Genomic DNA, 57,671 nt, shown 5'->3' with positions numbered 1-57,671 from the left:
ATTTTGGACCAGATGGCCTGTCTATTTTTGGCATCAGGCATTCCGAAAAATACTGTTGATTGAAACCGTCTTGAAAATGCCTCATCGATGTTTGACTTCAGGTTTGACGCGAGGATTACTATTCCAGGAAAGTCCTCAACTCGTTGCAGGAGATAGGATACTTCCTGATTTGCAAATCGATCATTTGAGCTGGAAGTCTGAGTACGTTTTCCAAATAGCGCGTCTGCTTCATCAAAGAATAATATCCATTTTCTATTTTCAGCGAGATCGAAAATCCTTGATAGATTTTTTTCAGTCTCACCGATGTATTTGGATACTATCGAAGAAAGGTCTACTCGGTATACATCTCTTCCGGTGGTTTTCCCCAACAAGCAGGCTGTAAGCGTTTTCCCGGTGCCCGGAGGTCCGTAAAAAAGACATTTGTATCCCGGTTTTACTTTTGCACCAAGTCCCAAATCTTTCATAAGTAGTTCTTCATGCTCTATCCAGCACTTTATCTGGTCAATATCATCACGTATTGACGCATCTATTACAAGATCTTCCCATGATAAATGGGTTTCAATTTTGCTTGCAGGAAACATATCAGTCCGTTCTTGACTCAATGCACTGTTTGAAAGGAAATGATGGACATACCTTTCCTGCATAAAAATGGGACAGGATAAGACAGGTTCGTCCGGATTGTTGGCTCCAACACTAATTACACCTTCACGTACAAATAGATGTTTGGCATCTAAAAGTGCATAGACGTCTAGCCTCTTTCTAATGTCATCACCTGCGATTAGGAAAGCTGCTGTTTCGCCGGTAGGTAAAAAGCCGCCATGGAACTTACCTAAGTAGCCTCCAAATTCTGTGAATCCCCTTTCGAAGGTGACATTTTTGGTGAAGAAGACATCCAGCAGATTTGGCTGAACATGTGGAGCAATAGCCAGCATAAGCAACAAACGCTCATCTTTGGTCAATTCATTGGAAGTGACGTATTGTGCGTAGCTAGTCTCTTTAAATTCGAACAAAGGTGGTGGAATATCTTGGGGTGTGCTTTGCTCAAAATAAGATTGAAATCTCGCTTCCAGTACAGATGCGAACCATTTTAATTCATTTTCTATCGTGGCGATATGGTTAAGGTTTTGATTCATCTCCACTCTACAATTAAAGGTTTATCCATCCAACTCAATTTGATGGGTGAAAGCGTGAAAGGCAGACGGTCTAAAAGCATATCATATGAGTTTTGCTCTACTTTGAGTTCCCAACATTCAGTCTTGTGTTCCAACTTTCCTTTTCTCCAAAGCCATGAGCCCTGAAAACCCTCAATGGTGCTATGACCGATAGCTGACCAGTATCCGATAACTGCTTCAATAAGCCCGTTAATTACTTCCTGGTCTTTGTGGCTTATTTGAATATCGGTACGAATCGGGTGACTTATGTCTAACCCACAGAGTACTTTGTTCAATGGTAAATGGTGTTCATTTAACGGAGGTTTGTCAAGCATGAGATGCTGAAGTAGCAATACTGCCATTTCCTGCTTTTCAAGAGATAGGAATTTGCCATTCTCCAGTAGAGACATTCGTTCGAAGAGTATTGAGAAATAAGAAGACAAAATGACTAAGCCTGCATTTTCTATGTAGATTTCGTCATATACAACATCCTCTGTTTCATCAAAATAAGGCGTTATTGTGGCTTCCTTTTCGAGAGACTCCCCAAAGTATTCTTCGTTTATTAGCTTGGATAATACTTTTTCATCCATCAGCAAATTGGTGTCATTTACCTGATTAAGCTGAGCTTCTAAATCTCTAATAATATCATTGGCGTTTCCTCGTGTAGGAATACTAATTGTTGAGATATTTTTAGACAAAACAGGAATGACCTGGGAATAAATAGTTGGTGAAGAGTCTCGAATCAGCTGTACAAAATCGTCAATGAATTTTGAAGTCTGGAAGGTGGATTCCGAAAGCCGATAAAGTGCTAAAGATCTCGTGATGTTTAGAAACCGATTGACAGATTGTGCACCTTCATTTAACTGTATTTCGAGCTTTCTGAGAATGATAGTTACCTTCTTGCCCGCAATGCTATCAAGCATAGCTAGCAATGAATAATAAGTAGATAAAGGAATTTCTCGCCCAATACCTAGAAATGATTGATGCCATTTTTGAAGGGAGCCTAACTTTTCTTTTAACAATCCCTGATGAGATTTCATCAATTGTCTTAGTGCCTCATCTGCAGATCTGAATCCTAATAGCTCAAGTTCTTCGCTATTTACAATTCCATTGATGGCTGATATGACTAGCGCTATTTGCTTTTCGATATATTGATCTGCTGGTTTTCCAGCTCCACTATCCACGATGATTGACAAACGCTCCTGCGATTGCGCCCGAATACCCAATCGATCCGCCAATGGGATTATTTGGCTTTTAAATTCTTCATCTGTTGAGTAATCAGCCAGTCGAATTAAAGCTCTGAGAAATAAGTTGAAATCAAGATTATGATCTCTTGCTATCTGAATAAGGTCTTGCTCTGCCCTATCTGAATCAAGTTTGAAGTAACCGTACATCCACCGAAGTGTCAAGGTTTTCAATGCTCGTTGTAGATCGCTTTGATGCAAAGATTGAGAAACTGAAACTCTATCTATGGACTGAAATAATCGCTTCCACTTCCTCTTTTCTGATGTCTCTACTGGCTTTAAATAATTGAAGAGGTTCGTATCTAAAAGGTCGGAGAAGCTCTCAATAAATTTTCTTTTTTTCAGTCGCTGTTCTATGAACTTATTGAAAGTGGGAGGCTCTTCTGTAGCTAAAAATTTCAATACCTCAAGAATGGAAAAGTACCCTTCCCTCTCCAATACTGGGTGTATCATGCCTGAAACAATGCTTTCCTCAATCCATTCTATATCCAATTCACTGACATGTAATCTTTTTCTCTTCTTGCTCTTAGTATTTGTTTCAGCTATGAGAAAGGCTTTCATGAATTTTCCTGTGCGAGAATCAACAAATTCATACTTGGTGGATTCTAGTTCTTCATAAGTGTTTTGCAATAAGGTCTTATACTTTGTCTTGGACTGATAGGCGATGATCTCAAAAAAGTTTCTCAAAAATTCTTGATGATTAAAAAAAGTAGTATTCCTTTTTGTAAGCGTCTGTATAATGAGGGCAGTGATACTTTCGCCGCTCTTCGTGCTGATAAATGTGTCCCTTTTTAAGTCTCTGAAGAATTCATCATATGCCATGAGTTCCACTTGGCTGTATGGCTCTAAGAGGGAGTACAAATCATTTATGTGATTATTGCCAAGGAGGTTTATTATTTTATTAAGTCTGGAAATGTCTTTTGCAGCTTGTTGTATAAGCTTGATGAGTTCCTGAGGCTTGCTACTTGCTAGGTTTGCAAATGCTCGAGGAAACAAAATATGAACCTTTACATGACTAGGCCATTTACCCTTTTGTATGAAATAAGAAAGGTCAGAAACATTTATCTCTACTATTTCTGATGAGTCTTGTGCTGTTTCATCCTCTTTTTCAAACGTTTCTACATCCATGCTAAGAATTTCCTCCAGCAGGTAGTACAGGTCATTGTTTCTTGTATTCCCTATTTCTTCATGCACAATTCTTAGCTGACCTATTACTTCGAGATAAGAAAGATTGAACTGGTTGGCTATCTGCCTGAGCGTACTTATTAAGAAACTCCTGGTATTGAAGTAAGACCCTCTTTCCTCATAGAGATAGTTAAATATGAATATCCAGAAGCTTTTTGAAAGACGATTGTTTGTTTCACCGAAAAGCGTTCTCTTTTTCTCACCTTCTATCCAACTTTTATGATATTCCAAAATGAGAGTGCTTTGCGAAGGCTCAATGAATTTGACTAAATTTTGAATGGTTGATTCTTCCAACTGGTGGATAAGCCTCGTTCTGGATTGGTCAGAAGTAAGCAGGTTATTCAATTCTTCTATCAGAAGATCCATATTTATCAAGGATGCATGCTCAAACATTTGATTGAAGGAATCCCAACTGCTTTCATCATAATTCCACGGCATGTACCCTTTGAGGAGGAAATGACGAATCATAAAAATGATACTGGCTGGAGAATCTTCTTCCTCTTCCTTGTCTGGTCCTTCAAACTCTAGTTTGTTAAATAACGCACGAGTGAGCGCTTCTTCATACCTGCTTGTGAGTGTCTTTTCATATCCTTCGTATGCGATATCTCCCAAGTCTAGCTCCAACCTATTGATCACTTTCAATGTAGGCCCATTAAATTCTGACAAACACTTTTCTGTGATTTCCACCAGTTCATTTCGAATGAAGTCACTAAAAGATTTCTGAAATCTTAAGCTTTCATTCTCATCATTAAATGATATTTCGAAAACCTTACTCTTAATATGGTGAGTAGATGATTTCATTCGGTGACCGGTCTTTTTTGTGATTGAAGAATGAGATCCAAAAGAATATTGTTGGCCAAATTCCCCATGTGTGACTTTGATACTGATGCTCCTGAATTTCCTTCCTGGATAGCTTGAAGCTGTTTAAGCCATGTAATGCGAACCGTTAATAAATCTTCCATCAGTGTGGCTGGAATTCTATGAAAAGTAAAGTCCAGGTAGACTGGGCCTTCACGGAAACATTTTCCTTTAAACAGATTGAGAAAGGATGGATCTCTGAGCTTGCTTACCCAAGATGGAAGGAATAGAGATGCTGATGGTTGAAAGGCTAGAAGATCCGAGCGTACTTCCCTGCCTGCATAGTTTTTTAACTTCCTAGCATGCGGGGACATTCTGATATATACATCATCTTTTTCCCATAAAGTGCTGTATTTATTAGCCAAATGAATCGCTGTCTTCATGGGAAATTCGGTGCTCTCCACATTTGCGTGAGAAAATTTTTGAACCTGACCATTTTTCATCACATTCCACTTACAGTTCTGCATGTTGGACAGTAAAAGTTGGTGATCAATCAATACAAAGCCTTTCGTTTCGTCACATATCCGCTGTAGCACATCAAGGTGATAAAGTATTGTTTCATGTAGGGTTTCCTTGATAAACGGCATTCGGAGTAGCTCCTCTTTTTGATACCGTATCACAATCATGTGTCCTTCTTTTGTCTTTTCAGGGAATATTTCCAGATTCATCTCTGACTCAATCTTTTTTAGATTTTCCCTGACTAAATCAATAATTTCCTGATAGTAAGCTGTGAGTTGAAAGAGGAGCTCCATCCGCAGTTCTATGCCTGAAAACAGATTTACTTTTTCTGTTTGGTCACGCTCAAACTCTTGGAAATATGATCTTCCGATGTTCTCACTGTACTGAGGAAATTTCCTGAGTAATGAACTGATGATTTCAACTTTAGCCAGCGAATAATTTCCGTAATGTGGGTTTAATACCGGAGCACATGAGGCATCATATTCCTCTCCATTTCTGGAAAGTAAATGCTCCATAATTTTGCTCTTACGATCGATGTTTTTGTCAACGCCATTCTTGTAATTTTCAAGAAAAGATTGATACGAATTGTTTTTGTCTTTCTTAAATGCCTCCCAGGTTTTTTCGGGATGCTCACGTGAATATTGACTATCTTTTTGATAGACATCAAAAGCTTTGAGAATGAAACGCGCGCCTGGAGAATTGTACAATCCTTGCGAATAGTAAGTCTTGCACAATTGCTCTCCTACCTTGACACCAGAATCAAAAGAAAGTAGTTTTCCAACATTTGCCAGCTGTGCCTGGTGATCTGCAAGAACTTGCTCAAACAACATCAGGTAAGCTTTCAACTGTTTAATTCTGCCTTTTTCTGCAGGTGAAACTCCCTCAAATGATCTGTCCACATCTAATCCAAACTGCTTTGAAAAAAGGTACTGTGGGGAATGATATGTTTTAATGTCACGGTATTGACCTTCCGGTTTTGATGGACCCAGGTCTTTCGCAAAAGTGTTTCCACCGACTGCTTTTCTGTCTGTCAGTAGATTGTAATAGGTATTGACTTTCACCTGATCAATTCTTCTAATCAATTGATTGCCGAGATGGAATTGGAGTGTTTTGGTATCTTGAACTACTTGAGCAACTCTGGTATAATCAAAGAAAGGTGACGTTCCAGATGGTATTGGAACTTTTCCTTTTTCGGATATCTTATTCGTGCCAATACCTAGAGAGAATACACTTGAAACATGTTCATTTTGTATCAGCAAAGATTTCAGCTCCTCTATATCAAAAAATTTCGAAAGTGGCTTTAGGTCAGCATCCGCAATAAATCCATTGTTCAATCTGGGTCCGTTTAATATCGTGTCTATACTTCTCCCCTCTTCTTTTAGCTCTTCATAGGTAGAAAAGTCTATATAGGCAGACCAGAAATTATTCAGCTGATAGAATACCCATGCAATTTCTTTTTCAACATCACTGCCTGAAGCGAAGTGAAATTTTCCAGTCACATTCCAATTTACAGGGGTAAGCATAATGGGGTTCAGGTACAGGTCTCCTAAATTTCTATACTGATAGAGTAGTGCATTGATTCCTGTTCGTAACTCCTTAAGATCCGAGCTAAGTGCCTCTTGCTGCTTGGCCGACAATTCTTTATGATGCGTTTGCAGGAAGGCTATTTTTAACTCGTCACAGAGCTCGTAATAAGTTTGAAAGCTTCCATGGAAAACTTCTTTATTTATCGATTCTATCCAACAATTTTTAATGGCTTCAGATCGATCTATGAGGAGCTTTCTAAAGTCTAATAGTGTCACTGGATTTGTGAAAAGCACTTCTCGTGCCTCATATAACTTATCCTTTGTCTTTACTTGTCCGTCTTTTCCGGACAGCAGATGAGCAATTGGGAAGTTGGTTTTATATCCAAGGTCCAGCAAAGCAAAACACAGGATATCCAGCATTGTTCTTCCTGGGTCTGAAGGGTTGTAATTGGACCATTTTGTTCCGCCAGATTCTTCGATTGCATGAATAGCTTTTAATACCAGATTTTTATAGTCGAGGTGACTTGACGAATCTGCTGAGACTGGTAATGTTTCGATATGTGATATTTCGCTCATATCGTTGCTTCTACAGGTTCGGGTTGATTATGTTCTTCAGCTACTATACTCACATCATTAATCAGATGTCTATCTGCTGAAGCGAGAACATGCAAAGGTCCGGTTGGGAAAAGCCGCTGTTCTGTATATTCTACTACTACATCATCCTCTTTTCCATGGAAAATTCCATAAACTGGTTTGTCTCCATTTATAATTTTTAGATTTTCGAAGGAGGCAACATAAGTTCTGGAACTTATGAATTGTAAGAGGTCGTTGATGTAAAGTGATGATTGTGTGTGAGTAAGATTATTACCCTCAATCCATGGCGACAAGAAATCTTTCAAGTCGGCATTTAGCTCTTCCTGATATACTCTTCCAGCATCAGGATCTGTGAAGACAGCATCGAGTGACACCAGAACTTTATCAAATTTCATATGTTCTACTTCGAGCCTCACATGGGGAGAAGTTTTTGACTGAAGCAGTAGTCTTACTTTATTGAGAAGGTTGACAGATGCAACTGGGTGATATGGATCTATTTGACTTCCCTGAGAAGCCAGCGGCAACACTGAAATTCTTACGTTTGGTTCGGTTGAGTTTACTCGATGAGAATTATAAACATTGACCTGATAGATTTCAGGAAATGAATCAAGAATAATCGATTCAATATATGTAATGGAGACACCTCTGTCTTTATTGGAAATGCGTTTAGCAACACGCTTATTGAAAATGCTATCATTTTCCGGGTTTTCACCTCCAAATGAAGGGAAAGGTTGTTCTATTTTCGAAATTGCCGGGATAGGAACCACCAGTTTTGAGATTTTACCGGCATTAAGATTGCTGATACATCTAGTAGCATTTTTCTCATCAATAACTCTGCTTGCAAGTACAGCATTAGTAGCTATCATTCTCAACTTGCAATTTTTCACACAGGCATCTGATGCCGATAGTCTAAGCCAGTAACTTTTCAAAGGCATGATCGGATTGGTGACTTCAGGTTTCTTATCTATATACACTCGTAAGATCCCAGCCTTTTTCAACCCCAATGTTGAATCTTCTATTACTTTAACACACTCCCAATTTTCTGTACCTAGTACCTCTACATTTACTTTAGAAATATTGCCAGACACAGTAGTTTGTTTGAGGTCTTCTACTCCCAGAAAAATTGAAAGTGTGGTTCCCATATCCAACTCAGTAAAACCTAAAAAAGCATATCCACTTGCCTGATACTGCGGCAGTAAGTTTCTTTCGCTAGCATTCATTTCTTCAATTCCAAATGGATGAATCTTGAAGAGTTTGTTTTCCGAGTCTGAACCTGGCACTACCTGAAGACTGGAGCAATAATCTATGGTAACTCCTTTAATTTTAGGTACATACGGTTTATTGGGAAGAGGTTTAAAGACGTTGGCCGTTTTAGTCTTTTTGAAAGTTTTTCCCAACCAGCTCAACCCTTTATATATCAATTTTCCAACGGTGCCCAAGTGTTTAAGAATATTCTTATTTATCCATGCTGCTACTTTTTTGACTACTTTCAAAGTCGGACCTAGCTTCTTGACGAACTTGCCAATACCTGCCCATATTTTCTTAAACCAATTCTTTATTCCTGACTTTACTTTTTGAACAGGCACAGATGCACTTTGAGGTTTGTTAAGTTTTTGCTGTTTTAATTGTGAACTAGGTCCATTCTTACCTGCAGGACTGGAGCTTTTCGCCTTTTTTGCAGCTTTGATTGTATTTTCTAATGTGACCTGTGATATGATCTTTGGATAAAGGTTGTTGCCGAATGATTCCTCGGGGCCTGTTAGCTCTAAAGACATAAACCCTGAGCTACTTTTATCTGTATAGATTAAAGGTGACTTCAGTGAATAATCTGGAGTAACGGCAACATCGTATGTATAGGTGATTGGAGTCAGAGGGCTTTTGGCATCCGTATTTTTTGAAACTGCTTTTTTTGCATGAACCTCCTTTTTAGGATTAAATGGATGGCCACATTTTGATGCAAATGAGGTGCCATCATCGTTCCCATTAAACAACTGTACGTCTTCAGCCGAGGTTTCCCATTTCCCGGTTTTGCTGTCTAACCAAGACAAAGCACATTTAAAATTTTTCTTGAAGAATGTTGGAGCCGACAGATGTTCCACCTGATATTCATTGAAGACGAAATAGTATTTCCAAAACACCGGTAGGTTAAGCCAATTTATTTTTACTTTGAAGAGTTTGGTATGCTTTACGAAAACTTCCTGGCATCCAATGGTCAACTGCGATCCCAGCGATGGATTACCTCCAAAAGGCGCAACAATGGCTGTTGAAGCAGCTTTACCGGTGTTGGTTATAAGGGAGAGAATACTAAGCTCCTTAGTTGTAGTTCTTATTTGGTAAGACGAAAAAGAAATCTTGCCAAGTTCTGCATATGGATTTAACCCGTTTGAATCAGACTGATTTTTAAGTGTAAGGACTGTTATTGGCCATTGTGCATCGTATCCTTTGCCATGTGTCTTTTCATTGTAAGAAACAATTGAAGCGTTTGACTTTTTTAGACCAAATCGTATTCTCAATTTACCTCCTATAATCCTAATTTCCTGATAGTCAGGTGTGATCCAGCCTTTGGTTCCTGTAACTTTTAGCTCTACTAGATTATCCAAAAGTGTCTCTTTCAGTTTTGCAGAATCTGCAGATTTAGTGGGGGCTGTTTCTTTATTCAAAAACAAGATTTCAACACATCTTTTGCCACCTTCCAGGAACAGTTCTGGTGATGAAATAGCAAATCCTATAGCGGATGTAATTGGGGCAACATTGGTGGATTCGATTCCTCCGAACATTTGAAAAGATTCGTAAAGTCCGGTTTGCTTACTGATGACTGGGGCACTAAACCCTTTGACTTGATGAGAGCTTAATACTTCCGTAGTAGCACTCGATTTATCAATTATGAGTGTTAAATAATCTGAAATAATGGAGGGTGTAACCTGAAGGCTTTTTTGAGTTTCGAATAAAATGGGTTCTCCAGCTGAATCGGTTCCCGCTAGTAATTGTGTAGAAGAAGATACATTCGTGACATCATTCCCCTTAGATAGTTTCATCGCGATGAATACGTCATCTCCAACAGCACCTTTTTTCTCAAATTTTAGTAGGTCTTTATAGTAAAAATCCAGATACTTTGGGAGGATATTGTTGATCGCATCTTGCTGCAATTTGTATGCCTTTAAGAATCCGAGGATCAATGCAATATGAGGTTCAGTTTGCTTAGTATTCAGGCTGACGTAAAAAATGTCATTAGCTTTTTTTGCTATTGCTTTTTGCTGATTATGCAAGCCCTTTACTGACTCTCTGAGGCCATTTAAAAAGGCCTTGTTATTTTCAAAGAAATCAAACATTTCCACCTTTGATCTGCGAATGTTTGGAAATGGATTGAAATTCCAGAGAACATCCAGGTCCTGAAATTTCTTAAATTCATTGTCAATTTTTTCTTTATCAGTAAGTACTCCGGCCTGGATGGAGAAATAGTAGAACGCATATAAATCTCTTAGACCAAAGCTCAACTTGCTCCAAATCAATTCTTTTAGATACGTTTGAAATTGCGTATCTACATGCAGGCGAGTGAATGTCTTGTACCAGTCGTTTATCTTGAAAATTGGCTTGAAAGCCAGATGAAAAAGCTCCCATAGCTTTATGGATAAATCACCAGCATTTTCTACATCGCTCTTTCCTGATAATTTCTCGATTGACTCAATAAATCCGAGTATTATACGATAGTCATTTTCACTGTAAGACTCGCTGATTACAGCAAGTAAAGAGACCATATCTGTTTGAAAGAAATCACTCCAATCTCCATCTCGACGTCCATCTTCATTGTAGTACCAAAATTGCTTTGCCAATTCTGCCATAAAACTGAGCAGTTCGGTGCTCGAACGATCATCAATTTTGACAGTAGATGGATCTAATGCCAGGCTACTCAATGTTCGCTGACTTGCAGAAAATAACCGGGCGATATGGTCATTCTCAAGCATTTATATGTCAAGGTTTGAACCTTCGTTTATGTAGAATGGGTATACAAAATTGTGTCTGGAGTTGATCTTCCTAATTGTGTAACTGACATGTATAGATATGAAGCCATCTTGTTGGCTTGTGGAATCAATCAGAATATCATCTACCAGGATTCGTGGCTCAAATAGCTTTATTGCAGTAGTCAGCGACTCTTTCACTTCTACTTCCAGCATAATATCCTGAGAACTAAAAATGAGATCTTTGAGACGAGTTCCATATTGATTATCGGATATTCTCTCACCAGAATGTGTCGAAAATAGTGTCTTCAGGTTTTCGTTGATGTTCTGAACATCCTTACTCATATGGACTTGATTGGCTCCTTTAATAAAGGTTGGGGGATTGCTCCATCCAATGCCTATCAGTGCTTCGCTTTCGTTTCTTACTATCATCTTATCCTCCTATTTCTACATTTGGTGCTCCTATCATAATGGTGCCTCCATGAGCTGTTTCATCACCCATTCGTGCTGCTGGCCGTCCCTCAATCATCACTGTAGCACTTCCCTTTACTATCACATCTGGTGGGCCTACGCAAATCAGCTCGTCTCCCATCACTGATGCTGGCAGACCATCAATCAAGACGGTAGGTGCGCCCGGCCCTACAATCGGGCCACCAAAATGCGGAATGGGTACCGGTGCAGGAGTCTGCATGGGACATTCGTGAAAATCTGTTATTCGTGCTGCTGGGGGCATATTTTTACATTTTTAATTAATCATTACCATTGCTCCACTAATTGTTACCTCCTCACCACCAGAGACCATTGTTGTCATTCCGCCTTGCACCTGGGCCTCTTCTTCAGCCTGAAGTGTCACACTCGCACTTTGAATGGTTGCTGATTCACCAGCTTCCGCTGAAAGTGTGGTTCCTGCTTTGATTGAAATAGCCTCTGCAGCTTGCAATGTCATATTGGAAGCACTCTTTATAGTGATTCCTGAAGAATCCATTACAATTGAATTTTCATTCTGATCTTGAATGGTGATACTTTCATCTTGATCGCTCCATATCATTTGATTTTTGGCTGGTGTTATGATGGTTGTAATCTTATTTTCATCGTCGAATATCAGCTTCAATTGATTCTTCGTGACAATGGCTTTTTTACTGTTCGTTTCGTCTGGAGTAAATGGAGCTACCTTGCTGTTGCTGTTGTATAGCGAGCCGAGGATAATGGGATATCGTGGATCTTCATTCAAGAACCCCAGGACCACTTCATCTCCAACCTCAGGATAAAAGAATGATCCTGCGGTATTGGTAGCGTAAAAGTTGGATAGCCTGGCCCAGATACCATCTCCACCTTCTTTGATGATTGGGACATCTACCAGAACTCTGAACTCACCATCGGGATCTTCATTTATCTGTTTTACTGTTCCATTTTGCAGTCCTTGAATTCCAGGAAGTTGGCCCGAAGCTAATGGAGCTTGTAGATCTACTCTTGAAGAAAACCATTCAGCAGCCATTCCTGTGGAAACCTCTGTAGTCCAATTTCCATTTCTAAGGCTGTGCCTTACGCCCGAAACAAAGGCCTTCCCGTTGAATCTTTTGCCCATTCCTTGAATATCAATGAGCTTTCCAGGTAGAAGTGTGGCATTCCCCTGAAAACTGAGGTCACCAAGTATTTTGGAAAATTTAGACTTAGTCGCCTGTGCTTTAGCCCAGGTATTAAGACTTCCTTCGTCCAGTGGTGCAGTAGTTTGTAACTCATAGTCGCTTATTCCAATAACATCTGTCAGTGAGCTGCTAGCTACATTACCTTGTTCGTAGTTTGAAGTAGCTGACTGGCCAGTGACTATTTTTTGATTTTTCAAGTCCCAGGCATTGCATTTGATAGACTTGAATTGATTGGTAGCGTCGAGCTTAGCCTCAAATCCTAATATATCTACTCCGTAGGTAACCTCTACTACGGCATCTGACTCATTATTAGGATCCTTTATCGATAGTTTACCTGCATCGTTTATCACCACCATTCCATTGAATTCTGCACGTGAGAGCACAAAATCCCAGTCAGTAGCATAGTACTGGACCACTTCAGGAAGCTCTCCTGTTGTGCTGTCTACATCTGCGCTAAGTCCACCATAGGTGCCTATTATTTTCTTTATAAGATCGCTATCTGTAGTCTCTTTGAAGTAAGCATTCTTGCGACCAATGGTCATTTTGATGGCCTCATCCTTGCATATAACTTCAATAATTGGCCCCTGGCCACTTTGCACTCTTAGACCTTGACGAAGTACAACTCCTTTAAATACGGATTCATTGCTTTCATCATACCCAAGCTTCACCTCTATTTCAGCACCCGGGAGGAAAGTCTCTGAATCGCTTATTGGAAAATCTTCTTCGGTTACGCTCCCGTCCAGTAAGACAATTTCACATCCAGATATGCGATTAACATTTTTAGTAATCGAGATTGAAATGACATTGTATGTATCCTTGATCGGACTTCCTCCGGCAAGCACCTCATAGGAAACCAAGTTTGTTTTCTGTGTGACAGGTGAAGCTAGCATATCATTATTTTTTTAAAGGAGGAAAGTAGAGTTTCATACCTGGGTCTAGATGCAAAATAGAATCGAGTTGATTGTACTTTGCCACATTCAGTATTTGGCTTTCGTCACGATAAACATCATAGACCAATGAAGGCAGTAAGTCTCCTGAAACTACTCTCTTCACATGTGTCATATCCGGGGAGTTCTTATCAAGAGCCGCCGATGGTGTTTGAAATTCTTTGAAACTAGTAGATAGCTTGGCTCGAAGGGGAGAGCCATCTGGTTTGAAAAGTGTATAGTTTATTTTAAGGCTTGTCAGTCTGCATTTGTACAGCATTGCCTTACCCCAAATCAGTTTTAAATAGTTAGGACTGTGGATATTCCCATTGTAGTCGTAAACTACTTTCTTGAACTTTGAAATCTCACTTTGCAGATTGGTGCGCTTGCTATTTACGACTCCAGTCGCATCAAATACCAAATCAAAATTGACAGTGGAAGGAGTAGATTTCTCATATTTAATGGTCGCATCAGGTGTTCCCTGCCCCTGTTCTACATTGTATTGAACATCAAAATTTTGTGAATAGGTTTCAGGGTTGAGCATAGCAGTATACGCTCCTACTTTGCTACTAAAGTTTTCATCTTTGTAGCCTACTACGGTCATCTGTTGAAGTTTAGCCACTCCCATTATCTTTCGTCTTTCCTTTCTATGGCTTTCATAACCTGATTTACACAGTCGTCCACGATGTTTCGCATTTGTTTTTTGGATATTACACCTTCTGGTGACCGGTCTTTCAGACCTGTTTCAGAGACGATATTTGTCCGGATAATAAGTTCCTTTATTTCAACTGGCATTTCTATACTTTTTTAAATGAGTTATAGGCAAATTCAAGTGACTCAATACTCAATGCGTTTTCCTGGGATTTAAAATCTGACAATGCCCATTTTACTGGGTATGCATTCACAAAACTCCACGTCATCAATGGCTTGTTATCTGCTCCTAACAGAAATAGCATGATTGACTTAGGCTGAATAGTAGTCGTGAAATCAGAGCTAAGTGTATCCTCGCACCACTTAGCTAATTGTGAATTGGCTGTAACCAATCCTCGCTTAAGAACAAGATTCCCATACTTGGCTTGTTTAGGGAGCCTGTACTTGAATCGATTCTCACCTCCACACACTACCTCTTCAACTCCGATCTCACTAGTCAATCCGGAGGCTTCTTGAAAACCTGCATCAGATTGTCCAGATATTCCGCTGAAAGACAGCCGGAAGAAAAAAGACGGAGGTGGATAATATGTAGTTTTCTTGGCCATTATTATGAATTAGCGATTGTTAATCCTTCATGGGCGATCTCAATGGTATCTACAGCTACTTCATTACCATCTGATTTCAAGTCGGTTCCTGTTATTTTGGTAGGCCACGCATTCTTTAATGTCCATGTCATGGTTGGCTTACCATTTTCATCAAGCAGCTTGATTACAACTGATTGTCGCTTGATGGTATTCATCTTAATCTGATTGTACCAGCTCCAGAAGCTGTTGTCCTTCACAAAGACGCCACGCTTCATAGTTACATTTCCATATTTAGCAATTCCAGGCATTTTCACTGTGCTAAATACTGTGCTATTGCTAGCTCTATATTCTATGATTTGAGTTTCAGCTTCTAATCCTGAAACTTCCTGAAAAGCAATGTTTTGCTTGATGGTTCCCCAATCAACAGAGAACCTAAATTTTGGCATTGGCCAAACATTATTTTCCTTACTTCCATCTACAGCCATAATTGTATTTTTTTAGATTTTAAAATTTGTTTTAATTAAGATTTAGCCATTTCCTGCTCTACCTCGATGATGATAAATTCCGCGGGATGTGTCACCGCCAACTTCACTGCAACTTTCATGTTTCCGTTAAGGATGTCTTCTGCAGTCATGGTAGTGCCAAGCCCAACCGCTACATTAAATGCGTCTTCAGCCTTGGCTCCCTGTAGTGCACCTTCCTTCCAAATGTTAGTCAGGAAGTTTTCGATCATACTTTTTACGGAAACCCAGGTATTGGCATCATTCGGAGCAAATACATAAGTTCTTGCAGCTAGCTTTACGGATTGCTCGATCATGGTGACCGTACGTCTGACGTTGATATATCTCCAGTCCTGACTGTTGCCTTCAAGTGTACGAGCGCCCCAAACCAAGATTCCCTGGCCGTTGAAAAAACGAATGCAATTCACGGACTTTCCGCTAACGGCATCTACATTTAATCCTGCCTGCATTGAATCATTGATATTTAATGTGAGTCCTACAGCCCCTAATGGCGTCACATTGGCTGGCGCATTCCATACACCTTTGGTATTATCGACCTGTGTGTAAACTCCTGCCATTGCTCCGCTTGGTGGAAGCGTATTGATTCGCTCCTGTATAATCCCCATGATTTGTTTGTAGGGTTTGCTAGCGAGCATCAATGCTTCATTTAACCGGCTTGGGGTCATCCCGGCTGGCGGACTTTTAATGTTTCCTAAGATTTGTTCCGCGGCAGGATTGGGGCTTGCCGGTGGGTTTACAATATCTGCCAGACTTCCTGCATCACCACCATTGATATTTACGTAGCCTATTTCGTCAGCTTCAGTAACCGTGGTGATGAGAAATGGATAGTAAGAAACACCATACTTGAGTGAGTTATTGCCTGTACTATTTCTGAAATTTTGAATGTCCTGTGTGTATAGAATAGGATCTGGCTCGTGCCCTCCGATGATATCAAAAATAGAAACGGTGGTTCCTAAATCTCCGCTTTGCAGAAGCATCTCTTCCATAAGCGTGCTGTTTTCAGCAACGGAAAGAAGTGTCCCTTCTGGTGCGATATACATGGTAGCATCAGGCACTTGCTTCAACTTTGCGAGCCCTCCAAGCAAGTCCGATAGCTTAACATTCGGATTGATGATATTATCTCCTGGATTTATTGGTGCTTTCGTTGGATCTCCATACGATCCTACTGAAACGATATAAGCGGTTCCTCCACCATTTTCGTAAAACAGTCGCACGCTATTGTATAAATAATATATGGTACCGGGATCCGGCTCTATGGTATAGATATCTCCATTGATTTCGTACGACTTCCCCTTCTCTGGCTTCTTTTTTTGCTTTGTCACATAGTACTCCGGCGCATATTGAGATGCTGGTGGAGCAGGAGCAGGTTGATTAGGGTTTAAAAAGAAGGCCTTGAATTCATTGAATGAGGTGATCTTCACGGCTTGATTGTCATAGGATTTTCCTTCATAGGACGCCCGAGGTGTATATCCTATAAATGCAGGAATGGCGGTAGCTACTTCTACTACCGAATTTGGAAAGGCATTTACTTCATCTATATAAACGCCTGGGGTTTGTGATGCTAATGGAGATACGGACATAATTTTTATTTTTTTAAATTTTTATTCATAAATAGATATACACTGAAGCGCATGGCACTTGCTCATTCTCATCAGTTTCAATAGTTGTAATTGCTTGTGGTGATGGTACAGGAAGATTTTGCACCAACATTTCGTCTTGGCTTGGATCATCCACTTCTGCGGATACCACCAAAGACTTTTTCTTTAAAGAACAAAACGACTGAGGTCTCTCTTAAAAGGGGAAAACTACCTGCCCAGAGCTAAATTCAAAGGTTGATTTACCTCCCGGCATTTCTTTTCTCACTGGGCCTTGAAATGGATTACCAGCCGGGTCTTGTATCATTAATCTGTCAGCTTCCGCTTCTTCTACATTCATCACATAATATTTCCAGCGTGCACTTCGAGCGGAAAACATGATCATGTAATCCTTAGTTACGATATTGTCACTATCCAGAAACTCACTCAGGTAAAGGGCTACTTCACCTAAAGGGCTCTGTGAATAAAGCCTTTGCTCCAACTTCGGAAGCAACAAATGCGTTTGCTCAGATTCCTTCGTGTCCCTATTATTATACTTGTAGACAACCAGCCTGCCCAGCGGAGCATCCGTGTAATTCATAAAATCTGCTGACTCGCCAAACAACTGAAAGCGGAGCAACTGATTATTGAAAAATCCCGTGATTTCTTTTAAATAGTCTACATCAAATGGACTTGTATAGAAGACGCAGAAGCCGGTATCTGTTAGTCGGAACAAGAGGCCCGCATTCCACATAAAAGTTTGAGTGACTTTATCTGGAACAATGCGAATGTCTCTAAAAAATCCGTCTTCGAAATAGTTATGAAGCAAGGTCACTTCCGCAAGGAGTCGATACTGCTGACTTTTCATGAAGGAAGGGCCTCCACTCCCTGATCTTTAATTCTGACAGATTTCTGAGTAATTTCATCGTTCTGAAAGGTTAACATTCTCATCTTGAATGGAATGGATGGGATGTACTTAGCTCCCAATGACGCCCATAAATTGTATGTCTCACTGTAATTCAGTTTGATCACTTCGAGAGATAATTGAAAAATCCGCTTGTCTAGTTTAGGTGAATTCTGTGCTGTGAAAAGTGATCTGGCTTGAAAAAAATAGATCGTATCTGACAGAAACTTTAGGCCCTCTTCATATTGATTAAAAAGGCTCGAAAACATAATGTTCACATTAAAGCTCAAGGGTGGGTTGGCTCTAAAAAATGATGAATTGCTATTCAATCCACTGATTGCGTTTTGCGTTACTGCCTCATGCTCCAAGCTCAATAGTGATAGTATTACCTTATTCTTATTCGCCTCCGGAATAGATCCATCCTGATCCAGGATATTGGCAAGCCTCACTTTACTCTCAGAAGAGTTGTATTTCTTCTTAAGGTGTGAGTCAAGATCAGTTGCAATATATTTTAGTGATTCATGGATCATTCTCAATAGATTCTGACCCTCAATACCCTAAAAAGAAAAAGGTTACCCTTTTCATTTTAAAAAATTTCAAAAAGCTCACTTTCAAATGCAAAATCAGCTCCTGTCGCTCGACATTGTATATTTGAAATTGGAACTTCTAAATCAAGACATGCATGATTAATAAGATTTTTATTGTGGTATTATCCATCAGTTTCTTTGAAGCTTTGGGCCAGGAAGAATCGATTGACGATGGTCCTTATATCTTCATTGAAGAGGCTCAGTTGATTTCAAAGAATATCATGGGCGGAAAAGTACTGATCGAGGCCTTGAGCTTTGATTCATACGATACCTCCTATATAGCGCAGCAGTCAACTTTCAGTGGAGTTGAAAACATAGTTGCACTCAGCGACATACATGGTCAGTATGATCTGGCGGTAGAAATCCTTCAAAACAATCAAATAATTGATGAGAATTTGAATTGGAATTTTGGAACTGGTCATATGGTCATAGCCGGAGATATTTTCGATCGAGGACCGAAGGTTACGGAGGTGTTATGGTTGGTTTATAAGCTTGAGAAGCAGGCCAAAGAAGCTGGAGGATTTGTGCACTTTCTACTCGGCAATCATGAATACATGGTACTTCATAAAGATCTGAGGTATCTACATGCGAAATATGAAAACGTATCTACTCTTTTGGAAAAAAATTATGATGAGCTTTTTGGAAACAATACGATATTGGGAAGATGGCTGCGATCCAAGCCTACAGTTATTCAAATCAACAAGCACGTTTTTGTGCACGGCGGTATCTCCAATGATTTTATTTCAAGTGTCGGATTTGACATTGAAGCGATAAACGAAACCATGCGAAAGTCAATTGATCGAAGTAAGGAAGAGATGAAGGCTTCTGATTTCTATAGGACCTATTACGGAAGTTCGGGCCCGATCTGGTATCGAGGTTATTTCTACGGTGACTTGTCAGATCAAGCTATCGATAGTGTTTTAGACCGAACAAACTCAGAGCACCTCGTGGTTGGGCATTGCTCCAATGATGAAGTAGTAAGTCTATTTGCCAATAAGGTGTTTGGTGTGGATTCGAGCATCAAAAAAGGACGGTATGGTGAAGTGCTGTTTCTTACAACTAATGGCTTTTTTAAAGGAACGAAGAATGGTGAGAGGTTGAAGTTTGAGTAAAGCTCTCGTGTGAATTTTTCAATGCGCATGTGGGTGTTTCATCCTTCGCTGGAATACTTGTGATCGATGAGGCCGCTAAATAAAGCCGTGTGAGCAATTCGAAACTAATCTTAAAAGAAGGAAAACCACATCTCAACTTCAAATATTAGTCCACTCAGTATGATGTGCCTTTCCGGTTGGATCATCTCGTCTTTGATAGGTATGTGCACCAAAGTAATCCCGCTGAGCTTGAATAAGGTTTGCGGAAGAATTGAAAGTTTTAATGCCATGGAAAAAATCCAATGCAGCAAAGAAACAAGGAATATGAATCTCATTTTTGATGCAAGCTGTAATCAGTGATTGAATGGATGAATGGGTCTTCCTGATCGTTTGATTAAGACTATCGTTTAATAAAATGGAGTCGTTAGCTTTTAAGTAGTGAACCAATTCCTTCATGAAATCCGATTTGATAATACATCCTGCTGTCCATATTCTGGCAATTTCACTTAAGTTGATGTTCCAATCATTTTGATTTGATACCTGCTTGATTATCGAAAACCCTTGATGGTGATTGACAATCCTGCTAAACTGATAGGCTTCTTTTACTTGTCTGATTTCAATTTCATTGGTATTATGCTGTGTTGAAAATGCTTTTGCTGCACTTTCTCTGAGCTCCTTAAAAAAAGAAAGATACCTGGCAAAAAGTGCTGCTGGTATCATTGTCGCTGGTTCTCCAGAGTTCGCAATCGCAATGGTCGCCCATGAACCGGTTCCCTTATTTCCTGCTTTGTCGAGAATTTGGTCCAAAACGTACTCATCACCTTCTTTTTCCCGCAAAATATCTACTGTAATCCCAAGAAGGTAACTGCCTAGGTCGCTGCACCAGGATTCAAATACATCAGCAATCTCATCATTGGATAGGTTCTGGCCTTTCAGTATTGAGTAACATTCGGCTAGCAATTGCATATCGGCATACTCAATTCCATTATGAATCATTTTGACAAAGTGACCACTGCCATTGCTTCCTATATAGGTGCAACATGGATTGCCATCCGCATCTTTTGCTGATATAGATTCCAGGTACTTCTTTACTTTTGAATAAGCTTCTTTCTCTCCCGATGGCATGATAGATGGTCCTTTTAATGCTCCTTCTTCACCACCGGAAATCCCAGATCCTATAAAGTCCAATCCTTTAATTTTCATGGAATCAATTCGTCGGTTAGTGTCTTCAAAATGCGAATTACCTCCATCTATTATTACATCACCTGACTCAAGAAGATTACCTAAATCATTTAATACTGCATCCACAGCTGGTCCTGCGTTGACCATCAAAATGATTTTTCTGGGCGAAGACATTGACTGAACAAAATCTTTCAAATCATCAAACGGCTGAGCATTTTCCAACTCTGCATAGTCTCTTTGACAATTCCTAGCCACATTCTCTTCGATACCGTCTACATGGCGGTTATAGATAGCTATGTTAAATCCATTCCTGGCTAGGTTGCGGCTTAAGCTCTTGCCCATTACACCCAAACCAATAACTCCTATTTCGGCCTTCATTTTAACTGTGATTTTATTTTCTGAACAATTCCATCAATCGATTCTTTGATATCTATTTTTATCGCATTTTCAGGTTCTTCAAGTGCCTCAAATTGTGACTTTAACATTACAGAATCCATAAAATGATCTTTCCTGTTTTTCATGCGATCCAAAATTTGATCATAATCTCCTTTTAGATAAACCCAAGTTACCTCCGTCTCAATAGATTGGATTAGTTGTGATCGATATGCCTGTTTGAGAGCAGAGCACGCCATAACACATCCGCTTTTAATATGATTTTTTGCTAATTCATTAAGCTTACCCAACCATGGCTGTCTATCAATGTCATTCAAAGGAATTGCCTGTCTCATCTTTTCAATATTGGCTGGAGGATGATAATCATCCGCATCTATAAACGTCATAGATAATTCGCTTGCAAGCTGGCGGCCAACGGAGGTTTTCCCTACACCGCTGACACCCATCACGAAAACTATTTTCTTTTCCAATTCAACTGTCATGGGGATACCTATCTAAAGATGTCTATTAATCCATTTACCATGATTACTAACGAAAACAACAAAGCAGCAATCAATATTATGTTGGTCCAAAGCCGTTTATCCAGCAATCCTGCTTCTTTTCGATTCCACAATACAAGAAAGCAAGCCACTACCAGAGGTAGTCCGAAAACATTTATCACCTGAGTGAAAATTTGACCCTTAATAGGATTAAACCCAAATACTGGAACACTCAAAGCTAGAATACTGGCCACTCCGGTAATGATCTTGAAACGCTGAGACTTAACATCCAATTTTCCAGAATTAAAATCTCCAAGCATCAATGGGACAATCATCAAGCACGGAAAGATTGAAGATAAACCAGCACTCAATGTCCCGGCAAAGAATACACTTACAGCAAATTTTCCGGCGGCAGGTTTTAACGCTGCTGACATATCCAATACATGTGTGATTTCATTTCCCTGCCCAAAAAGGCTTCCGCTGGCTACCGCCATGATTGACCCGCTGATAAAGAAGATAAGGAGTGCCGCAACGATCGAATCGTTTTTTTGAATCTTATAATCTTCTTTTGTCCAACCTTTACCTTGAATAAATAGCGGTCTTGATAAAAAAGTAGCGGCAGCCATGGTAGTCCCAACAAATGCTGCAATGAGTATCCCCGCACCTTCAACATTCGGAATTTTAGGAACAAGTCCCATGATAATTTCCGAAGGTAGGGGGAAAACAAAAAAGAGCGTAAAAACGAAAGATAATCCCATCATGGAAACAAAAAGGGCCAAGACCTTTTCGAAAATAGAGTAGTTACCTTTTATCAAAAGCGTGTAAAATATACCTATGATCAAAAAGGCCAGCCCAAGTACAACCCAATATTTATTTCCAGAAAGACCTGGGAAATTGATAACAAGAATTTCAAAAATGACATTAGAGGTAATGCCCAAAATACCTATCAAAGAATTCCACTGACCAACACCAACTGTAATGATAATGGCTATCGCAAGTAGCCTACCCAAAGGCAAGTGCTTTCTAATAGCAAAAAGTGCTGTCTCACCAGTAAAGAGGTAGTATGTTCCTGAAACATAAATAAGCACTCCAGAGAAAAGACAGCTGAAAAATAAAACCCACAGTAGCTCCATCCCGAAATCATTGCCGGCCACAATCATGGAGGTAACACTTCCGGTTCCTATTGTGTAACCTATGGCGAAAATGCCAGGACCGAATGAGAGCAAGAATTTTAGAATTTTTTTCATAATCTTCATTTAGACATGTTTAAGATTCTTACTCCATAAGTTTCCTACTTGATAGATCCCAATGCTTTTAAGATAAGTCTGGCGGTAGCGGGATTAGTGGCAAGGGGAATATCATGTACATCGCATATTCTCAGTAGCATCTGCACATCCGGTTCGTGTGGATGTTTATCTAGTGGATCTCTAAAAAAGACCACTGCATCAATTTTCTTTTCTGCAGTTAATGCGGCAATTTGGGCATCTCCTCCTAATGGTCCTGACAATAATTTATTCACTTTAAGTCCAGCTTTTTCTGCATGCAATCCAGTCGTGCCCGTAGAAGTAAGGTTGGCAGTACTCAACACAGATTTATGATCGAGTAAAAACTGAACCATCTCGGCTTTTTTGCCATCGTGAGCTATGATTGCTATTTCCATTATGACTTTATCTCCTCGATTAGTTTGAAAGTGTGTTTAACAAGTTGAGCCAAACTATCAAAATCTTTCTCTTTAATAACTTCTTTGGAAACAAGCTGAGAGCCCATTCCGACGCAAACAACACCTGCATCAAACCAACTTTTAAGGTTTTCTTTGTTGGGTGATACACCACCTGTAGGCATCAATTTTAAATGGCTACATGGGCCCAATGCCCCTTTTATAAATTGTGGACCTAGAACATCTGCTGGGAAGACTTTTAGCAATCCTGCCCCGTATCGTTCAGCAGTAATCAGCTCAGTCAGTGTACCACATCCAGGCACCCATGCTATCTGATGGTTATTGCAATAGTCAGCAACTTCTTTATCGACAATTGGAGAAACGATGAATGACGCACCCGCCTCATGGTAAGATCTGCATTCATTTACTGTCAAGATGGTGCCAACTCCAATAATCATTTCTGGATATTCGCTTTGTTGACTTAGGATATGTTCAAAAACGTGGATTGCTTCGCTGCTCCTATTGGTAAATTCAAAAAGTCGAGCACCTCCCTGATAACAAGCACGAACCACCTCTACAGCCACATCCTCATCCTGATGGTTGAAAACCGGGATCATGGGCGATTCTTTCACTCTATCCAAAAGTTCTTCTTTAGTCAGTTGCATAGTTATCTTTTAAGTTTTCCTTGCATATCGCCTTGCATATATGACTCTATTTCATCGCTGGTGAAGAAATTGAAATCGCCAGAAATGGTCATTTTCAGTACCGATGCTATGGCGGCATAATTGATTGTATAATCAAGATTCTTTTCTGTGATTAATCCATAAATCAACCCTGCCATGAATGCATCACCTCCACCAATACGTTCGACAATCGAGGTGACATCAACCGTTTTGGCGTCATACATGTTTCCATCGTGAAAAAGTGCACCCCCGATTAAGTTATGGTTCGTGGACTTTACTGTCCGGAGGGTCATTGCTATGTGTTCAAGGTTTGGAAATTCTCCTTTTAAGACTTTATAGGATGGCAATAAATCATCGGCTGATGCATAGAAAGGTTTGGTAGGTATTGAGGTGCCGAGCATGACATTTATTGATGACGGATCTCCTAATAAAACGTCAGCATGCTTTACTATTTCCGGCATCACTTCATCTGGTTTTACACCATATTTCCAAAGTTGATTTCTGAAATTTAGATCAACTGAAACCTTTAGGCCCATCTCCTTGGCAATTGAAGTTGCTTCAATGCTAGCCTCTGCCGCACTTTGACTCACAGCAGGGGAGATCCCTGAAATATGAAACCAAGAGCTTCCCTTTAGCAAGTTTCTCCAATCAAGTGAACCTTTCTTCAAAAGCGCAAAACTGGATCCTCCTCTATCATAAATCACCTTGCTCCCTCTAACCGCCGCACCTTGCTCCAAAAAATAAAGGCCTAACCTACCTTCTTCTGTTTTTAGGATTTCTCTAGTATTCACTCCATGCTTTCGGAAGGTAGATAAAGCTCCTTCAGCAATTTCATTATCAGGTACCGCTGAAACAATGGATGCTGAAATCCCCATTCTGGAAAGGCTCACTGCTACGTTGGCTTCAGATCCTCCGTAATGTGTTTGCAGCTCATTTGATTGCTGAAATAATTCAGCATTCTTAGTCGAGAGCCTTAAAAGAATTTCGCCAAATGTTACAACTTTCTTCTCCATTTATTTGGTCTTAATTTCTAGTATATAAGTTTTAGTGGCAGGTTCTTTTCAGAAATAATTTTGCCGGAATTCACAATTGTATTATTTGATGCGCTATTATTCTTGGCACCCCACAACCTTGTAATTAATTTCACTTTGTTATTCCTGAATGTATTTTCCGAAATGTCTACATTGATAATTCCGTAGGTATTTAGCAAAGTGCCATTTTCTTCACCTTCACCACTGTTAGTGAAAGTGCATCCTTTTACCACAAGATTCCCTCCCACCGTCGACTCATCGTATCCACCACGGTAATAGTTAATCACATTCTTTCTGACTCCATCGAATTGACTATCAATAATATAAATGTTTTCTGCATTATAATCTCCTCGGTCATCGTCTTCGCCAGAGAGTTCAAATCCATTGTTGCAATTCGTTATGATTGTTGATTGGAATTTGATGTACTCGGCAAATGAATATTTATGTGCTTTGAGAACATAATCAAAATTCAAGATCTCCGAATCCAATATTGTCAGGTTGTATAGGCTTGACATGTTTTCTTTCAGGCTGGCAAATGCGTGGTTTTCTTTGTTCCCTTCCAGCCTTACTGCTCTTAAAGTAAGATCTCCTTTAGGGTTCATTTCGAAAGCGGGAGTCTGTGCACCTCCTGTAAATAAAATGGTTGATTTGTTTACGGAATCAGCGGACTGAATCGTCAGCCTTTTGTCAATTTTAAGTGACAGATCGATCATGTAGAGATCTGATGCTAATTCGATAACGTCTCCATCTTTCGCCTTTTCAATTGCCGCATTTAACTCATCGGAGTTCCCAACAATGTGGATTTCGGCATCAACTTCTGCTGGTGAAGGATTATACCAATCAGGCCCATATTTAGATAAGTCCATGATGTTTGAGCTCTGGCTACTCTTTGAAATAGCAGCACCGATGGAGTTATTTGCTGACCTATAATTGCCAAAGATGTCTTTATCAATCCGGTCAAACTCAAACCCATTATAAACCTTAACTTCACTCAAATCAGTGGAAGGTACCCAAACGTTTTTCTCTATTTCAGCAAGCGAAAATTCTTTTACCTCGAGCCCTTCAACACCTCTAAAAGCAACCCCCTGATTATTAATCACATTGCTCTTAAAATCAACGCCATCTATGGAATCGTGCCTGAAAATTGGAATCCTATCTCCTTGATCATTATAAATTATATTGTTCGCAACAAGTGTTCGAATAGGTGGAAGCGATCGAATTTCTGACGCGGGAAGAACATCTTTTTGATCGACATTGGATCCAACACCAAATTGTAGTGGCGAAACGCAATTCACGAATGTGTTATAAGCTACATTCACATCTGTGACCTGGATATATCTATTGATAGAAGAACGGGGTATTCCGTTCATAACCGCAAGCGGTGCCCTGAAAATTTCACCACTCAGATTATAGAAATAATTGTTGGTCATCCAATGCCCAGTCCCTATTAACCGCACACCGCCTACATGTGGCGAATCTTCATCTCCGATAAAATAGTTGCCATCAATGATGCAATAATTTCCATGACGTGTAACCAAGGATCCTTCACTCTTATAGAAGACATTGTTTCTGAATTCATTGAAATTGGATTTACTGGAAATGATTTCAACCTCTCCATTGCACCTGTTAAAAAGGTTGTCGGCAACCAAAGTATAACTAGGCGTCATTGATGTGTAGCTTGACCCAATTTGGATCGTTTCTGCGCTAGGGCCTCCTTTCGGTGGCCTGAATCCAAAATGATTATTGTTGATTTTATGATAATTTTTAATGCTCTCATTTCCTTGCAGATTCACTCTTATGGTCGGTCCTCTATTTGATTTTCCAGCCAGATAGCTATGATCCAGTTGATTGTTTCTTCCCTTAAACAATACCCATAAATCTTGCTTGTTCCTTTGTGATTTATTAAAGTTTTTGATCACAAAATTCGTCACTCGGCAATTGTTAGCCAAGGTATCGTCATTAATGAAAAATTGGATGACTGATTCAGAAGGTGAAGCTCCATTTGTAAAGTAAAGTCCATCCACAACCAAGTACTCACCACCAAGCTTCAAGTTTGATTGACCTTGAATAATGACCTGCCCGGGAGTTTCAGCTCTGAGCGTAATCGGTTCTTCATCTGTGCCTGTACCTGCAAAACGAATTTGAATATCAGTCCATTCACCATTTGCCATGATGATCTCGGCACCAGGCTGGGCATTGGCTATAGCCTCCGTAAGTTCATCAGCATTTGAAACCATGCGCGCTCCGGGTTTGCTTTGCTGGCATCCAATGAGAACACTTAAAACGAATAGTAAAATGAATGCTTTCTTCATCATTAACTCAATTTTAATTAGGAGCTGTTCCATGTGCTAAGGATGATTTCTTAAACCAAACTTCTACGTAGCTGCCATTAGCATATTGCTGTTCCACGTCCCCATTGTATGTATTTGATCCTGTACTCCAAACCATATTAGTTTCTGTAGCTCTTCCATTTGTTTGATTATAGGCACCCTGCTTGAAGAATTGCAATTCTCCTTCATACGCGTTTGTTCGCTCAATCCCATCCTGGCCGATGGGCACAAATAAATTCACCGTTTGCTCGGGTAAATCTTCCTTGCTTTGGAAATCAGACACCAATAAGTTTTTTGTGAATGTTCTGGATTCGTGGCCTTGACTCTCAAACGTGAGGTACATCACACCTTCATAAACGTTGATTTCATAGCTAAACTCTTCACTCAACCCAATCCCATCTTCCGGCTCTGAAGGGTATGAAACTGAATCAGGGCCAATTACTGACATGTCATGACCCCAAACAGCGGTTGAATAATCCCATCTTCCAGAATTATCCCCTTCTGTATTTATTTCATAGTTCCAAAAAACAGATCCTTTCGTGTGACCCGGAAATTTTTTATAAAAGATCTTCAGAGGTTCATTTTTATGTCCCTCATCGCTATGGATTTGGCCGACAACTACTGAATAAGATGCTGCTATTCGTGCGTCTCCCGAAGTAGAAACATGCATAACTTTTAAAGTTCCGGTTAGCCTACCGCCCTCCCTAGGAGTCCATCGTTTCTTTTGGCCAAATTCTGTCCTTGTATTATGCGAATTTGGAGATGTGATTCCGCCGTTCGGCGCTTTGAAGACTACCCAATCAACTCCATCGTTCGCTGCATAGAAGTAATCCGTATGTTTATAGTTCAAAAGGGTATCAGGAGTTTCTCCATTGCCAAGCATCAGGCTCCATTTATCTAAAGAGAATACCTCACTTGGATATTTTGCTATGTTTTCAATCGGTTGACTTGCATCGAGATCAGCATTATTGTTGGAATTTGTTCCACAACTCAAACTAAAGCCTATTGTAATAAGAATAAATGGACCTATTAGCTTTTTCATTTCTTGTTAATCATTCTTGATGAAATAGCCTTCGTTAGACACGGCGGCATCACTTACTAGTATGGTTGCTTCTTTGAACCAAACTTCAGCATAATTCCCGGTTTCATACTGTTTTTGAATATCTCCCTCATAAATTTCTGCGCCTGAACACCATATTGGATTTACTTCCCGAGATTTACCATTTGTTTGATTGTAAGATCCAAGCTTAAAAAAAAGGCCTTCATCTGCGTAAGCATTTTCTCGTTCCACCCCGTCTTGTCCAATTGGAACAAATAGGTTCTGAGTTTGCTCAGGAATATCGGCTGACCTCTGATACGCTGATTCGATCAGGTTCTTTGTGAATGTTTTCGTTTCATGCCCCTCACTTGAAAACGTCAGGAACATCTTTCCATCTTTCACTTCTATTGTATAGCTAAACTCTTCACCTAACTCAATCCCATCCTTGGGTTCTTGCGGAAATGTGTTTTCTTCCACACTCACTACAGAAAAGTCAGATCCCCAAACTGCTGTTGAAAAATCCCATCTTTTGGAATTATCATCGCCTTTGGTATTGATTTCATAATGCCAGAAAACCGAGCCTTTTGTATGTCCGGGAAACTTTTTGTAGAATATCTTCAACGGTTCATTTTCATGCCCGTCTGCGCTATGAATCTGACCAACCACTACTGAGTAAGAAGCCGCAACTCGAGGATCACCAGATGTCGAAACATTCATCACTTTAAGCGTAGCTGCTAGCTTGGCGTCGGTCATTGCGGACCATTTTTTCAATTGAGCCAATTCTGTTCTGGTGTTGTTTGAAGTTCCGTGTGTATCACCGGAATTTGGAGCTTTGAATACTACCCAACTTCCTTTATCATCATTTATCGAATAAAAGAAATCTTTATGCTGAAAATCAATGGCTTGTCCAGCGTTCGAACCATCTCCTAAAATTAAATTCCAATGGTCGAAAAATGGAATAATATCACTGGCATACGTTGTTTTTGAAGCTTCTTTTTCATTCGCTTTTTTCGTTTTTCCAGAGCAACCAAACAAGGTTGAAAGCACGCAGAGTATTAGAATCCCTGGTATTAATGTGATTTTTTTTGTTTTCATTTTTAGTCTAATTAAACAAGCTGGCCTTTCTCACTCCCTTTTTAAAGTGACTTAACTATTCTTAAGAAAAGGCAAGTCCGCCATTAATATCCACACAATTGCCTGTCATAAATGAAGATTCAGGTCCTGCCAAGTAAGCGACAAGGTCCGCCACTTCTTCCGCTTTCCCCTCTCTTCGCAATGGCGTAGCATTGGCTACATTCTTTCTTACTTCATCCTTAGTAAAATCATCATGAAACTTTGTGGCAATCATGCCCGGACAGATCGCATTTATTCGAATGCCTTGGGGTCCAAATTCTTTGGCCCAATTGCGAGTTAATGCCATCACAGCTCCTTTAGATGAAGCATAAATTGCAGAACCACCTCCTCCTCCGTCACGTCCGGCTTGAGAAGCTAAATTGATGATGGATGCGCCTTCTCTCATTAGTGGCTTAAATGCCTTGGTCACAAACACAGTTCCCTTGAAATTCACGTCCATAACCAGGTTGTAGAAGTCTTCATCAATTTCCTCAATGGTTTTTCTTGCAAAAAGACCTCCGGCGTTATTTACCAGGACATCTACCTGACCACCAAATGCCTCCTTCGACTTAGCAATCATATTATCAATATCCTCTTGTTTGGTAATATCTGCTTTAACTGTGATTGCCTCTCCTCCTGCTTCTTTAATGGCCACAAGCGTGGCCTCACTGTCTTTATCACTTCCAAAATAGTTGATCACTACCTTGGCTCCTTCCTGTGCCAATTTGATACAAATGACTCGTCCAATATCACGAGCTCCTCCAGTTACTACTGCAACTTTACCTTTTAGTTTCATTATCACGATTTACTGTTAAATTCCTAAAGCTTGACCTCCGCCTACCTGTATGGTTTCGGCTGTTACAAATGATGCGTCCTTGCTTGCCAGGAAGGACACTACAGATGCTACTTCTTGGGGCTGCCCGAGCCTTCCTAAAAGAATGTTATTCTTCCACGAGGCAAACACTTCCGGCTTGGTCGATTTAATTTGTGCGTGAAATGGTGTGTCAATAGTTCCAGGCGAAACTGCGTTCACCCTGATTCCGTATTCTGCCAAATCTTTAGCCAAGGCTCGTGTAATAGCATGTACACCCGCTTTCGAAGTTCCATAAATCCCAGCTCCGGGTCCGCCTGCGTTCCATCCTGCATTAGAAGTGTAATTGATAATGGATGGATGCTCACCATTCTTAAGGAATGGAATAGCTGCTCTCGAGGCAAAGAATACAGAATCAAGATTGAGCGCCATTACATTTCTATAAAACTCAGTGGACATTTCTTCAAATCTCGATCTACCACCTAAACCTCCAGCATTATTTACCAGTACATCGATTCTTCCATATTTTTCACCAATTTCTTTAATATTTGAGGTTACCGCCTCGTCTTCGGTAACGTCGAATCCCCGGTATTCGGCAGAAATGTTCTCCTTTGAAAGTTCTTCGACGCGCTTAGCACCTTCCTCATCTTCAATGCCATTTAATACAACAGTGTAACCATCCTTCCCAAGTCTCTTTGCCACTTCAAAACCTATACCTCCGGTTGCTCCAGTTACTATGGCTATTTTATTTTCAGATTTGTTTCCCATTTTTTTTAAATGTTTTTTAAAATTTTAGATCTAGTCTATTTGTTTAATTTCTTTTGCGAAATAGTTGATTGATAAGTACCCCAGCGGAACAAAAACTGCGATCATTATAAAGATGGGCGTATAGGAATAATGATCAGTAATCACAGGAACCAGGAAGTTCATAATGATAACCGAAAATATACCCACCGTTCCTCCGAGTCCTGCGAGAGAGCCTACTGACTTTCCACTAAACAGATCACTTGGTATCGTTTGAATATTTGATATTACAAATTGGAAACCAAAGAGGACGAACGCCACAATCCCAACAAACTTGATGGGAGTGTCGCCTGCTAAAATGGTTGCTATCAACCCAATGAACATGATGACACAACCAACCAGAATTGTTTGCTTCCTGGCTTTGTCTATAGAAGCGCCTTTGATCATCAGTCTACCTGAGTAATATCCTCCCGATAGACTACCAACTGCGGCGCCTACATATGGTACCCACGCCATCAACCCAATTTCTTTTACATTGAACCCGTACACATCTGCCAGATAAATCGGCATCCAACCTACAAACAGCCACCAGATAGGTTCAACAAAAAACCGGGAGGCCAATACTGCCCATGATTCACGACGCGAGAGAATGGCAATCATGCTCAACCCAGGTTTAGTAGACTCTTCTTCCTTTTGCTGCATACCTGACATGATGTATTCTCTTTCTTCATCCGTAATCCAGGAATGCTTTGAGGGTAACGCCTTATTAAAAATTAACCAGGGAATGACCCATAAGATGCCAAGGATGCCAAGCAACACAAATGTCATCTCCCAGCCAATTGCCACCCAAACTATTGCAATAAGTGGTGGTGCTATGATGGATCCCATAGCTGCGCCAGAGTTAAAAATTCCCTGAGCCAGTGCTCGTTCTTTGGTTGGAAACCATTCTGCATTGCTCTTTACTGCTCCAGGCCAGTTTCCTGCTTCTCCAAGTCCTAAAAGAATCCTAAAAAAACTAAATGAAAAGACGCCCCTGGCGAACGCATGCAATGACGTAGCTAATCCCCAAACCGTGATGGAAACCACAAATCCAATCTTGGTTCCTATCTTATCGAACATCTTCCCGGAAATGGACTGTCCGACAGCATAAGCCACCAGAAATATATTCAGAATGAGCGCGTAATCATTTTTATCCATTCCCAAATCATCGGAAATGTCTGGCCACATAATAGCAAGAGCCGATCTATCAATATAATTGATGACTGTAGCTAGACAAACCAGGCCAATTATCCACCATCTAAGTCCTTTGATTTTCATAGGTTGGGTTGTTTATAGTTTTTACTTTTTAGTTCCGAAATAGGATACGCCTGATCCGTCAAGAAAATCTTCCCGAACCGGACTAAATACATCTATCAATATTCCCTCTTTCAGGCATAAAGCACTATGAACCAAATTTGGTTGTATATAGACCCCATCACCTGCTTTTACTATTTGTTTCTCACCATCAATCTCAAACTCAAACTTTCCAGCTGCACAATAGGTGGTTTGGGTATGGAAGTGATGATGAGGAGAGCCAACTGCTCCTTTTTTAAATTTCACCTTCACCATCATAATCTGATTGTCAAATCCCAAAAATTTCCGAGATACGCCTTCACCAAGTTCCTCCCACTCCAGATTTTCAGTGAGAATATATTTTTCACTATTTCGATTCATTTTTTGATTGTTAGTTTTTCTTTATCTGTTTCATTACGATATTTTAAGAATCGCATGAATATCATTTCTGAGATATGTTCTGGGCACTATTCTCCCGTTACCGTAGGTTTTACCGGGTATCAAAATTTAGAATATTAAATTAGTTAAGTAAGAGCCCTCCCATTCAAAGGAGAGCTCTTAAAAGATTAACTATTAGTAGCCGTCGTTTTGAGTGATCACTCCGTCACTCGCTAATACTTCAGAAACTGGAATTGGAAATACATGATAGTTGCTATTGATTGCCTCTCCCATTTCAGCATCTACAGTTCCTGTTCTCACCAAATCAAACCACCTGTGTCCTTCGAAAGCCAATTCTACTCTTCTCTCATCATAAATAGCTTGTCTAACTAGTGCTTGAGTGTTCAATGTAGTGTGATCCAAAGGGTTTAATCCTGCTCTTGTTCTAATCGGATCCAACACATCTAGTGCGTTTTCTGGAGTAGAACCATTTTCGTTCATAGCTTCAGCATATAAAAGCAATACATCTGCTAATCTCAGTTCTATCCAATCCTGATCAAGACCACCCCACTTTACACCAATATTATTTGTCTCATCGATAGTCAATGCTCTTCTTAAATCTGTATTGCCACCATCTGCTGCTTCCACAGCATCAAAAGCAGCGATTAAATCGGCATCTAATGGTGTTAGTGACTTGGTATCTCCACCGCTAAACCATCCTGGAAACTCTGTGAAACCATATTCATCTGTAATGGAGCTTGATATTTGTGTTGCAAATATGATTTCTGAGTTTAAATCATTTGCTTCTCCAAAAATGTCTGCAAAGTTGCCTTGTAAAGTTATGCCTGCCGCAGTTGCACCATTTACAACTGCTGCCAGCTCGGTTTCAGCGCTACTAAAATTGCCCATTTGCATGTACACTTTGCCAAGTAACCCTTGAGCTGCGTATCGAGATGCTCTTCCATCCACTATGCTAGTGCCAAGAGCACCTATTGCATCTTGCAAATCAGGAATAATCACATTATTATAAACATCAGCAACAGGTTGTCTGACTAAAATTGACAGATCTGAGACGCTTGGTTCGGCAGTTAAATTCACGGTCACATCGCCAAAAACTCGTACGAGTTTAAAGTAAGATAAAGCTCTCAAGAATTTAGCCTCACCTATCTCGGCTGCATCCATTGAATTGTCAATTACGTTATTTGCACTTAATATCGACTTGTATAATGCCGTATAGAAAGGGCCAAAAAACTGATCTTCCATTAGTACCAACCCACTTCCGAATCTATCAAATTCAGGATAAGGTTCCTCGGCCATCAATGAATTGTCGGCCCGGAAATCACCCATTACTGCCATAGGAGTGGCAGAGCCATGCTGATAAAAATATGCCGCATTCAAAACTCCTGCAAAATCTGTTAAAGAATTTGCACTTGCAATATTTGGCGGTACTTGATCCAAGTCTTCAGAACACGCTGATATTATCAATAGTGCTCCCAAAAATCTATATACAGTTTTCATCATTTTCTTAATTAAAGTTAACATTTACACCTACTGTAAAGCTTCTTACAATAGGACTCGCACCTACTTGAACTCCATAAGTTGTTGGTCCCAGATAACCTCCATTGGTAGTTTCGATACCCTCTGGATTGAGCGAGGTGTAATTATCCCCCATTAAATACAGTAGATTAGAGGCTGCGACATAAACCCTTGCAGAGCTAACACCAACCTTATTTACCCAGTCTGGCTTGAGGGTATAACCAACAGTTATATTTCTAAGAGCTATGTAAGAAGCATCTTGAATTGTAGCGTCTGTCTGATTTCTTGTTTGAGTATAATGAAGTCCGCTTGCATCGGCAATGTTATTATTATCAGCATCAAAACTATCGCGCAATCTGCCTCCAAATTGTGACTGCCAGTAAATTGGATCTATGTTGAAAACTTCACCGCCTTGCGCACCTTGGAATTGTAATGAAAAGTCAAATTCTTTATAATTCATGGTACTATTCAATCCCCAATAAAAGTCTGGAGTATTTTGCCCTATCTTAACCCAATCATCCTCATTGATAACACCGTCATTATTTTGATCAACGACATAATATTCTGAACTATTTATACCAATGAGTGCAACAGGATCTTCAATATGTTCTGCCTCAACTTCTCCAATTGTTTCCAGTCCCCACATTTCACCTATTTCACCACCTACATAATTCCTGAACACTGGACCTCTTCCGCTCTGGCCGTATATGGTTTGAGGTAATTCATCCAGGTCACCTAAGCTGGTGATTTCGGTTTTAACCGTAGACAGGTTGGCGCTAATATCCCAGGTTAAGTTTGCCTTTTCCATGACAACTGCACCAAGTTCAAATTCCAATCCTGAGCTCGTCACATCGCCACGGTTAAGCACGATGGAAGTAGTACCCAGCACCTCAGAAACGCTTTGATTAATAAGCATGTCTTCAATGTCCGATGTGTAGTAATCTATACCTAGTGTGAAGCGATTTTCTAAGAATCCGAAGTTTACACCGTAGTTTGTCTCAGTATTAGTTTGCCAGGTTAAATCTGCATTGGCTACATTAGATGGAATAAGGAAGCCTGTTCCAAGCACAGTAGCTTGAGGACTTAAAAGACTCAATGCATCATAAGCTCCCAAAAATGAAGTAGTCCCCAGCGAACCAGTACTAAATCTAAGTTTCAAATTACTAAGGATGTCTATCTTGTAGAAGGATTCGTTATGCACATTCCATCCCAAAGAAAGGGCAGGGAATGTCTCAAATCGATTGTTTTCTCCGAATCGAGAATCACCATCTCTCCTCAACGATACTGATGCTAGATAGCGATCATCGTACGCATAGTTAATTCTTCCGAAAATACTTCTTCTTGCTATAGTTTCATTCCTTTCTGAAGTGCTGATATCCGAAGGGTCTAAGAGTCCAAAATTTATTGGCTGACCATGTGGCACATTAGTACCTCGCAAAGTCGTGCCTTTAATGTAAAAGTTTTGGAATTCCATGCCAACTACAGCAGATATATCATGATCTCCGATGTTTGTTGCATAGTTCAATGTAGTCTCACTTAAAACTGAAGATCTTTTTGTATCTATTTGGTCTAGGTCCGATTGATTGGTCCGTTCACGCGCATCTGCTGTAACTCCTTGATAATAAAAATCTCGTGTATCTCGAAGGTCTCCACCAAGGACGGTTTTCACATTTAATCCTTCAATAATTTCATATTGTAAATAAGTACTAATGTTACCGAAATAGGTTTTTTGCCATTGATCTGCATTATCAAGCTTGGCTGCCGGACCAGCATCTCCCGATCCACCTATACCATTTCCTCTTCTACCATAATGCCAGTCATGAGCAATATCTCCTGGCTGTAAAGTGTAGATACTCGAGTTAATAAGTCCGCCTCCCCTATAGCCATCATCAAAAGTAATTGGAGCAGTATTTCCACTGAAATAATCAACATTATAGCCCAGAGCTGTGGATTGAGCATCCAACCCCTGGACAAATGCAATTGAGGCTTCTGTATGGTAGATTGGATGGACACTATATGATCTTAAAAGATCTCTCATGTCATGAGCTACAATGTCTCGATCAGAGGAAAATCCATTGATGTTTAATCCAGTCTTGAACCTGTCTCCCAGCTTAGCATCGACATTAAGACGAGCGTTGTATCTTTCAAACCCTTGAGTAATTACGACACCCTCTGTATTTAGATAACCCAGCGAAGCAAAATAATTTACATCTTCTGTACCACCACTAACACTGAAGTCGTGGCTTGTTGTTGAACCGTCTCTAAAAAGCCAATCTTCCATCCCCACTACATCAGGAGAATTTCTGAAGGCATCGACCTTGAAATCAATATAATTTGCATTTAGCTCAGAAACATTAAAAGTACCATTGCTAATTTTCGCTTCTACTTCATCGGCCCATTCTCCAGAAGTTTTTAGCATTTCAATGTCCTTCACGTACTTACTTGAGATGCTCGTAAACCCATTATAGCTAAACCTAGCTTTACCAGGTCTACCTTTTTTTGTTGTGACAAGGATAACACCGTTAGCTCCTCGCGAACCATATATAGCGGCAGAAGCAGCGTCCTTTAAAACCTCGACACTTTCAATGTCGTTTGGGTTAACCGTCGCAAGACTTCCGGAAATTGGATATCCGTCCACAACAATAAGAGGATTGGAATCACCCGATATAGATGAAGCCGCTCTAATTTGAATTTTCGGATCTGCCCCAGGCTCCCCGTTTTGATTCTGAATTAAAACACCTGATAGTTTCCCAGCTAATGCGTCATCTACGCGATTAGCTTGAATTGCTGCTATGTCTTTACCACCAACTTGTGCGATTGCACCTGTATTATGTGACTTTTTTCGTGTTCCATATCCAACTACAACAACCTCATCAAGTTGTTCGGTATCTTCACTTAATGTCACATCAACTTGTGATCGGTTACCAATCGGAATTGTTTGAGTTTCAAACCCAACATATGTGAAAACAAGTGTAGCATTTTGAGGAGCAGATAATCTATAAGCTCCATTTATGTCAGTTACAGCACCATCAATCGTGTTTTGAATGGTCACTGTTACTCCTGGAAGTACTTCTCCGTTAGAGTCTTTTACTACTCCTGAGACCGTAACATTCTGCGCAAACGAATTTAAACTCAAGCAGAACATAAAGATCACCAATGAAGCAATGCACTTCGTTAATTGATTTTTTAGTAAAACATTCCTCATTATTATAAGGGTTTAATTGAAAATATTATTTGGTAATTGTGTGGATACTAGAAAGGAGTACTCTAGAATTTTCAAACATTGTCTACTTTTGAAAGCACAAGAGGGAACCTTTTTCTTTTTAATACCGATCGCCAAATTGATATTATTGATTGGGGTATCTCACTTTGGATGGATTGGCCCTTGGCCAGTCCATTTCTTTTTATTAGGGTGGTTTGCTCATAGAAAGATTAGTTTTAGGTTATTAGCGAACCATCGCTATCTAGCTTGGTTCCGTTTTTTAATGTCTTTACATACTCACTTATATCACGTAAGTGTTCGCGAATGACTCCTCCAGCTTGATCTGGATTACGTTCAATGATACTTTGCAGCAACTGTTCATGCTGATCTATTACTAATTCTGCCTTAACCTCCCCGCAGACATTATGCTTTTTGAAATACTGCATAATATCCGGAGTGATAATTAGCATCAATGAATTAAGTACTGAATTTTTACTAGCCTCGGCGACTTTGAGGTGAAACAGAAGATCTTCCTCCACAGCATCTTCATTACGCTCTATTTTAATTCGGTGAGCATTCAATGCATTTTCAATTTCGATAATATCACTATCAGAACGATTCTCTGCAGCCAGCTGAGCAATATTTGTTTCAAGTATGACCCTGGTTTCGACCAATGATTTGAAATCTCTTCCTTGAAGCCCTAACATGTCAGTTATTAGGCCTTCCAATGCAGGAATTCCCATTCCTGCGACAACTGTTCCACTTTGAGGCCGGGTTTTCAAAATGCCATAAAATTCCAGCTTTTGCAAGGCTTCTCTAAGGTGTGTCCTTCCAACACCTAACTTCTCACTTAGCTTACGTTCTGACGGCAAACGATCACCAGCCTTTAACTGACCTGAGGTTATCAGATCACGAATCTGCCTGATAATCTTATCAACTGGAGATTCGACTACTATTTGAGAGAAATTATTAAGTATTTCCATTAAGAGATTATCTAATTGGTCGACCAATTTATGATACACCAATTAAAATTCCAAGAAAATTGAACTTTTATTACTAAATATTAAAATAGGTATTGTCTTAGATAGGCTCTATTGACGATTTTACAATTTGCTGATATTTCATAGCCTCATGTCTGTGGCTCTTTTTTGGAATATGAGCGACGTACTGCTTTAGTATAATTGTCTGTACGGGGAAGTGCACGATCTATTGAATGGTTGAAAAAACCTTGCAATTACTTTTTAGACCTAATCGGAGTTAAGGGGCAATGAAACTATGCACTCAGTTCCTTTTCCGACTTCAGATTGAATATCTATAATGCCATTGTGATTTTTTATCACATTGTAGGTTACCCAAAGCCCCAATCCAGTACCCTCTCCCGGGTTCTTAGTAGTATAAAAGGGATCCATGATCTTTGATAAAATCTTCTCTTCCATTCCCTGACCATTATCTCGAATGGAAACGATTACAAAATTCCCCTCCTCCCCAATCTTAATCGTAATAGTTCCTTCTTTACTTATGGCCTGCTCAGCATTAAAAATAATATTTAAAAAGGCTTGGTGAAGCTTCCCTTTATTACCCGAAATGCTCAATTCCGCATTGGATATCTCCTTTATTATCTTTATTCGATCCCTGGTTCGATGATTCATAATTTCAAGGCACTGCTCGATAATAGAGGTAAGGTTGCATAATTCCGTGACCTCAGCGTCCGGTCTGGTGAAATTTTCAAGATTCTTAACAATAGAGGAAATACGAACAACTCCATCATCAATTATTTTAATAAACCGATCATAATTTTCTTCGTCATTTTTAGATTCAACCTTATAGTTGCGAATAATTTGAATGCTATTCTTAATGAAGTTTAAGGGATTATTGATCTCGTGCCCTACACCTGCGGATAACATTCCCAATGAGGCCATCTTTTCAGTCTCCACAAGTTTTTCCTTAGTCTTTTGTAATTTATTTAACGTTGCTAGCAGTTCTTCATTTTTGGTCTCAACTTCCTCATTGGCCATTTCTAATTCCTCTGATTTTCTAACAATCCGATCGTTTAACCTGATGAGATGCCGATTTTTTTTGTTTACAACATAAATGAAGAGAGCCAAACTTAAAATCAGCAATACTGCGATTGAAATGACCATGTAGAAATATCTGGTCTTCGTCGTTTGATTACTGATTACTTCAGCTTGTAGTGCACTCTCGAGTCTCAAAGCTGAATTTTCATTCTCCTTTTGCTGAATTTCGTTCCTCGCTGCGATAGCTTCTAGCTCGGTTCCTTTTTGTATTTCACTCAAGCGCTTGCTTACATCATGATATAAAACAAAATTTCTATCGGCCATTTCAAAGTTCTTCTCCAACCGATACGTTTCGGCGAGATAATAGTAGACATTGCTCAATTCAGTTAAGAATTTTTCATTAGAAGCTATTTCAAAGGCCATTTGAAACCGATTTTTTGCTTCCTTGAGGTTTTCCTTCTCAAGGAATATTTTACCAATCTCAATATTGGTGCTGGCTTGAAGTTTCATGTTTCCCTGATTCTGATGCAACATCAATGCAAGCATTAGCTCATCCAATGCCTGATCATACATTTTCTGGGAACCTAAGATTCGCGCATGATGAACATAAGCGACGCTTAAGTGATAAAAATTTTTCACAGCTCCACACTTATCCAATGCGCGTTGAAAAAAAACTTCAGCAGCTTCTGTATTACCACTCTCAAAGGTTGGTTCGATCGAAAATACATAGCCCCAACAAAACACCATTTCACTGTTGATCTGACCTGCTATTACAATGGCTTGGTTTATAAACTGCAATGCTTGTTCATAATTCTTCATCCGTCTATGGATGTCTCCAATATTCATCAGGCTTACGGCAATTGAGAGACTATCGGATGTTTCTTTTTGAACTTCATAAACTTCAAGGAATGTCTGTAGACTTAATGCATACTGTTCTTTTTCCCTGTACACTAGTCCCATATTGTTTAGCAATCTTGAACTTAAAAGATGGTCTCCAATTGAATCTGCGAGGTGTTTTCCTTTCATGTTATAGTGCATGCTTGAATCGTACATGTCTAACCTCCAATACGCCAATCCTAAATTTTTATAAACCTTTCCCTTCTCAACCAATTGATTGCTTTTCCCTATTAAGGATAAGGCTTTTCTGGATTTAATTATGGCCGATCGTGGATTGTTGTTATGTAGCTTGTAGCCCTCCTCAATAAGTTCATTAATCATGACTGTATCAGGAGGTGTTCGAACTTGTGACTTGAGTTCAAATGAAAGAAATAGTGTTGTAATTAATAAAAGACAGCCAACAAATCGAATGTATCTGTGTCGGCTATTATGCAATTGATTGATTGCAACAATGGAATGCAATATCCCCAGTTTAATTCTCAAAAATCTATGAATTGACGGTAATCTGGTATTAAGATATCAAATAAGTTTCACAAGTCTGCTCTTCAAATCTTCTTTTGAATAAAATCAAATGGTGAATTGAGTCCCTTTATTTACGATTTGGACAAACAAAAAAGCCGATCCATTTCTGAATCGGCTTTCGTTAGTAGCGGGGACAAGACTCGAACTTGTGACCTTCGGGTTATGATGGACCCCTTCCTGAGTTAATCAGGAGTATTCCTAAATTCCAGATTATGCTTGTTTGAGAAAACCAGCGAAGGAGTTAGCACAACTAATAATTCTTTCAGCCCGGACGTTTACATAGGCCGCTTATCTAAAGTTATCTATCCAAACCCTTAGTTATGAATAAAACTCTTATCTTTAAAATATCCTATAGTTTGAAGCTCAAGAGATGTTAGCGTGTATAAATACACCCAAATACTGAGAAATATGATGTGGAAGACTGCTCTATCTATCTGCCTTTGTTTTTCGGAATTCACGGTAATATTTGGTCAAGAACAGATCAACCATTTCTCTCAAAAAGAAGACACATTGCTTATCAGAACTGAAAAAGTTAAAGGGTCTGCTCCGTTTGATTTCATTGGAGGTTTTATTGACCTTGAGGATACTTCAGATTTGTTTGATTTCCCCATTGATCATCCAGATTCATTAACAAATATACTTGGGTCAAGGATACCCGTAGACTTAGAATCTAAACTTGATTATGTCGACCTTATTTCGGGGGAGTTTGCTAATAAAGGCATTGTTATAATTGTAGATCAAAACAACAATCAATCTTTCAGGGACGATGAAATATACTCTCTGCTACCTATCGACTGGAATTCGTCAAAAAACTCTATTCCGGTATCCTTTTCAATTTCTGACGGTCGTGATACACTTCAAACTTCTTCATGGATAAGAATAGGTTATCAGGATAGAGATATATTCTATGGTAGGGATGAATATTTGGAGGCTCCTATTACAATAGATAACCAACAATTTAAAGTCGGAATAATTGATAGAGTTTTTTCTGGAAATTTTACCTATGGTCTTGAACCCGAGCTTGCTCTATTATCATCCACAAACCTTTTAAATGAGGATATTATTGAAGTTCGGGACTTAATCAAGAAAGAAGAATATTTGAAATTAAATAATGCCTATTATAAGTTTGATAGTATCACTAATAGCGGATCTTATATTAGACTTATTAAAGAACGGAATTTTGATGAAAAGGTGGGAACACAGGTAGGCATGCTAGCTCCAGACTTTATTTTCAAGTCTGCCATTGGTGATACCATAAATACAAGATTCTTGCATGATAAACCCCTAATCATAGCGAACACTTGTGGTTGTGGAGGTGATACACAATCTCCTCAAGCTTCTTATGAAATCATGGAGAGCTATAAAAACGAAGCTTATGTATTCAGGCTTGATTCTTTTTCAGAACCCCCCACAAATGAGTGGGTTATAAATATGGAAGAAGAGTTTAATAAAGATGCATATGATAAATACAGACAGGCTTATTGTTCACGAATCTGTTATGTTATTGGCAAGAATCGAAGAATTTTAGATAAATTCTATGTTACAGATTGGAATACCAGTCTCAAAGCTAAATTACTCTTTAAATAAGTAGCTATCTAAACGGAATTAAGGACAAATCTTGAAAAGAGAATTAATCGTTTGGTACAGAGTCCAAAGCCTTAATCATATTCTCATTTCAACACAAAAGAGACCAAGATAATAAAGCAACTGTCCTATGGTGTACTTAAATAGAAAAAGGCCGATTAAATCGGCCTTTCGTAGTAGCGGGGACAAGACTCGAACTTGTGACCTTCGGGTTATGAGCCCGATGATTATTGGTTTGATATGATCTAATATGGTTTAAAACATTTATAAATACAATTTTAAGTATATTATAGAACTGTATGAAACCAGGTAAAACCAGAAAAAGTTTAACCATTGTTTAACCCCAATTAGATAATAATTATTAGCTTTGAGATTGGTAAATAAATTTATATGGCTTCAATAAAGATCGTACTAAGGAAGGAAAAAAGAAAGAAGGATGGAACGTACCCGTTAGCCATTCGGATTATCAAAGACCGTAAACCCAAGTACATCCATACAGACCAATCAATTGACATCAAACATTGGGATGACAAGGAGAGAAGAGTTAAAAAATCCCACCCAAACTCCGTTCGACTTAATAACCTACTGCTGGCAAAGCTTAAGGAAGCCAACGATATTGCGCTTGAGATAGAGACTGATAACAAGTCGATTTCAAGTAAAGAGATTAGAAAGAAGATTGCCAGAAAAGGACGTTCTGTTTCCTTTTTTCAATACGGAGCTGAACGTGTCAAAGGTAAATTCATCAGTGGTGTTTATGCCGTTGCGAAACCAGAACGATCCATACTTTGCAATATTGAGGAGTTTGTCAATCACAAACCCTCAACACCAATCGATGATGCAAGGAAGGCTATTCAAGAAAGAAGACGCAACCGTATTGGTTCGAGCCGAAAGAAAGGTTACTCCTTCCTAAACGAGCTTAAGACTTTCGATAAAAATACAAGCCTTTTTTTTGAGGACATAAATACAGCCTGGATCAATCAGTTTAAGATTTTCTGCACATCTCATTTAGAGATGAAGAAAAGAACGATCACCAATCAACTTATTTTTATAAGAACCCTCTTCAATGAGGCCATTTCTGATGGTGTAGTAGATGCAAAACATTATCCCTTTGCGGGAGATAATGAGAAGATTCGAATTGGTTCGAGTCACAAGATCGGATTAACTAAAGAGGAAGTTGAGAAAATAGAAATGCTAGACCTCAAAGAAGGAGAATCAATTTGGCATGCGAGGAATGCATGGCTAATTGCATATTATTTTGCCGGCATTAGAATTTCTGATACATTAAATCTAAAGTGGGAAGATTTTAAGGATGGACGTCTTTTCTACATTATGCATAAGAATGAGAAACCGGTCTCACTAAAGGTTCCTGAAAAAGCTCAAACTATTTTAGGTTTATACAAAAACAAATCAAGTAGAAAAAAAGACTTTGTATTTGACTATTTGAAAAAAGCTGACCCTAGCAATTCTCACGATCTTTTTGTGAAGGCAAGGAATGCAACGAGCTTAATAAATAAATATCTCAAGCGGATTGCAGAAATGGCTGGAATAGACAAAAACCTTTCTAACCATATTGCTCGACACACTTTTGGAAACATAGCTGGAGATCGTATTCATCCTCTAATGCTTCAAAAGCTATACCGTCATGGTGATTTAAAAACAACCATCAACTACCAGGCGAATTTCATCCATAAAGAAGCTGATGAGGCATTAGACAGTGTAATTGGGCAGTAAATGCATTATTGAATTTGATGGCTCATCTCTCTACTTTTGTTTCGAGCCAATCGACTCATAATTATGGAAGTAATCTGTATGCAGGAAGACGCATTTTATGCCCTCGTTGAGAAGGTTGTAGAACGTGTTGACGGATCAAGAAAAGCTGAAACAAGCAAATGGCTGGATGGTGAAGAAGCCATGAAGTACTTGCGGATCAAGTCAAAGTCTACTTTGCAAAAGCTTAGAGACGAGGGTAAGATCAAATTCTCACAACCTCAAAAGAAACATATTCTATATGATAGCGATAGCCTGAATACGTATTTAGAGAACAATGCACAAGTCCCCTTTGAATTATGAATAACGATTTAAAAGTAAGCGAGGAATACAAAAGAGCATTTAATCAGGGATACATCCTTTCAAAAGAGGTAGGACTTTCCAGTAGTAGCTTTAAAGACCTTTTGGTAAGCAACGATAAGATGCAAGGTTTTTATGATGGGATGCATGAATATGCGAAAGAAATAGGTCTGAAATCTAAAAAGGATAAAGATCAATTCTGGGAGCGAAAGCCACAATCAAGAAAGAAAGGTGGTGGGATGAGTTTTTGAAAAATCAATTTTGGCAATATCCATTCTTTGATTGGTACTCTTCAACATATCTATCTAGCTCTCTTATGATATCAGCGTGCTCTGGGAATTCTTGTTCATTATAGAGTGCTGCCACTTCACCGTGTGCATCATAAAACTTAGCAGCTATTTTAATTTTATCAATATTGTAGCCTTCCTTTTCAAAAGTCTTGGCCAAATGTTTCCATCCATATTTGATCATGGCTTTGCTAATACCCGTCCCATCCTCATCAGAAACATACCCTTTGATGTCAAATAAGGTTAATGCTTTTTCAAACGCCTCTCTTGGAAATTCTGCTATGGCTTTACTCCAATTAAACTCAAGGTTATTTGCGAATGGATAATTTGTAATACTGTTTTGAAGAGCAAATTTTTCGGAAAATTCACCCATTGTATTCTTATTCAAATTGATTCCATACTCGGAATTTTTGACTGGTGAGTCAGTAAACAACTGATTCGGTTCATTCCAAACTGTACTCGGAAACAAATACTTGGTTGGTTTCTGACCATCAACAAACAAGACTAAACCAATCCAAAGGTCATCTCTCAAGCCTCTTTCAAGATCAGATTTTGAAATGAAAGTATAATTGGTTTTGTCGATGTTAATCTGACGACATAGTATATCGCACTCTGACTCCCCTACTCGATTGATAACCTTGAAATGTGCTCCTTTGTGATTTAGATAACTCTGAACAACATGATGATTTTCAGAGAGTAAGAATGCAGCCTTCATGATGGTCTCCGCTAGCTGATCTAGCTTAGATAAAGGACGAAGTTGAGACCAATTCTTCATTTCAAGAGTTCTTTATTCTTAACTTCCTAGTTCTTTTTTGAACAACAAAGACAGTTCTTAACAGATGATTTACTGCTTCTAATGAAGCCTCTAGGACTGTTGCTGATGGCCCCTTAATTTGATGTGTACTTACATTTCCTATTTCCCGAAGTTTGTCTATGACTTCAAAATCATTTTTTGAAATAAGTCCAACTTCGAGCAAGCTTTGTATTTTGTTTTTGAGATTTCTACCGGGAATATCTTGCTTGATACAAACTGCTTCTACAACCATTCTGAGTCCTATTCCAGCTAAAACATTCAGATCATTATTAAGCGTGACTCTTAATTCATCATACATATCAAATATTATAGCTGGGAGTTCGTCCAGTTCCTCTTCACTTAAATATATGTATAAACTAAACCTATCTTCATCATGTGGATAATGTTCCTCCCATTTTTGAAAATCATCTGAATTCGTATCCTCAGAATCCCAATATTGATGCAAAAATCAACATGATTACAGCCTAGACACTCAACTATGAAGTATTCATTGCTATCATATGACGCATACTCGTCGTGAGTTTGATCCGGCTTGTATTCTGCTCTTTTATAATGATTTGTCTCTTTTTGACATGACTTACAATAAGCTTTAATCTGTTCCATATGAAATAGTTAATCGCTGGCAATAACACCTAGATTTATTGCTGCCATTTCCTTCAAGAAGTTCTCAGTTACTCCAAGTAATGTCAATATACTTTCAGAAGCATTGTTCTTTGATATACTTGGTTGGACAATAAAGATTTTAAACTCCATTGGAATCTGACTTTTTGTTAAAGACTCAAACTTTTCTAGGTCTGCCCTTGATCCCTTTTCAATCCTAGAACAGGATTGATTATTACGGGACTTGGTTTCTCTTCGTAACAAATGATTGAAGAATTCTTTGCCTGTCTTATGTTTCCAGTGAACGGACTTTTGAGCTTGACCACAAACCTCATACAGGTTTGAAACCTGGTTATTTACACCTCCACCGCTAGCGTATTTCAAATGATAGAATTCAACCGTTAATTTATTCTCATCTTTTTTTACTGTTATAACATCGGCTATCTCTCCAGAGTAATCATCATCATAAATAACATCATAATCCTTAGTTTTTAATACCTCAATCATCTTGTATTGGATAGAATCCTGAATCTTAGGATGAACATGTTGTGATTCTTTAGATAAATCTACGCCAGTCCAATCCCAAGCCTGAATATTTTCACGGCTATACTGTTGGATTTCCTGCTTTAACTCAATGTATTCGTTTCCTGTTAAAGCTGATCCATCGGCAAACCAGAAGGTAGGAATGTACTTTTCGAAAAAATCAGTTATCTCGTATGATTTGGTACCGTGGGTTACACTTACTTGGACATCTCCAACTTTCTCAAATCGGAAAGCAGGGACTTGAATATTTTGATCATCCTGATCTATTGCTTCTAAAAATAGGATTTGCTGAATTTCTATTCTAGAGTCATCAGTGATCAATTCAAATGAAAGCGATCCAGTGTCACTAGGATTGTGTATTCCCAATTCGCAATTTGATAGGTCATAAACCTTATTTCCTATAGAAAACAAAAATCTAGTCTCTGCCTGAATATACAATTCCTCATCCCAATCAACCAAGATCGGATAAACATTGGGACGTTCGCTTATTAAAGTAGGAATTAGAGTGTTTCTTAAAATTGTATTTGGGTCTACGTTTTCATCATTTAATTTTTTGCCGAGATTAGTCGCCCAAATCATAAATTCTTTGACATTGCCTCGCTGATGAGACCAAATTCGTCCTTTCGATGAGGCACCAATCGATACCTTTTTACCTTCTTCGAAACCGACTCCTTGAACGAAAGCCTTCTGAGCTCTGGCTCTTTCCGCCTTAGAAAGTGCTTCTTCAATGTCAGCACCGAATGTCATTCTGAATCTTATGTTTTTTCCTAAGAACTCTTTCAATCCAACATTTTGAAGTCGAACTCTTTTAACATTGTGAAACGATTTGTATACATCTAATTTATCAATAAGCTTCGCATCCTCTCCAATAATCGCCTTTGCTAGTTCTTTATAATTTCCTTTTTTCTCTGAAGTATGAATAAACAATAAGTTCTCTCGAGTTTCCCAAAACACGATAAATACATCCCAGATAATATCTTGTATATCTTTCGAAATACCCCAATCAATTTCCTGAGTTTTACCAGTGATTATGAGAAGTACATTTTCATCGCTGTTTATATCATAAAAAAGGTATTCATAAGAATCAACAGAGGTCAATCCTTCCTTGAAATTTCTAGGACTCCATGTGTCTGTCTGATTTTTGTAAACGACTGTACTAAATGCAGGCTTTATATTTTGAATAGGAACGTTAGAATCTTCAATTTTCTTAAATCCATCTATGAATTCTGAAAATTCAATTTCTTTTTCAATTTGAGAGGTAGAAAACGCAGGCAGCAAGGCATTCCAATCTGAATCTTGTGCATATAATTCTTCTAACTCATCTTTAACTTCAAGATCTGCGATGTTTGCTATGATGGTTGCTTCACCCAAGCTATCATCAAGATTTGTCCTAGTAAATCTACCAGCTAATTGAAGTGTTATTGGAAGACTCTTTCTAATATCATGAAAAGCTGCAATTTTTAACTCTGGCAAATCAAAACCTTCTCCAAGCATGTCAACACAAACTATAATCTTGGTATCCTTACTTTTTATTCCTTCAAGAATATTAGCCTTATCCTTAACTCCAGTATAGATTTTCACAGGATTGAGATCTGTATGACCGCTGTACAAATCGAATATTTCATCAGCCCTATTCTTATTGGCACACCTTGCCATAAGTATATGGTCAAAACCAGCTTCTCTATCTTCTCTTAATTTTTCAACAGCTTTATCAGCGATTACATTATCTGCTTGCTGCGGATCGTATTCTCTAACAGAAACAAAGTTGATTTTTTTAAAATATCCTTCAGCTTGAGCTCTGCTCAATGGAAAGTTGAACGCAAATTTCCCGTCTATTTTTTCTCGGTCATTCCTAAAAGGTGTTGCGGTAAATTGTAGTGTCCTTTTAGCCTTAAAATTAGACCTGAAGCTATTCCAGGTTTTGGCTTTTACATGATGAGCTTCGTCGATAAACAAATAATCACAAAGTGATGAAATTAACGCTTGATCATCCGGTGTACTTCCTGCAACAAGTTGCATTGTTGAAACAACTACGTTGCAATTGGCAAAGAATTTTTTCAAATCATCTTCATTACTAAAATTTTCTTTTAGTATTCCTACTTTGGGATATAGTGATTTTACTCCAACCAACCCAAACTTTTTCAATAGTCCCAAGGAATAGAATTTATCAGCTAGCTGCTCTCTTAACGAGTCTGAGGGAACAGTTACTAAAAGGTTCTTACACCGATTGCTAACCATCAAACATAGCATTGTTTCTGTTTTGCCCGTGCCAGTCGGAAGCACAACTGTTGCTATATCATCTGAGGCTTTCCAATGAGCTAAAACTCCATACAAAGCACCAACCTGCGGTGATCTTAAACCCATAATATCTCTACTCTTGTCTTCTTCGATAATTGTAAAATCATCAACCCAAGAATCTATAATCTCATTAACAGAGTAATCTTTCAATAAGGGATGTTTAGCCCATTTTAAGTTTATCTCGTCATTTTCAATTCTCTCAACGGTTGGAAGCTTATTGCACTTAATAGCAATGGGAATACTGTCCGTTATTAAATCGTTCTTTGATGTAAAGAAATACCATGAATCTCCGTATTTCACCTTTAAATAACCGGCACCAGATTCAATTTCGTCCGACTCGAATTCTAATGCTGACTGAATATGATGTATAATAAGGTTCTTACTCGAAGTTTTTTCTACTGTCTCGATTGGCGGGAGTTTTACTTTCATCCTTGAAATTATTGAGCCTTGATTTGATTGGTTATTTACGTTAATACTGAACAAAAAACAATACCCATTTTTGGGTAATTTCAAATGACGGTAGAACATACCTGAGAACTAATTGAATTTTCTCTAGAAATCAGCACATTTGTCATTCTTATTCCCTCCTGTCCTACCTCTCTCACTGCGGCATGGTAATTCTCATTCGAGAGGAGTGGCAAAAGAGTGCTCCTTTCTGCTCAGAAATAAAGAGTACGTTTTTAGTTGATGTTAGAGTCCTCTCCTAAACTATTAATCCTACCCAAGACCAAAGCTGTTTTAAAATGCGCAGGACATTAAATAACAATACTAGTGATTTACTTATGACCAGCATTTAGTATAAATCAGTTATCGGATTTCATTCTATCAACGGCAATAATTTTATGTTAAAGCAAATTACATTTAGTCACACATACTAATTGCTATATAATGGTGTTATGTTTTGTTCCATAATTCCGCTTGCTCTCGCCACGGCTCGGGTAAATTATCTCTGCGTACCAAAATCCTGGACATACAATGGTTACGTGCTCCTAATCATGCTTTATAGCTAGATTGAGCTACGAAATCTGTATAATTTCATTAAATTGGTTGAACCGAAAATTGACATATGTGGTGGCACATTCTTTCACTAGGTTACTTGATCTTTGGAGTTAGTTTGGTTTATCTCATAATCACTAACCGCAACGTGAACATTGCCATAGATCCTGAGGAAGAGGATAATAAAGAAAGTAAATGACCTCAGGTTTTCTATTTCAAAAAAGATTTCTGACGAATCTTAATCGAATACTATTTATACCTGAATAGACAAATTGTCACATTAAGACATATCATTAATTAGGATTCACAGAATCTAATCTATCATTTCCTTAACATCTACTTCCAATACCTCTGCAATTTTATGAAGGGTAATGATCGAAGGGTTCGTCTTGCCTGTTTCAATCCGAGAGTAGTTGCCACGTTCCATGTAGAGCCTTCTGGCTACTTCTGCCTGGGATAGGCCTCTGGATTCCCGGAGCTTTACAATCCGGCTTCCTAGCTTTTTCAAGAATTCTTTTTCCAAAACAGAACGCACATTGCAATCAAATTCAGAATAGGCATTATATTGCTATCATATATGATAGCATCAATAATTCGAGTTAAAATCAACGGCACACATGAAGTAGTTCTGGATCGGGATGACTTTCTGAATTACCTGGATAATCTGGAGCCCTTATACAAAGACATTGAAATACCCCACGGAGAGTATGATGAGGAAAGTAGAACCTCCAGAATTACTTTTCTCAGAAGTCATCATTATCAAGTAGATATCCTCAACACACTGACGGAGGAAGTATTTGATAGTCAGATTGACCATTTTCTACTCCCTTCTGTTGACGCTCTTATTGGCAAGATGTCTTATGTATTAGACGGTTATTCTAACGATGAAGTACCTCCACTCAATCACAAAAGCTTCCTCAAGGAAGTGACACTCTTTAAACTGGAAGGGCTTTCTTCAGGCATCTCAAAAAAGCAAGTGCTGGAAAACCTAGAACTTCAAGTTATCGATACATCCATTCCCGTTGACCTATATCAAAGTGTACTATATAACACTCTTGCTAGTCTGTGTTCTGAAGAAGTACAATCCATAGATAAAGTATTTGAAATTGCCAATGAGTACCGGATGGAGTATGAGATGCGCGTTGGCCTTGGACTTGATCATAACATGGCTGTAGAGCTTGCTGAGGAAAGAATTGCAGCACATAAAGATTCACTTGTCATATGAGGTTGTTATCGTTCATCACAAGCATCCTTCTCTCATTAATCACTATTGGACAAACAGAAGATCCAAATACTTTAATAGAGCAATCCATCTCAATAATTGGGAGTGAGATTTCGGAACTGAAAGATTTCCATTCAAATCACGTATTTGTAGATAGTATGAAAGCAGGAAAAGGAGTAATCCGGAAGTACAAGTATACAAATCATATCGAACTCTTTACGCTTGAAGAAAACGAGCGAATAGCCTCAATTACCTATTGGCTATATGAGGAAAAAACAGTCCAGGCTTTTGCCGAGCATTTAGAGCTTAACTACCAAATAATCAAAAAGGAAGCATTAGGTTTTTACTTCATATCAGAAGACAAGAATTACATAATCACTTTATTCAGGTCGCTTACAACTGGTATCTACAAGCTAGGTATTAAACCAAACTTCTCTGATTGAAGTAGCTTACAAGAATTATTAAGTCGTCCCGCCTCCTCTACCTTTTATATCAATATTCTTTTTTACCATACTAATCATTGAAGATATCTCATCGAGATTTATCATGATTTGGACACCAATTTTATCTGTAGGACTCATGCTATTTATCTTCTTCGCAATTTGATTAAGGTTGTTACCGAAGCTTCGAAGTAATTTAATGGAATCCATATGTTCTCTAGATATACCTTGTTTAATTTCTTTCCCAAGAGCACATTCCCTTACAAAAGCGCTTATAGTTAAGCCTGCTTCTTCAGCTTTTCTTTGAATAATTGATTCTTCCTCAGCTGTTACTTTATATGTTTTAACAATATTTTTCTTGTTATCAATAGTGGGTCTCCCCCCCTTTTTTCTTCCTGGTTTCCTACCAGGTTTATTATTATTATCCATTTGCGAACGCAGTGAGAAGATCAAGAATGTTTAAGAAAGACTGAAACGATAGTTTTAGTATTACTTAAACACTTCTTGCAATTAGTAAAAAAAATTGATTGAAGAATTTTCGAAGATACCAAGTTCTATGTCAATTCAGAATAATGACGGGGATAACTAATTTCATAGTAGGTATATTCTACAGAACTTTAAAACTATATTGCTATTGAGCTAGGTTTGTTTGTTACTACAAAGCTAGGTTTGTTTGTCTAAGGATAAGCAGTTTAGAAAATTAGAACTTTAATGGCTTCTGACTCAAATTAAAATTCGAATCTTGGTCCCTTATCTTTTCCTTTGTTTTGATCCTTCTTCTTATCAATCTCCCGAGCAAGTTGGGCACCCTCTTTGAATCCTTTTGAATATTCAGTTCCATAAGATTCGATCTTCGAGTAAGACTTGTATAGTTCGGCTAAATCTGATGCCATAACATATCCGTTGTTGAAACCTTTCATGTACATACTCATACCATATTGGATTTTGATTTGACGTACTTCATAATTGATGAGTAGCTGTAAATGATGTGTCTATTCCTGACCCAGTAGAACTCAATCAGATCCTCATCACGTAACTTCTGCAGCGTTCCGGAAGAACATTTGAGAAGAGTCAGCGCCTCATCTTTATCTATAAATGGGCATAAGTTCTTCTCCGGTAGAGAATACACTAAAAGTGCCTCCACCATATTGCTTATTTGATCCTCTTGCAGGCAGATTTTGTTCATTTACTGATCAATGAATTTTCTCTCGAAAATATAAAGGAAATCTCTGGTACTCGATTGATTTAATCTGTTGGACAAAGGTCTGTTCGGATTCTCCTTTTGTTAAAATTGTGTATCCTATTGAAACCATATCGGTTTCGTAATCTTTAACAAACTTTTAAACTTAACAAATAGAACCACCTCTGAAAAATTATGGCTCTTTGACAGTAGCAGGTTTATTATCTTCTTCTGAAACGAGACTAGCTTTCTGTGAAGTTTCATCTAGTACTTTTGATATTGCTTCAACAAGTTTAACTTTTCCATGATCATTTTCGAATACGTTTTCTTCCTCGATGGCTAAATTCACCTTTCGCTCAACTACAATATTGTAGATGAAAAAGGAAGTTAAAAGCACAAATGGAATTGCTGCTATATACCACATTTTCACTTGGTTAAGCTGACTAATTTACGAAATCTGCTTGAACTCCATATTTGATAAATGCCGCCAATAGTGAATGTAAAGAATTGGATAATGCTATTGGCCAGATATAGAAAAGTTTGAGCTATTTATAAGTCAATTTAATAACTCGACATACAGATGTTACCCCCTAAATTCCTCCAAGTTTCCCAAGAGGCTTAAAAGCTTGCAGTCCAATAAGGACTTGAACCCACCAAATCTGCGTGCGTGCATGCATTAATGTAGTAACCTTTTTAGCATATTTATTGGTATGGTACAACCACACTAAAGTCCTTTAAACATAGGTTTGAAGATAAGGTTCTAGATCATTGCCTCGAATATTTAAGAACTCACAAAAATTTGACGAATCCTTATTAAATGGAATAAATCACAATTAGACTACTCAAACTAGTTTATTAAACTATTGAATTAACTGATTCATCGGTTTGTTTCGGAATGAAATGGAGTTCGAAAAAAACACCGTTTTGTGCGTGCGGTTAAGGATCACTACTTTCGTACTAATCAAGGCTATATAACATATGCATCATAGCTAAAGGTTACCAGCAATTCCTGCAACTCGAAAAAATCAATCATGACACGAAAGTTTTTCTCCTCAGCTATTTTGCTTGGTAGCCTCTATACCCTAGTTGTGTTAACAACGAGTTTGATAAGCTTTCTATTGGGGCAAAGACTAGGAGAATCACCATCATTTGGTTCCTGGTATCTTATTCAATGGTTAGTTTCAATTGTTTGGTTTTTAATTCTGCTTAAGTATCTCCATCAGCGTGAATACATAATTGCATTTTGGAGTTTAGCCGTATTAACATGCGTTACAATCGTCAATTTTATCCTTTCAATTAAAGTTTTCTCTACCAATGAAATAACAAATAGCTACGTTGTTGTAGCCCACTTTTTACCTATCACACTTTTATTATTTGGTGCCAATCTGGCACTATCTAAAACAAAAGAAAGATACTGGTTGAAAGCTGCAGGTATATCTATTTGCCTTTTTGGCCTATTCAACTTCATGGCTACAGTCTGGATGGCTAATTCATTGACAGCTTTACATGATGGATCTGGAACCAAAGTGACGCAGTGGATTTCAATCATGGAAATTCCAATACTTATTTTGCTTTTATTGAACTTTTTTGTAGAAAGACAAGGATCAAAACCGAGGAATAGTAAAGGGCAGATAAGCAACGCAATTAACTTCTTTGTATTTGCAGCATTTCTGACTTTGGCTTTCTATGGATTCAAAATAAAGGCTGAAACTAAAAAACTTTCAGCAACAAGTAATTACAGTGCATATGAGCAGAAATTAGCGAACCCTTTTAAGTCAAGGACATATAAAAACGATCAAGAAGAAAGTCTATCCTATAGACTCCTAATACCTCGCAATTACGATTCAAATAAAAGTTATCCATTGGTAATCGCATTACATGGCGCTTCGGGAAGAGGTAATGATAATGTCAAACAAGTGTCGAGATCATTTTTCGCCCAATTGTTATCCAAACCTCATAATCAAATCAAATACCCTGCATTTGTTCTAGTACCTCAATGCCCACCATGTAGAGATTGGGGTGGGATCACGAATATCAAATCAGTTGATCATTTAGTACTGGAAATCATTTCTGAACTTGAGACAGAATTCGTGATAGATAAGAAAAGAAGATACATCACGGGCATATCTATGGGAGGATTTGGAACATGGCATTTGATAAGTTCACAACCGGAGATGTTTGCTGCAGCAATTCCTATTTGTGGAGCCGGAAACCCCGAATTTGCTGATAAACTAACTGATATTCCAATTTGGGCATTCCATGGTGAAAAGGATCGAAATGTCTTAGTAAAAGGTTCTAGAGATATGATTAATGCAATAAGGGACAAAGGTGGAAATCCAAAATATACCGAGTACCCTGATAAGGCTCACCATATTTCAATCAGTGTAGAGAACACTCCTGAACTAATTGACTGGCTCTTCTCTCAAAAACGCTAATAGAAAATACAAAGCTGGTATTAGATGATATTGCGTATGGCTTACTTTGCTTTCTGCAAGATTCTGCTTAGCACCGATTATCTACAGGCCAGAATGTCATAAGGACATCAAGATGATTGCAAAATACTAGTGCAATCAATAGAACATCTGCCGATATGGAAGGTTTTAAGGATTTTATGCGTCAACATAAATTCAAGAATCTCTATATTAAATGTTGCTGAAATTTTCAGCTTCTGAGCTTTTAGCTAATAATAGATTTAATTATCAACTGCTAATTGAGCTTTATAAGCTCGTTTTATGAGTCTCAAGAATCAAAGCCCTTTGGAGAGACTTTTACCAATTTTTCAGCTTTGTAATTCCAGCTTAGTTGATGACTGAGCAATTGACCGTATTCCTGTACTCAAATGATGGTTTATTTATTCGTCATCGCAAACTTTTGATCATTTCGGAACTCATGGTAGAAATTCAGGACATAGAAAATGAGAATCAGGGTATCACCTAGTCTGCTGGTCCAAAGCTGGATGACGAGCATCAGATTCAACGTCTCTCCATTTACCAAAAGACCAATCACGTGCGTGGAAAGCACAATACCACCTATAACAATACCCAGAGCACCTGCCTGTTTCAAAAACTTTTGTTTAGAGGCATTGGAAAGCACAAGGCTTATTGAAAAGGTAATCATTGCAATCAGATGAACCGTAACAATAAGGTTAATAAACTCTCCGGAACCAACCCCTTTATGAAAAGTGAAGACCGAGGAATAGAGCACCATAAAAGTGATCGCTGAGATTAAGCCAGTAGCAAACGCTACCCTGTACTTTTTCGCATGAAAGTATTTCAGAAAGAGCACTTCACATAGGATCATGATGACCCAATCCGCTACTACCAGGTCAGGGTATGTGATGAACTCATTGAATGCCATCCCATCCATCAGGTTGTTGAAGGTCCAATATGATGTAAATACAATGGAGATGGTGAAGCATGTGATAGCGGAGAGGTATAGGTTTTTGTTCATGTATTAAAGATACATCCTTCGCTCTTTAGGGTGTGATATGTAAAATTTGTGGTTTTAAAGTTTATAGATCCTTTACTGTGTTAAGGATGACATTCTTGGTTTGAATCAATTCTTGGGATTTGATCGTTGATGTCTTGCAAATCTCTCGTTTTACGAGACTCATCAATCCCATACATTTCTTGAGACTTTAAGTTGAAAACCATATCTCTGTACCTATGCTCCATTTGTTGCTTGTTAATTCACCTAAATGGAAGACTATCACCTCACACATCGCCATCAAAAACGTTTATTTCCTTATGCGGCACGAAAGGTATTTCTCTAAAGGCAATTTAAGAGATCTCTAGTAAAAGTGTTGAGATTATTATCAAACACTTTTATGGAATAGAAAAGAGACAATTTAGAAGTAGATGAATAGAGTATTTTAGCCCCTAGAGTAGAGAAAATATCTTAATTAGAGTAAATTAAAGCATATTCATTTTGATAAGATTTTTTAAAACTTTTAAATTATTATTAGGTATAATGTATGAAAAATCAACTTAAAGTTAACTGCATCGGTAATGTAGATGATGATGAATTAATAAATAAAATAATCTTAAGAGGCAAAAAAGATGAGGGTCGACATCAAGACTTAATGTGTTACATGCCTAATCTTAAAACTTGGGTTAGGTTGTGCAGAGACAAACAGCATGACACCATTCAATGGAATGCAAATCCCCGTTTTAAAGGTGAAATACCGATGCCTACTTTAAAGGAATGGAATGTTGCATTGACTGCAAAAGATGTTAAAAAAGCCTTTAGCAGCTATCATTCTGCTTTTCCATTTTATATTTCTGGCGATTTTGGCTGCAGAGCGTTCGTAAATAATATTATAAAGCAACTTATTAAACAAGATTCTCTTTCGAGAAAGAGACCAGTTTGAGTTCCTTGTACGGAACTTCAGCGATTTGGGAGTGTCCTCACAATTGGTTGGATACCAAATACCTAAAGAACTTGAAAAGGAATTAGTAAAATACTTCAAGAATTTAATACTCTTGACATAAGAGTTCTGAATTAGTCAATTTTCATTACATAACTTTTTAAGCGCTCACTGACAAAAAATTAACTCCCCTGATTGAAGCTTGAGTTTTCAAGACTCAATATCTATAAAGTTCGACGCCATTGAATAGTTCTTTTAAACTTCAGCTAAACTTGTTAATCTTGAATCATATATCGGAGAAACTGCTTCTATTTTTCTCTTAATATTTTTATGGCATTAATCCTGCTAATTCGAACAATATGAAATCCAATTGTTGCTAATGATAATATAAGCAAGCCCATCGCCGGAGCAAATACATAGGTTGCTTTCATCTCAACTCTGTAACTAAATTCATTTAGCCATTGACTCATTAA

51 protein-coding genes (1 of these 51 running past the window's edge) are annotated in these 57,671 nt (G+C 38.6%); 9 read left to right on the top strand and 42 right to left on the bottom strand.

The window, feature by feature from the left end:
* The 15 genes in view from ABJG98_RS03805 to ABJG98_RS03735 are tightly spaced (at most 39 nt apart) and all read right to left on the bottom strand, a layout consistent with a single transcriptional unit that may run on beyond the window.
* Positions 1-1,133, bottom strand: partial view of an ATP-binding protein gene (locus ABJG98_RS03805; RefSeq protein WP_348278147.1) — the 5' portion only. The gene continues 202 nt to the left of window position 1, outside the view; 1,133 of the gene's 1,335 nt are visible here — the first part of the coding sequence; its start codon is at positions 1,131-1,133; its stop codon lies beyond the left edge, outside the window.
* Positions 1,130-4,381, bottom strand: coding sequence for a contractile injection system tape measure protein (locus ABJG98_RS03800; protein WP_348278146.1), 3,252 nt, complete (start codon positions 4,379-4,381; stop codon positions 1,130-1,132). Before ABJG98_RS03800 ends, ABJG98_RS03805 begins: the two co-directional genes overlap by 4 nt.
* The gene (locus ABJG98_RS03795) at positions 4,378-6,999 is read right to left on the bottom strand and encodes a hypothetical protein (RefSeq protein WP_348278145.1); all 2,622 of its coding nucleotides are present in this window, start codon (positions 6,997-6,999) and stop codon (positions 4,378-4,380) included. Before ABJG98_RS03795 ends, ABJG98_RS03800 begins: the two co-directional genes overlap by 4 nt.
* A complete protein-coding gene (locus tag ABJG98_RS03790) occupies positions 6,996-10,979 on the bottom strand; it encodes a hypothetical protein (protein ID WP_348278144.1) in 3,984 nt (1,327 codons plus the stop codon). Before ABJG98_RS03790 ends, ABJG98_RS03795 begins: the two co-directional genes overlap by 4 nt.
* Positions 10,980-11,405 carry a GPW/gp25 family protein gene (locus ABJG98_RS03785; RefSeq protein ID WP_348278143.1) on the bottom strand — a complete coding sequence of 142 codons (426 nt, stop codon included), beginning with the start codon at positions 11,403-11,405 and terminating at the stop codon, positions 10,980-10,982.
* Position 11,406: 1 nt separating this feature from the next.
* Positions 11,407-11,706, bottom strand: a complete 300-nt coding sequence (locus ABJG98_RS03780) for a PAAR domain-containing protein (protein WP_348278142.1) — start codon at positions 11,704-11,706, stop codon at positions 11,407-11,409.
* 12 nt (positions 11,707-11,718) lie between these two features.
* Positions 11,719-13,509 (bottom strand): type VI secretion system tip protein VgrG, encoded by a 1,791-nt coding sequence (gene vgrG / locus ABJG98_RS03775; protein WP_348278141.1) that lies wholly within the window; start codon positions 13,507-13,509, stop codon positions 11,719-11,721.
* A gap of 4 nt (positions 13,510-13,513) precedes the next feature.
* Positions 13,514-14,167 (bottom strand): LysM peptidoglycan-binding domain-containing protein, encoded by a 654-nt coding sequence (locus tag ABJG98_RS03770; RefSeq protein WP_348278140.1) that lies wholly within the window; start codon positions 14,165-14,167, stop codon positions 13,514-13,516.
* A 5-nt stretch (positions 14,168-14,172) separates the two neighbouring features.
* On the bottom strand, positions 14,173-14,340 hold the full coding sequence (locus ABJG98_RS03765) for a DUF5908 family protein (protein WP_348278139.1): 168 nt from the start codon (positions 14,338-14,340) through the stop codon (positions 14,173-14,175).
* A 2-nt stretch (positions 14,341-14,342) separates the two neighbouring features.
* Positions 14,343-14,801: a phage tail protein gene (locus ABJG98_RS03760; RefSeq protein ID WP_348278138.1), complete on the bottom strand. Its 459-nt coding sequence runs from the start codon at positions 14,799-14,801 to the stop codon at positions 14,343-14,345.
* Between the two features lie 2 nt (positions 14,802-14,803).
* Complete coding sequence (locus ABJG98_RS03755) at positions 14,804-15,265, bottom strand: phage tail protein (RefSeq protein ID WP_348278137.1); 462 nt, start codon at positions 15,263-15,265, stop codon at positions 14,804-14,806.
* Positions 15,266-15,300: 35 nt separating this feature from the next.
* The gene (locus ABJG98_RS03750) at positions 15,301-16,881 is read right to left on the bottom strand and encodes a phage tail sheath C-terminal domain-containing protein (RefSeq protein ID WP_348278136.1); all 1,581 of its coding nucleotides are present in this window, start codon (positions 16,879-16,881) and stop codon (positions 15,301-15,303) included.
* A 25-nt stretch (positions 16,882-16,906) separates the two neighbouring features.
* Complete coding sequence (locus ABJG98_RS03745) at positions 16,907-17,053, bottom strand: hypothetical protein (protein ID WP_348278135.1); 147 nt, start codon at positions 17,051-17,053, stop codon at positions 16,907-16,909.
* A gap of 39 nt (positions 17,054-17,092) precedes the next feature.
* A complete protein-coding gene (locus ABJG98_RS03740) occupies positions 17,093-17,743 on the bottom strand; it encodes a hypothetical protein (protein WP_348278134.1) in 651 nt (216 codons plus the stop codon).
* Entirely contained in the window at positions 17,740-18,309 is a 570-nt protein-coding gene (locus ABJG98_RS03735; protein ID WP_348278133.1) for a Pvc16 family protein, read from the bottom strand. The genes ABJG98_RS03740 and ABJG98_RS03735 overlap by 4 nt, the downstream gene beginning before the upstream one ends.
* A 152-nt stretch (positions 18,310-18,461) precedes the next feature.
* Between ABJG98_RS03735 and ABJG98_RS03730 the strand changes: the two genes are divergently transcribed.
* Positions 18,462-19,478, top strand: coding sequence for a metallophosphoesterase (locus ABJG98_RS03730; RefSeq protein ID WP_348278132.1), 1,017 nt, complete (start codon positions 18,462-18,464; stop codon positions 19,476-19,478).
* A gap of 138 nt (positions 19,479-19,616) precedes the next feature.
* On the opposite strand, the gene gndA is transcribed toward ABJG98_RS03730, so the two are convergent.
* The 17 genes from gndA to ABJG98_RS03645 all read right to left on the bottom strand — a co-directional run bounded on the left by gndA (position 19,617) and on the right by ABJG98_RS03645 (position 40,762).
* Positions 19,617-21,017: an NADP-dependent phosphogluconate dehydrogenase gene (gene gndA, locus ABJG98_RS03725; protein WP_348278131.1), complete on the bottom strand. Its 1,401-nt coding sequence runs from the start codon at positions 21,015-21,017 to the stop codon at positions 19,617-19,619.
* On the bottom strand, positions 21,014-21,514 hold the full coding sequence (locus ABJG98_RS03720; RefSeq protein ID WP_348278130.1) for a gluconokinase: 501 nt from the start codon (positions 21,512-21,514) through the stop codon (positions 21,014-21,016). Before ABJG98_RS03720 ends, gndA begins: the two co-directional genes overlap by 4 nt.
* Before the next feature lie 8 nt (positions 21,515-21,522).
* On the bottom strand, positions 21,523-22,758 hold the full coding sequence (locus ABJG98_RS03715) for a divalent metal cation transporter (protein ID WP_348278129.1): 1,236 nt from the start codon (positions 22,756-22,758) through the stop codon (positions 21,523-21,525).
* Positions 22,759-22,802: 44 nt separating this feature from the next.
* Positions 22,803-23,171: a methylglyoxal synthase gene (locus tag ABJG98_RS03710; protein ID WP_348278128.1), complete on the bottom strand. Its 369-nt coding sequence runs from the start codon at positions 23,169-23,171 to the stop codon at positions 22,803-22,805.
* Positions 23,171-23,833 carry a bifunctional 4-hydroxy-2-oxoglutarate aldolase/2-dehydro-3-deoxy-phosphogluconate aldolase gene (gene eda / locus ABJG98_RS03705; protein ID WP_348278127.1) on the bottom strand — a complete coding sequence of 221 codons (663 nt, stop codon included), beginning with the start codon at positions 23,831-23,833 and terminating at the stop codon, positions 23,171-23,173. Before eda ends, ABJG98_RS03710 begins: the two co-directional genes overlap by 1 nt.
* Positions 23,834-23,835: 2 nt before the next feature.
* The gene (locus ABJG98_RS03700; protein WP_348278126.1) at positions 23,836-24,864 is read right to left on the bottom strand and encodes a sugar kinase; all 1,029 of its coding nucleotides are present in this window, start codon (positions 24,862-24,864) and stop codon (positions 23,836-23,838) included.
* 17 nt (positions 24,865-24,881) lie between these two features.
* A complete protein-coding gene (locus ABJG98_RS03695) occupies positions 24,882-27,227 on the bottom strand; it encodes a chondroitinase-B domain-containing protein (RefSeq protein ID WP_348278125.1) in 2,346 nt (781 codons plus the stop codon).
* A complete protein-coding gene (locus tag ABJG98_RS03690; RefSeq protein WP_348278124.1) occupies positions 27,208-28,254 on the bottom strand; it encodes a polysaccharide lyase family 7 protein in 1,047 nt (348 codons plus the stop codon). Before ABJG98_RS03690 ends, ABJG98_RS03695 begins: the two co-directional genes overlap by 20 nt.
* A 6-nt stretch (positions 28,255-28,260) precedes the next feature.
* Complete coding sequence (locus ABJG98_RS03685; RefSeq protein ID WP_348278123.1) at positions 28,261-29,346, bottom strand: polysaccharide lyase family 7 protein; 1,086 nt, start codon at positions 29,344-29,346, stop codon at positions 28,261-28,263.
* A 61-nt stretch (positions 29,347-29,407) separates the two neighbouring features.
* Entirely contained in the window at positions 29,408-30,160 is a 753-nt protein-coding gene (locus ABJG98_RS03680; RefSeq protein WP_348278122.1) for a glucose 1-dehydrogenase, read from the bottom strand.
* A 15-nt stretch (positions 30,161-30,175) separates the two neighbouring features.
* The gene (locus ABJG98_RS03675; RefSeq protein WP_348278121.1) at positions 30,176-30,943 is read right to left on the bottom strand and encodes an SDR family NAD(P)-dependent oxidoreductase; all 768 of its coding nucleotides are present in this window, start codon (positions 30,941-30,943) and stop codon (positions 30,176-30,178) included.
* 30 nt (positions 30,944-30,973) lie between these two features.
* Positions 30,974-32,236, bottom strand: a complete 1,263-nt coding sequence (locus tag ABJG98_RS03670) for an MFS transporter (protein ID WP_348278120.1) — start codon at positions 32,234-32,236, stop codon at positions 30,974-30,976.
* Positions 32,237-32,257: 21 nt separating this feature from the next.
* A complete protein-coding gene (locus ABJG98_RS03665) occupies positions 32,258-32,632 on the bottom strand; it encodes a cupin domain-containing protein (RefSeq protein WP_348278119.1) in 375 nt (124 codons plus the stop codon).
* Positions 32,633-32,824: 192 nt separating this feature from the next.
* Positions 32,825-34,150: a RagB/SusD family nutrient uptake outer membrane protein gene (locus ABJG98_RS03660; RefSeq protein WP_348278118.1), complete on the bottom strand. Its 1,326-nt coding sequence runs from the start codon at positions 34,148-34,150 to the stop codon at positions 32,825-32,827.
* 4 nt (positions 34,151-34,154) lie between these two features.
* Positions 34,155-37,370 (bottom strand): TonB-dependent receptor, encoded by a 3,216-nt coding sequence (locus ABJG98_RS03655; protein WP_348278117.1) that lies wholly within the window; start codon positions 37,368-37,370, stop codon positions 34,155-34,157.
* Between the two features lie 233 nt (positions 37,371-37,603).
* Complete coding sequence (locus ABJG98_RS03650; RefSeq protein WP_348278116.1) at positions 37,604-38,350, bottom strand: FadR/GntR family transcriptional regulator; 747 nt, start codon at positions 38,348-38,350, stop codon at positions 37,604-37,606.
* A 264-nt stretch (positions 38,351-38,614) separates the two neighbouring features.
* On the bottom strand, positions 38,615-40,762 hold the full coding sequence (locus ABJG98_RS03645; RefSeq protein ID WP_348278115.1) for a tetratricopeptide repeat protein: 2,148 nt from the start codon (positions 40,760-40,762) through the stop codon (positions 38,615-38,617).
* A 447-nt stretch (positions 40,763-41,209) separates the two neighbouring features.
* Between ABJG98_RS03645 and ABJG98_RS03640 the strand changes: the two genes are divergently transcribed.
* The 4 genes from ABJG98_RS03640 (at position 41,210) to ABJG98_RS03625 (ending at position 44,703) form a co-directional block, all read left to right on the top strand.
* On the top strand, positions 41,210-42,388 hold the full coding sequence (locus ABJG98_RS03640; protein ID WP_348278114.1) for a hypothetical protein: 1,179 nt from the start codon (positions 41,210-41,212) through the stop codon (positions 42,386-42,388).
* Positions 42,389-42,775: 387 nt separating this feature from the next.
* A complete protein-coding gene (locus ABJG98_RS03635) occupies positions 42,776-44,116 on the top strand; it encodes a site-specific integrase (RefSeq protein ID WP_348278113.1) in 1,341 nt (446 codons plus the stop codon).
* Positions 44,117-44,179: 63 nt separating this feature from the next.
* Positions 44,180-44,455 carry a helix-turn-helix domain-containing protein gene (locus ABJG98_RS03630; RefSeq protein ID WP_348278112.1) on the top strand — a complete coding sequence of 92 codons (276 nt, stop codon included), beginning with the start codon at positions 44,180-44,182 and terminating at the stop codon, positions 44,453-44,455.
* A complete protein-coding gene (locus ABJG98_RS03625) occupies positions 44,452-44,703 on the top strand; it encodes a hypothetical protein (RefSeq protein ID WP_348278111.1) in 252 nt (83 codons plus the stop codon). The genes ABJG98_RS03630 and ABJG98_RS03625 overlap by 4 nt, the downstream gene beginning before the upstream one ends.
* Positions 44,704-44,707: 4 nt before the next feature.
* Here the strand turns inward: ABJG98_RS03625 and ABJG98_RS03620 are convergent, their stop codons facing one another.
* From ABJG98_RS03620 to ABJG98_RS03605, 4 genes are all read right to left on the bottom strand, one after another.
* The gene (locus ABJG98_RS03620) at positions 44,708-45,514 is read right to left on the bottom strand and encodes a hypothetical protein (protein WP_348278110.1); all 807 of its coding nucleotides are present in this window, start codon (positions 45,512-45,514) and stop codon (positions 44,708-44,710) included.
* A gap of 1 nt (position 45,515) precedes the next feature.
* On the bottom strand, positions 45,516-45,998 hold the full coding sequence (locus ABJG98_RS03615; RefSeq protein WP_348278109.1) for a DUF4145 domain-containing protein: 483 nt from the start codon (positions 45,996-45,998) through the stop codon (positions 45,516-45,518).
* Positions 45,999-46,165: 167 nt separating this feature from the next.
* Positions 46,166-49,423 (bottom strand): DEAD/DEAH box helicase family protein, encoded by a 3,258-nt coding sequence (locus ABJG98_RS03610; protein WP_348278108.1) that lies wholly within the window; start codon positions 49,421-49,423, stop codon positions 46,166-46,168.
* 880 nt (positions 49,424-50,303) lie between these two features.
* Entirely contained in the window at positions 50,304-50,498 is a 195-nt protein-coding gene (locus ABJG98_RS03605) for a helix-turn-helix transcriptional regulator (protein ID WP_348278107.1), read from the bottom strand.
* Between the two features lie 69 nt (positions 50,499-50,567).
* On the opposite strand from ABJG98_RS03605, the gene ABJG98_RS03600 reads away from it, so the two are divergent.
* Positions 50,568-51,215, top strand: coding sequence for a hypothetical protein (locus tag ABJG98_RS03600; RefSeq protein ID WP_348278106.1), 648 nt, complete (start codon positions 50,568-50,570; stop codon positions 51,213-51,215).
* Positions 51,212-51,655, top strand: a complete 444-nt coding sequence (locus ABJG98_RS03595; RefSeq protein WP_348278105.1) for a hypothetical protein — start codon at positions 51,212-51,214, stop codon at positions 51,653-51,655. The genes ABJG98_RS03600 and ABJG98_RS03595 overlap by 4 nt, the downstream gene beginning before the upstream one ends.
* A gap of 18 nt (positions 51,656-51,673) precedes the next feature.
* Here ABJG98_RS03595 and mobC read toward each other — a convergent pair whose 3' ends face one another.
* The 4 genes from mobC to ABJG98_RS03575 all read right to left on the bottom strand — a co-directional run bounded on the left by mobC (position 51,674) and on the right by ABJG98_RS03575 (position 53,256).
* Complete coding sequence (gene mobC, locus ABJG98_RS03590; protein WP_348278104.1) at positions 51,674-52,081, bottom strand: plasmid mobilization relaxosome protein MobC; 408 nt, start codon at positions 52,079-52,081, stop codon at positions 51,674-51,676.
* A gap of 299 nt (positions 52,082-52,380) precedes the next feature.
* Positions 52,381-52,545 carry a hypothetical protein gene (locus ABJG98_RS03585; RefSeq protein ID WP_348278103.1) on the bottom strand — a complete coding sequence of 55 codons (165 nt, stop codon included), beginning with the start codon at positions 52,543-52,545 and terminating at the stop codon, positions 52,381-52,383.
* A gap of 35 nt (positions 52,546-52,580) precedes the next feature.
* Positions 52,581-52,838 (bottom strand): hypothetical protein, encoded by a 258-nt coding sequence (locus ABJG98_RS03580; RefSeq protein ID WP_348278102.1) that lies wholly within the window; start codon positions 52,836-52,838, stop codon positions 52,581-52,583.
* A 187-nt stretch (positions 52,839-53,025) separates the two neighbouring features.
* Positions 53,026-53,256: a hypothetical protein gene (locus ABJG98_RS03575; RefSeq protein WP_348278101.1), complete on the bottom strand. Its 231-nt coding sequence runs from the start codon at positions 53,254-53,256 to the stop codon at positions 53,026-53,028.
* 607 nt (positions 53,257-53,863) lie between these two features.
* Between ABJG98_RS03575 and ABJG98_RS03570 the strand changes: the two genes are divergently transcribed.
* Positions 53,864-55,267, top strand: a complete 1,404-nt coding sequence (locus tag ABJG98_RS03570) for a prolyl oligopeptidase family serine peptidase (protein WP_348278100.1) — start codon at positions 53,864-53,866, stop codon at positions 55,265-55,267.
* Positions 55,268-55,679: 412 nt separating this feature from the next.
* On the opposite strand, the gene ABJG98_RS03565 is transcribed toward ABJG98_RS03570, so the two are convergent.
* Positions 55,680-56,282: a hypothetical protein gene (locus tag ABJG98_RS03565; protein ID WP_348278099.1), complete on the bottom strand. Its 603-nt coding sequence runs from the start codon at positions 56,280-56,282 to the stop codon at positions 55,680-55,682.
* Positions 56,283-56,362: 80 nt separating this feature from the next.
* Complete coding sequence (locus tag ABJG98_RS03560; protein ID WP_348278098.1) at positions 56,363-56,506, bottom strand: hypothetical protein; 144 nt, start codon at positions 56,504-56,506, stop codon at positions 56,363-56,365.
* Positions 56,507-56,805: 299 nt separating this feature from the next.
* Between ABJG98_RS03560 and ABJG98_RS03555 the strand changes: the two genes are divergently transcribed.
* The gene (locus tag ABJG98_RS03555; RefSeq protein ID WP_348278097.1) at positions 56,806-57,201 is read left to right on the top strand and encodes a hypothetical protein; all 396 of its coding nucleotides are present in this window, start codon (positions 56,806-56,808) and stop codon (positions 57,199-57,201) included.
* Positions 57,202-57,671 lie beyond the last annotated feature (470 nt).

Source organism: Ekhidna sp. (assembly GCF_039960695.1).
Lineage (GTDB): Bacteria > Bacteroidota > Bacteroidia > Cytophagales > Cyclobacteriaceae > Ekhidna.
The sequence above is the reverse complement of the archived record's forward strand: the minus strand, read 5'-3'. Positions and strand labels throughout refer to the sequence as shown.

Bases quoted from the DNA above. Each gene is read 5' to 3' on its own strand.
- ABJG98_RS03800 (WP_348278146.1), bottom strand. From the start codon at position 4,381: ATGAAATCATCTACTCACCATATTAAGAGTAAGGTTTTCGAAATATCA.
- ABJG98_RS03795 (WP_348278145.1), bottom strand. From the start codon at position 6,999: ATGAGCGAAATATCACATATCGAAACATTACCAGTCTCAGCAGATTCG.
- ABJG98_RS03790 (WP_348278144.1), bottom strand. From the start codon at position 10,979: ATGCTTGAGAATGACCATATCGCCCGGTTATTTTCTGCAAGTCAGCGA.
- ABJG98_RS03785 (WP_348278143.1), bottom strand. From the start codon at position 11,405: ATGATAGTAAGAAACGAAAGCGAAGCACTGATAGGCATTGGATGGAGC.
- ABJG98_RS03780 (WP_348278142.1), bottom strand. From the start codon at position 11,706: ATGCCCCCAGCAGCACGAATAACAGATTTTCACGAATGTCCCATGCAG.
- vgrG (WP_348278141.1), bottom strand. From the start codon at position 13,509: ATGCTAGCTTCACCTGTCACACAGAAAACAAACTTGGTTTCCTATGAG.
- ABJG98_RS03765 (WP_348278139.1), bottom strand. From the start codon at position 14,340: ATGCCAGTTGAAATAAAGGAACTTATTATCCGGACAAATATCGTCTCT.
- ABJG98_RS03760 (WP_348278138.1), bottom strand. From the start codon at position 14,801: ATGGCCAAGAAAACTACATATTATCCACCTCCGTCTTTTTTCTTCCGG.
- ABJG98_RS03755 (WP_348278137.1), bottom strand. From the start codon at position 15,265: ATGGCTGTAGATGGAAGTAAGGAAAATAATGTTTGGCCAATGCCAAAA.
- ABJG98_RS03750 (WP_348278136.1), bottom strand. From the start codon at position 16,881: ATGTCCGTATCTCCATTAGCATCACAAACCCCAGGCGTTTATATAGAT.
- ABJG98_RS03740 (WP_348278134.1), bottom strand. From the start codon at position 17,743: ATGAAAAGTCAGCAGTATCGACTCCTTGCGGAAGTGACCTTGCTTCAT.
- ABJG98_RS03735 (WP_348278133.1), bottom strand. From the start codon at position 18,309: ATGATCCATGAATCACTAAAATATATTGCAACTGATCTTGACTCACAC.
- ABJG98_RS03730 (WP_348278132.1), top strand. From the start codon at position 18,462: ATGATTAATAAGATTTTTATTGTGGTATTATCCATCAGTTTCTTTGAA.
- gndA (WP_348278131.1), bottom strand. From the start codon at position 21,017: ATGAAGGCCGAAATAGGAGTTATTGGTTTGGGTGTAATGGGCAAGAGC.
- ABJG98_RS03720 (WP_348278130.1), bottom strand. From the start codon at position 21,514: ATGACAGTTGAATTGGAAAAGAAAATAGTTTTCGTGATGGGTGTCAGC.
- ABJG98_RS03715 (WP_348278129.1), bottom strand. From the start codon at position 22,758: ATGAAAAAAATTCTAAAATTCTTGCTCTCATTCGGTCCTGGCATTTTC.
- ABJG98_RS03710 (WP_348278128.1), bottom strand. From the start codon at position 23,171: ATGGAAATAGCAATCATAGCTCACGATGGCAAAAAAGCCGAGATGGTT.
- eda (WP_348278127.1), bottom strand. From the start codon at position 23,833: ATGCAACTGACTAAAGAAGAACTTTTGGATAGAGTGAAAGAATCGCCC.
- ABJG98_RS03700 (WP_348278126.1), bottom strand. From the start codon at position 24,864: ATGGAGAAGAAAGTTGTAACATTTGGCGAAATTCTTTTAAGGCTCTCG.
- ABJG98_RS03695 (WP_348278125.1), bottom strand. From the start codon at position 27,227: ATGGAACAGCTCCTAATTAAAATTGAGTTAATGATGAAGAAAGCATTC.
- ABJG98_RS03690 (WP_348278124.1), bottom strand. From the start codon at position 28,254: ATGAAAAAGCTAATAGGTCCATTTATTCTTATTACAATAGGCTTTAGT.
- ABJG98_RS03685 (WP_348278123.1), bottom strand. From the start codon at position 29,346: ATGAAAACAAAAAAAATCACATTAATACCAGGGATTCTAATACTCTGC.
- ABJG98_RS03680 (WP_348278122.1), bottom strand. From the start codon at position 30,160: ATGAAACTAAAAGGTAAAGTTGCAGTAGTAACTGGAGGAGCTCGTGAT.
- ABJG98_RS03675 (WP_348278121.1), bottom strand. From the start codon at position 30,943: ATGGGAAACAAATCTGAAAATAAAATAGCCATAGTAACTGGAGCAACC.
- ABJG98_RS03670 (WP_348278120.1), bottom strand. From the start codon at position 32,236: ATGAAAATCAAAGGACTTAGATGGTGGATAATTGGCCTGGTTTGTCTA.
- ABJG98_RS03665 (WP_348278119.1), bottom strand. From the start codon at position 32,632: ATGAATCGAAATAGTGAAAAATATATTCTCACTGAAAATCTGGAGTGG.
- ABJG98_RS03660 (WP_348278118.1), bottom strand. From the start codon at position 34,150: ATGATGAAAACTGTATATAGATTTTTGGGAGCACTATTGATAATATCA.
- ABJG98_RS03655 (WP_348278117.1), bottom strand. From the start codon at position 37,370: ATGAGGAATGTTTTACTAAAAAATCAATTAACGAAGTGCATTGCTTCA.
- ABJG98_RS03650 (WP_348278116.1), bottom strand. From the start codon at position 38,350: ATGGAAATACTTAATAATTTCTCTCAAATAGTAGTCGAATCTCCAGTT.
- ABJG98_RS03640 (WP_348278114.1), top strand. From the start codon at position 41,210: ATGATGTGGAAGACTGCTCTATCTATCTGCCTTTGTTTTTCGGAATTC.
- ABJG98_RS03635 (WP_348278113.1), top strand. From the start codon at position 42,776: ATGGCTTCAATAAAGATCGTACTAAGGAAGGAAAAAAGAAAGAAGGAT.
- ABJG98_RS03630 (WP_348278112.1), top strand. From the start codon at position 44,180: ATGGAAGTAATCTGTATGCAGGAAGACGCATTTTATGCCCTCGTTGAG.
- ABJG98_RS03625 (WP_348278111.1), top strand. From the start codon at position 44,452: ATGAATAACGATTTAAAAGTAAGCGAGGAATACAAAAGAGCATTTAAT.
- ABJG98_RS03620 (WP_348278110.1), bottom strand. From the start codon at position 45,514: ATGAAGAATTGGTCTCAACTTCGTCCTTTATCTAAGCTAGATCAGCTA.
- ABJG98_RS03610 (WP_348278108.1), bottom strand. From the start codon at position 49,423: ATGAAAGTAAAACTCCCGCCAATCGAGACAGTAGAAAAAACTTCGAGT.
- ABJG98_RS03600 (WP_348278106.1), top strand. From the start codon at position 50,568: ATGATAGCATCAATAATTCGAGTTAAAATCAACGGCACACATGAAGTA.
- ABJG98_RS03595 (WP_348278105.1), top strand. From the start codon at position 51,212: ATGAGGTTGTTATCGTTCATCACAAGCATCCTTCTCTCATTAATCACT.
- mobC (WP_348278104.1), bottom strand. From the start codon at position 52,081: ATGGATAATAATAATAAACCTGGTAGGAAACCAGGAAGAAAAAAGGGG.
- ABJG98_RS03585 (WP_348278103.1), bottom strand. From the start codon at position 52,545: ATGGCATCAGATTTAGCCGAACTATACAAGTCTTACTCGAAGATCGAA.
- ABJG98_RS03580 (WP_348278102.1), bottom strand. From the start codon at position 52,838: ATGAACAAAATCTGCCTGCAAGAGGATCAAATAAGCAATATGGTGGAG.
- ABJG98_RS03575 (WP_348278101.1), bottom strand. From the start codon at position 53,256: ATGTGGTATATAGCAGCAATTCCATTTGTGCTTTTAACTTCCTTTTTC.
- ABJG98_RS03570 (WP_348278100.1), top strand. From the start codon at position 53,864: ATGACACGAAAGTTTTTCTCCTCAGCTATTTTGCTTGGTAGCCTCTAT.
- ABJG98_RS03565 (WP_348278099.1), bottom strand. From the start codon at position 56,282: ATGAACAAAAACCTATACCTCTCCGCTATCACATGCTTCACCATCTCC.
- ABJG98_RS03560 (WP_348278098.1), bottom strand. From the start codon at position 56,506: ATGGAGCATAGGTACAGAGATATGGTTTTCAACTTAAAGTCTCAAGAA.
- ABJG98_RS03555 (WP_348278097.1), top strand. From the start codon at position 56,806: ATGAAAAATCAACTTAAAGTTAACTGCATCGGTAATGTAGATGATGAT.